The organism is Mycobacterium europaeum, from assembly GCF_002102155.1.
GTDB lineage: Bacteria > Actinomycetota > Actinomycetes > Mycobacteriales > Mycobacteriaceae > Mycobacterium > Mycobacterium europaeum.
Map to the genome: position 1 here is coordinate 229,872 of NZ_LQOU01000002.1, position 41,910 is coordinate 271,781.

19 protein-coding genes and 4 pseudogenes are annotated in these 41,910 nt (G+C 68.4%); 11 read left to right on the forward strand and 12 right to left on the reverse strand.

Going from position 1 to position 41,910, the window contains the following annotated elements; genetic code table 11:
- Nucleotides 1–395: 395 nt before the first annotated feature.
- A complete protein-coding gene (locus AWC03_RS27190) occupies nt 396–545 on the forward strand; it encodes a hypothetical protein (protein ID WP_158089937.1) in 150 nt (49 codons plus the stop codon).
- 34 nt (nt 546–579) lie between these two features.
- Here the strand turns inward: AWC03_RS27190 and AWC03_RS01065 are convergent, their stop codons facing one another.
- A complete protein-coding gene (locus AWC03_RS01065; protein WP_142278289.1) occupies nt 580–3,453 on the reverse strand; it encodes an ATP-binding cassette domain-containing protein in 2,874 nt (957 codons plus the stop codon).
- Between the two features lie 507 nt (nt 3,454–3,960).
- Here AWC03_RS01065 and AWC03_RS01070 point away from each other — a divergent pair.
- From AWC03_RS01070 to AWC03_RS01080, 3 genes are all read left to right on the forward strand, one after another.
- Nucleotides 3,961–4,776 (forward strand): ABC transporter ATP-binding protein, encoded by an 816-nt coding sequence (locus AWC03_RS01070; RefSeq protein WP_249025796.1) that lies wholly within the window; start codon nt 3,961–3,963, stop codon nt 4,774–4,776.
- A 71-nt stretch (nt 4,777–4,847) separates the two neighbouring features.
- On the forward strand, nt 4,848–5,198 hold the full coding sequence (locus tag AWC03_RS01075; protein ID WP_085238699.1) for a DUF1490 family protein: 351 nt from the start codon (nt 4,848–4,850) through the stop codon (nt 5,196–5,198).
- 640 nt (nt 5,199–5,838) lie between these two features.
- Nucleotides 5,839–6,633: an ABC transporter permease gene (locus tag AWC03_RS01080; protein ID WP_085238701.1), complete on the forward strand. Its 795-nt coding sequence runs from the start codon at nt 5,839–5,841 to the stop codon at nt 6,631–6,633.
- Nucleotides 6,634–6,717: 84 nt separating this feature from the next.
- Here AWC03_RS01080 and AWC03_RS27195 read toward each other — a convergent pair whose 3' ends face one another.
- Nucleotides 6,718–6,885, reverse strand: a complete 168-nt coding sequence (locus tag AWC03_RS27195) for a hypothetical protein (RefSeq protein WP_158089938.1) — start codon at nt 6,883–6,885, stop codon at nt 6,718–6,720.
- Here AWC03_RS27195 and AWC03_RS28255 point away from each other — a divergent pair.
- Nucleotides 6,874–7,011 carry a TOTE conflict system archaeo-eukaryotic primase domain-containing protein gene (locus tag AWC03_RS28255; RefSeq protein WP_420845632.1) on the forward strand — a complete coding sequence of 46 codons (138 nt, stop codon included), beginning with the start codon at nt 6,874–6,876 and terminating at the stop codon, nt 7,009–7,011. The two genes, AWC03_RS27195 and AWC03_RS28255, sit on opposite strands and share 12 nt — an antisense overlap.
- 90 nt (nt 7,012–7,101) lie before the next feature.
- Here AWC03_RS28255 and AWC03_RS28365 read toward each other — a convergent pair.
- Nucleotides 7,102–7,197, reverse strand: a pseudogene (locus AWC03_RS28365) (VOC family protein); the annotation flags it as partial.
- Between the two features lie 106 nt (nt 7,198–7,303).
- On the reverse strand, nt 7,304–7,672 hold the full coding sequence (locus AWC03_RS01085; RefSeq protein WP_085238668.1) for a SpoIIAA family protein: 369 nt from the start codon (nt 7,670–7,672) through the stop codon (nt 7,304–7,306).
- A gap of 803 nt (nt 7,673–8,475) precedes the next feature.
- Between AWC03_RS01085 and AWC03_RS01090 the strand changes: the two are divergent.
- Nucleotides 8,476–8,659: pseudogene (locus tag AWC03_RS01090) on the forward strand (transposase); the annotation flags it as partial.
- Between the two features lie 1,628 nt (nt 8,660–10,287).
- Here the strand turns inward: AWC03_RS01090 and AWC03_RS27705 are convergent.
- A pseudogene (locus AWC03_RS27705) lies at nt 10,288–10,857 on the reverse strand (PPE family protein); the annotation flags it as partial.
- A 1,203-nt stretch (nt 10,858–12,060) separates the two neighbouring features.
- Here AWC03_RS27705 and AWC03_RS27710 point away from each other — a divergent pair.
- Nucleotides 12,061–12,240, forward strand: a pseudogene (locus AWC03_RS27710) (R2-like ligand-binding oxidase); the annotation flags it as partial.
- 139 nt (nt 12,241–12,379) lie between these two features.
- Here the strand turns inward: AWC03_RS27710 and AWC03_RS01105 are convergent.
- The 3 genes from AWC03_RS01105 to AWC03_RS01110 form a co-directional block, all read right to left on the reverse strand.
- Nucleotides 12,380–12,781: a DUF4189 domain-containing protein gene (locus tag AWC03_RS01105; RefSeq protein ID WP_249025797.1), complete on the reverse strand. Its 402-nt coding sequence runs from the start codon at nt 12,779–12,781 to the stop codon at nt 12,380–12,382.
- A gap of 407 nt (nt 12,782–13,188) precedes the next feature.
- A complete protein-coding gene (locus tag AWC03_RS27350) occupies nt 13,189–13,350 on the reverse strand; it encodes a hypothetical protein (RefSeq protein ID WP_169716497.1) in 162 nt (53 codons plus the stop codon).
- A gap of 35 nt (nt 13,351–13,385) precedes the next feature.
- Nucleotides 13,386–14,060: a DUF2510 domain-containing protein gene (locus AWC03_RS01110; RefSeq protein ID WP_085238671.1), complete on the reverse strand. Its 675-nt coding sequence runs from the start codon at nt 14,058–14,060 to the stop codon at nt 13,386–13,388.
- 225 nt (nt 14,061–14,285) lie between these two features.
- Here AWC03_RS01110 and AWC03_RS01115 point away from each other — a divergent pair, with 225 nt between their 5' ends.
- Both AWC03_RS01115 and AWC03_RS01120 read left to right on the forward strand, forming a co-directional pair.
- Nucleotides 14,286–14,591, forward strand: a complete 306-nt coding sequence (locus AWC03_RS01115) for a hypothetical protein (RefSeq protein WP_167542716.1) — start codon at nt 14,286–14,288, stop codon at nt 14,589–14,591.
- 187 nt (nt 14,592–14,778) lie between these two features.
- A complete protein-coding gene (locus tag AWC03_RS01120; protein WP_085238672.1) occupies nt 14,779–15,555 on the forward strand; it encodes a cutinase family protein in 777 nt (258 codons plus the stop codon).
- Nucleotides 15,556–15,682: 127 nt separating this feature from the next.
- Here the strand turns inward: AWC03_RS01120 and AWC03_RS01125 are convergent, their stop codons facing one another.
- The 4 genes from AWC03_RS01125 to AWC03_RS01140 form a co-directional block, all read right to left on the reverse strand.
- Nucleotides 15,683–16,117: a DUF4383 domain-containing protein gene (locus tag AWC03_RS01125; RefSeq protein WP_085238673.1), complete on the reverse strand. Its 435-nt coding sequence runs from the start codon at nt 16,115–16,117 to the stop codon at nt 15,683–15,685.
- Nucleotides 16,118–16,211: 94 nt separating this feature from the next.
- Nucleotides 16,212–17,768 (reverse strand): succinic semialdehyde dehydrogenase, encoded by a 1,557-nt coding sequence (locus tag AWC03_RS01130; protein WP_085238674.1) that lies wholly within the window; start codon nt 17,766–17,768, stop codon nt 16,212–16,214.
- Nucleotides 17,769–17,843: 75 nt separating this feature from the next.
- Nucleotides 17,844–18,584: an ANTAR domain-containing protein gene (locus AWC03_RS01135; protein WP_085238675.1), complete on the reverse strand. Its 741-nt coding sequence runs from the start codon at nt 18,582–18,584 to the stop codon at nt 17,844–17,846.
- 42 nt (nt 18,585–18,626) lie between these two features.
- On the reverse strand, nt 18,627–19,418 hold the full coding sequence (locus tag AWC03_RS01140; protein WP_085238676.1) for a GAP family protein: 792 nt from the start codon (nt 19,416–19,418) through the stop codon (nt 18,627–18,629).
- Nucleotides 19,419–20,551: 1,133 nt separating this feature from the next.
- Between AWC03_RS01140 and AWC03_RS01145 the strand changes: the two genes are divergently transcribed.
- Entirely contained in the window at nt 20,552–20,773 is a 222-nt protein-coding gene (locus AWC03_RS01145; protein ID WP_085238677.1) for an MbtH family protein, read from the forward strand.
- Between the two features lie 52 nt (nt 20,774–20,825).
- A partial coding sequence (locus tag AWC03_RS01150) for a non-ribosomal peptide synthetase (protein ID WP_085238678.1) occupies nt 20,826–41,910 on the forward strand: 21,085 nt, incomplete at its 3' end.

Genomic DNA, 41,910 nt, shown 5'->3' on the forward strand with positions numbered 1-41,910 from the left:
CGTACGCCAACCACACCAATTTCGGGCCGATCCGCGGGTGTCCGTCGGCGTCGCCGAATTGTGCTGACCTGCGCACACCGCACTGGGGCGGTCGGGAGCAAACCCCCTTCGGCTATCTGGGGGTCAAGTGGTCGCAGGTTCAAATCCTGTCAGCCCGACCAAGCCGAAACGGCTTCGACCTGCGACGAAGGAACGCTCGTCAAGACGAAATGACCCGAAGCTGGGGACCATTTGGGGACCGTAAGTGCCGGAGAGCAAGTCTCCAGCGTTGGTCACGGACTGCCGGCTGGGGTGTTATCGCCCTCTACGGCTATCACCTCGCCCTCCAGCGGACCCGGCGAGACGTTGAGGAGCTGCAGGCCCGGCGATGTGCGAACACCCCTACCACTGTTGACGTGGCGATCGCAGCTGCTGGCGAGTTCCTGAATCGGCAAGCAGCCGCCCGTATCGCTTACCTGACCGCGAACTTAGACATCGCACGGGTGATTTTCACCCATCTGGCTTCCACCGAAATGAGCACCACCCTGGCGAAACCGGTGGCATAGCGGCCGGCATCGGTGCGGTTGCGAGCCATCCGGATCAGCCGACCAACACCAGCTCTGCCGCGACGGCGGCCGCGCACACCGCCGACACGATCGAGAGTGCAATCCAGTCAGCAACTTTCGGCCGCGATGGGGCCGCCGAGATCTGGCCGGAGCCGCCGCGAGCGGTGATCGCATCGCCCATCTCGTCCGCACGCCGCAGTGTCACGGTGATGACCGCGACGATCAGGTCGATCACGTCTGCGGTCATGCGCCTGAGCTGGGCCCTGCGGGTCCGCAGTGCCTGCTTGGGCCGCAACCGGCGGGCGGCGTAGAGCACCCGGAATTCGTCGATGAGCATCGGGAAGGTGCGCAGTGCGAGCGCCAACGCGACCGCCCAGTCGTCGACGGGGATCCGCAACGGTCGCACTGGGCGACCCAAACTGGCTACCGCGGGCGCGATTTCGGCGACATTGGTGGTCCACGACACCAGCGCACTCAGGCCGAGCAGCACGACCGACAGGGCGGTGAAGCGCAGGAAGTTCAGCAGGCCGCCGAGACCGAGCCAGACCGTACCGATCTGGATGTGCGGACTACCGCCGGCCAATGTCGCGGTGATGCCGACGATGACCAGCAGGATCGGAAGCCAGCGTGGCGCCGACGGCAGCACGCCAAGCGGAATATGTGCGACCCACGCTCCGGCCAGAACCAACGCGGTCACCAGCCCGATCGCCGCCCATTCCGGGAAGAGTGTCAACAACGCTGAAAGGCCAAAAACGGCAAGCAGTTTGGTGCCGGCCCACAGCCGGTGGATGGCGGAGCGTCCGGGCACCGGGCGAAGCAGCACAACGGGGCGACGTGGACGGCGGGTCGGGTGTGTTGCCGGCGAGGTCGCGGTCACGTCGTTCGCCCCAACCCCGGCCAGATCCATCAGACCGTCGCGCAGGTGCAGGGTGCGCGGGCACAGCTCCTCGAGCCCGGCGAAGTCGTGCGAGATGACCACCAGGGTCAGACCGGTGTCGCGACGCCGATCCGCGAGCAGTCGCACAAGACCGCGCTGACTGGCGGCGTCCAGCCCCGCCAATGGCTCGTCGAGGATCAATACGCGCGGTGACCGCGCCAGCAACCCGGCCAGGACCACGCGACGCATTTGGCCGCCGCTGAGTTGGTCGATGCGCCGCTTCGCCAGTGCCGCGTCCAGCCCCACGACGGCCAGCGCCGCGGTCACCCGGGCGTGGTCGTCGGGTGAAAAGCCCGCTGCCGCGGCCACTTCCAGGTCGACACGGCTGCGCATCAACTGCAGCCGGGCCGCCTGGAACTGAAGCGCGACCGCGCCGACCTGCCCAGAGACGGGACGCTGATCAAGCAGACAGGTTCCGCTGGTCGGTATCGTCAATCCGGCCATGATCCAGGCCAGTGTCGACTTGCCCGAGCCGTTGCCGCCGTGGATCAACAGCCCGTCGCCCTCGTGCACCACGAAGCTGATGCCGCGCAGCGCGGTCTTCGCCCAGGGGCTGCCACTGCCGTATTCGTGACCGACACCTGCGAGTTCGAGCACCGGCAGGTGGGATTTGTGGCCCACCGCAACCGTCGGCGCGGGCGCGGGCGCGGTCTCGATCATCGCCGTGTTGTCCAGGGACTCGCTGAGGTTGATCGTGCGCTCGGCGAAATCGGCTTCGTTGGCGTAGTGGGTGATGTGCACCAGGGCGGTTTGATGACGCTCGGTCAAACCCGACAGCACGGCCAGTAGTGCCTCTCGGCCTTGCTGGTCGACCATGCTGGTGACCTCATCCGCGATAAGCAGAGCCGGCTCCCGGGCCAGCGCCGCGGCCACGGCCAGGCGCTGCAGTTCACCGCCGGACAGGCCGCCGGTGTCGCGTTCGGCGAGGCCCGCCAGCCCGACCTCGCGAAGTAGGCGGTCGATATCGGTGGTCTCGCCGGGCGGTAGTCCCCAGACCACGTCGTCGGCGACGCGCGTGCCCAGTACCTGGCTTTCCGGGTGCTGCATGATGACGGCGGTGCCGCCACGCCGACCGAGGCCCACCGCGCCGGGCCGTTCGACAGTGCCCGAGGTCGGTTCGCGGCCGGCCAGGATCAGCATCAGCGTGGTTTTTCCCGAGCCGTTGGCGCCGGTCACCGCGACGTGCTCGCCTGCTCCCACGTCCAGGCTCACTGCGCGCAGCGCGTCGTGATCGGTATGCGGGTAGCGGAGGCGCACCTTGCCCAGCCGCACGGGGACGGGCTGGATCGGCCCGATGTCGACCGGCGCGTCCAATTTGTGCACATCGGGAACGCCGCGTAGCCGCCTCAGCACCCGTGACAGCGCCCACCAGCCGATCACCGAGACACCCATGATCGCGACGACGGCGTAACCGAGGACGAGCCATTGCCAGTAATCCAGTGCATCGACGAAGAACCGGTTGAGCTGCTGTGCGGCCCCCTGCAGACTCCGCATCCGCGCCATGACCGTCGCGATTCCGTCGACTGCGGCGGTGACCGTCCGGAACACCAGCAGCCGCAGCCGTGTCAGGACGGTCAGCGCGATGACCACCGCGGCACCAACCAAAACACCGGCGCCAAAGGACGCCGCGACCACGGTCGGCGCGCCGCGGCCGCGGCGTTTCACGATTCCAGCCAGCCCACCGACGTAGGCAGACAGCACGACCGCCCCCAAGCCGCTGATACCAACTACCAGGAACCCGATCACACCGCCGGCGAACGTCGCGGTGATCACCGCGCGGATCCGGTAGCGATAGGCCAGCAGCGCTATCGGCATCGCGCCCAGCAGTCCCAGTGCCCCAAGGTGCGGGAGGACTACCGCAATAATCGCGATCGCGGCGCACAGAGCGCCCATCACCGATGCCTGCGCGAGTTCGCTGGGTCCTAGCGATCGAGCCCGTTCCGGCAGGATCGCCGCACCGGGCAATGTCACGTCCCGATTATGCCAGTCGCGGCGCACCGCCCCACCGACAACGCGGGCGCTCACAAAGTGCGCTTCGCTGTCCGGATTGCTGTCATCGATCACCCTCGACGCAAACAGCCGATGAGGCAGCGGCCGTGGCCAGATCACGACTCGACCCCAAACTAACTAATATGCCTGTAATGCGGTGAAGGGTCGAGTTTGTTTGCGTACGAAAGACCCTGCGCGACTGCTTGTTTCGTTGCCTAAGCCGAAGAACGCAATTCACAATCGCAAATTGAGAGTGAATATTGGGCACTGCCGACCAGCCATACCGCGTTGCCGTCGTCGTTGTCCGGATCGCGGTGCCGGCGCAGGGCCGCCACCGGCTTCACCCAGCATCAGCGGCCGGTATGGAGAATCGCTATACCACGACATCCGTGGGCTCGATCATGGTGACCACGACCCAACCGGATTCATGCGGTCGAATCGTTTCTGGCTGCCGCGACTGCTCCACTTCTCAGCATCCCCACAGCGGTCATGGGCCAGGCTGGCTACATGAGCGATGTGAGGGCCGGCACGATCGAGGTGTGGGACAACGTGCAGCAATTGCCGATAGGGACCGGCCCTGCGACGGCCGACACGGCGAGATTGGCGCGGCCGCCCGGTGCATGGACTCATTCGGGGCTGCGGACCCCCGGTAGCGTTCCTAGAGTGCATGGCTTCCGCCTCGACGACGTCGCTGTGACTCGCGGCGCGGCCACCCTACTTGCGCGGATCAATGCGTGTATTCCGGCTGGCCGCTGCACCGCGGTCATGGGTGCGAGCGGCGCCGGAAAAACGACGATGTTGCGGCTACTGAACCGGCTCGCCGAACCCACGACCGGACGCGTCTTGCTCGACGGTGTGCCCATTGCCGAGCTGGACGTGCTGGCACTGCGACGGCGTGTCGGACTGGTCGCGCAGGCCCCGGTATTGCTTGCCGACCGCGTACTCGACGAGGTCCGTGTCGGCCGCCCCGACCTTCCCGACGACCGAGCGGGCGAGTTGCTTGCGCGGGTGGGGCTGGCGCCACGATTCGCTACCCGCACTACCGCCGAGTTGTCCGGGGGCGAGGCGCAACGATTGTGTCTGGCCCGGTCGTTGGCCGTCGAACCGGAGATCTTGCTACTAGATGAGCCGACCTCGGCGCTGGATGGCCCCACGGCCACTGTCATCGGCGCACTAGTCCGCGAGCATGTGAGCACGGGCGGCACCGTGGTGCTCGCCAGCCACGACCACGGTCTGATCGGAAGTGTCGCCGAGCGAGTCCTGCTCCTGGAGCACGGTCATCTCGTCGCGGACGGCACGGCATGACTGCGTTGAATGTGGCTTCCGGGCTGTGACATGACAATGATGGGAAGAACCATGCGAAGGGAGTGTCCGCGATTATGTGGCATGGACTTTTAGCGAAGGCGGCGCCGACGGTAGTGACCGGCGTGGTGGGGGTTGCCGCATATGAGGCGCTTCGCAAAGCGGTGGCGAAGGCTCCGTTGCGGGAGGCATCCGTTTCCGCTACGGCCTGGGCGCTGCGCGTTGCGCGCGACGCCGAGCGCAGGGCCGAGGAGGGTACCGAGCGGGCCCGACTGGCGGTCGCCGACGTGGTCGCCGAGGCGGTAGAGCGCGCGGGGGAGGAAGTCCAACCGCCGCCGGCGAACTCCGCAGACGTCCCGGCCCGTAAGGCGGTCCCCAAGGCGGTCCCCAAGGCTGCGCCCAAGGCTAGAGGCGCCAAGCGCTGACGTGGGCGTCACACTGGGCCCCAAACTCACCGTCGTATCGGCTGCAGCGGGACGGATGCGTGTGCAGGCGAACGGGTTTCGCTTCGATGCGGGCCAGGCCGTCGCGATCGAGGAGACGGTTGCCAACGTGACCGGCGTGCGTGCGGTGCGCGCCTATCCGCGGACGGGATCCGTGGTGATCTGGTATTCGCCCGAGCACTGCGACACCGCTGCCGTCTTGACGGCGATCGCCGACGGGGAGCACGTCCCCGCCGCGTCGGTGCCCGCACGTGTCCGCCACTCGACTGCTGTCGGCAACGGCGGCGTGGTGGAGAAAGTCATCGGCGGGATGGCGCGATCTCTGTTGCGTTCGCGCGGCGACGGGCCAGATGTTGCTCCGGAGATCGAGAGGCTGCGCAAGGCGCTGGATCGTTTCGGCTATCACCTCGAGCCGGCGACCCATCCGACGCAGGACGGGCTAAGGAGTTCATGGCCGTGGGCGCGCCTGGCTTGGCCGCTGGGTCTTGTCGTAGTTGGCGGGACAACGGTCTTGGTTTTCCGCGCTAACCCATGGATGCGGCGGCTGATAGGTTTCGGTCCTCGAGCAGGGCCGTCTGGTCGCGGTTTGGCGTCCGGGCGATTCCGCCGACCGGTCGGCGCGATGGCCACGTCCGCGCTGCTGGTGCCTGGCTGGGGCGGGGTAGTCACTTCTCTGGCGCTGGTCGCGGTGGCCGCAGCGGTGGCCTACCGCCAGCGGCTGGGGCTCACTCGGGAACTCGTCGTCGCCGCGGCCCGCGCGGGGTTGCAGTTGGTCGGGGTGGGCGCCATCCTTCTCCTACTGTTCCAACGAGCCGGTCTACCCGGCGGCGCCGGCTGGGTGATCGCGATGATGTTGATCGCCGGGCAGGTCGCTGGCCGTCGCGGCGCGGGCCTGCCCGGCGCCAAGGTAGCCGCCACCGGCGGTGTCGTCACGGGCACCGTTGTCACGCTGGGTGCCCTGCTGGCCGGACGGGTTATCGCCCCGGAGGCCCGTGTGATCGTCCCGGTCGGCGGCCAGATCGTCTCGTCCGCCATGCTGGCCGCCGGCGTAGCGCTGCGGCGGCTACGCGAGGAAGCCCAGCAAGCGCGGCCGGAGATCGAAGCCCGATTGAGCCTTGGGCAGTCCGGCCGGCAAGCGTTCCTGCCACATCAACAATCCGCGCTGCGTACCGCGCTGATACCGACCATCGACTCCACCAAGGTAGTCGGGCTGATTAGCCTGCCCGGGGCCATGACCGGACTGATCCTCGCCGGGGTCAATCCGGTCACCGCGATTCGCTACCAGATCGTGGTGATGTACATGCTGTTGGCCGCCACCGCGCTCTCCGCGCTCACTGCCGCCCGTCTCGCAGAACGGGAACTCTTCGACGAGGCCCAGCGCCTGGTTCAGGTGGATCAGGCAAGCGAACCGAGCTGACTTGAACGTCGGCGCTGTTGCCGAGCACCACGTGATACTCAAAGTGATGGGGAAGGTTGGTGCCTGTAGAAGCGTATCGGCTCCTTATCGCTGGGACGCTTCTCCGACACTGTGGTGCTGAAAGTAGTTGATGGCGTGCGGATACGAGCCGTGTGGACCCAACCCGGTGATCGCCTCAAAGCGTTCGATCAGCCGGTCTTCGCCCTCCGGTGAATGCACTTTCTTGGCGCGGCGCTGCCGATGTGGGTGCATCTGAGTAACTATGACCGCTTGTTCCCGTCTCAGGATGTACACACCGGGCGTGGGGTGGGCAAATCCATCTCGGCGCCGATGAACGGCAATGCGCGTGCCTGTTGCTCAGTCAGCCGGAGAAGTTGACGCAAACGCGCGTTGTCGGCACGCAGAGTGTCCAACTCGCCAGGGAAATTCTCCATGCCGCTAGCGGTTACTTCTCCTTGAGTATCAGATGTAGCCGAGCCAGCCAAACATGGCGTCGTAGAAGGCGATCGACTCGTCGTATTCCACGACGTTGAACTCCACGTGGTGAACACCCCGCCAGCGCATCATGCGTCCTCAACGAATCGGATGCGCCGGGAAACTCGGTCGTGCTCACAGTGGAGAGTTGCTATCAACGAACCATTGGGGCTTCAAATGGGCGCAGCCCAAAGCGTCACGACCCGCTTGCAATCCACTGTTTGGCTGCCTCGGTCTGACCGGCGGGGAAGTGCTTGATCTCCGCAGACACGAAATGTGACGTGAGATGTTCTGCGACATCGCCTAGCGCCGAGTCTGTTACGACGGCGACCTTCTTGACGTGCTTGTGGTGATCCCGAACAAACCGGAAGTGGTTGACCATCGAGCCAAAATCTGCCCACCCGGGAAACGATGGCGCATCGATGATGACGCCGGCGAGATCGCCGGTTGCCTCGATGTGCGGATCGACCGCCTTCGCGAGTTTGACGAAGTCGTCCTTGTCGAGCCGAGACTCCGGTCGCACGAGCAAGATAGAGCGCGCGGTGTCCAGGTCGTAATCAATCATTTGTTCCCTCAATCTGATCGTTTGCGGCTATTGCGCGTAACGCACCGACTGCACCGCAAGCGTGCGCCTTGCGCATCGTCCTGGGTAGGGGAGAAGGTCATCGATCCACTTCCGGCATGGCGTTTGACCATCTTGGACATCAGTGGCTAGTACATCTTGTCGACGCGTCTGGACCCCGGTTGGGGACCATCCTGGGACCACCACGTCATACGCGATGCTGAACGGCCTGCGCGTGAATGAACCTCATACGCGAGAGACCAAAAGCCCGCAGGCTTCCCGCGAGCTGCGAAGACACGTTGTCGCCACTCACTCGGGGTCAAGTGTGCGCAGGGTCAAATCGTGTCAGCCCGGCGCTTCCACCAGCGGAAAAGCTGCGGCGTTAGGTCCCGTCCCATCCGGCGGCAGCTGATGCTCCGGCCCCTGCAGCGCCGGTGATCAGCAGCCGACCGGACCGCCGCCCGCTGGGCAGCTGGGAATGTTGATGGGAACGCAGCTCACCGACGTCGTCGAGACGGCGAACGCGAGCAGCACTGCGAACATGATTTTCTTCCCCCCGGCCATAGCCCGAGAGCCTACGCACCGTCCGGACCCACGGGGGAGATTTGGCGCCGTAATGTGGAACCGGTTGCAGCGCAACGCAATAGCGCGTTATTGCCGCCAGGGCGGATAACGGCCTGGCAGCCGCAACGGTGCGCCTCGGTCGATTGTGACGAACCTCAACCGGCCAAAGTGATGCCCGTCATAGCCTTATCAGCCTCACTGAGGGCATCGGTCCTAACCAATCGTTTGTGTACTCCTTGTTGAGTCGCTCGATCGAGTCGATCAACGCCTGCTACCGGCGCGCGATCCGTGCCCGCGGGCACTTCCCGACTGATCAGGCCGCGATGAAATGCCTGTATCCCGTCACCCGGTCACTGGATCGACCGAGGCAGGGCACGACGGGCAATGAGGTGGAAGCCCGCACTCAACGCGTTCGCGATCACCTAGGGACAGCCCCGGGCTGGGGCTAAGGCCCCCGAGGTCGAGCCGGGAACTTATTCCAGGCCCGCCGCGAACTCGGCACCAGTGAGGTTGTTCGCCCATTCCGCAAGCAGTGGCGCGTTGAGTTGGGGTTGGATTCCCGAGGTTCCCGCCAAGCCCGGTGCGTCCCAGAAGCTGAAAAATCCCGGCGGCGTCGTCGGGACGGCCGGGATGTTGGGGGCGAGGGGGGTGGTGACGATGCCGAGGTGATCGACGGAGAGGGATCCGACGACGGCGCCGCCGGAGTTGGCGGAGTTGATGGTGAGGCCCTCGGGCCCGACGGTTTCGAGGGGGCCGGGCCCGAAGATGAGGGTGCCGCCGGGGTCGACGGTGGCGGTGCCGTAAGCGTTCAGGACGCCGCCGTTACCCACGGAGACGGTGCCGCCGTCGAGGAGGGTGCCGCCGTTGCTCACGGAGACGGTGCCGCTGTCGGTGAGGTGGCCGGTGAGGGTGTCGCCGCTGCTCACGTAGACGGTGCCGCTGTCGGTGAGGGTGCCGCCGTTGCTCACGGAGACGGTGCCGTAGTTGTCCAGGGTGCCGCCGGTGTGGATGGTGAGGGTGCCGCTGTCGTTCAGGACGCCGGGGCCCAGGGAGACGGAGCCGTAGTCGTTCAGGACGCCGCTATGGCCGACGGTCACGGTGCCGCCGTTGAAGCTGAGGGTGCCGCCGGTGTTGATGGTGAAGGTGCCGTTGTCGGTGAGGGTGCCGCCGGTGCTCAGATAGACGCCGCCGCTGTCGGTAAGGGTGCCGCCGGGGTCGACAGTGGTGGTGCCGTAAGCGTTCAGGACGCCGCCGTTACCCACGGAGACGGTGCCGCTGTCGGTGAGGGTGCCGCCGTTGCTCACGTAGACGGTGCCGTTGTCGGTGAGGGTGCCGCCGTTGCTCACGGAGACGGTGGCGTAGTCGTCCAGGGCGCCGCCGTTGCTCACGGTGAGGGTGCCGCTGTCGGTGAGGGTGCCGCCGGTGCTCACGGTCACGGTGCCAGAGCTCTGGCCCGCGATGGTGCCGCCGTTGGTGGCGGTGTTGCCGACGGTCAGGGTGCCGGAGTTGGTCACGGTGCCGCCGGTGATGTTCAGGGCGCCAGAGCCGCCGGTGATGCTGCCGCCGCTGGTGGCGGTGTTGCCGACGGTCAGGGTGCCCGAGTTGGACAAGGTGCCCCCAGAGACGCTCAGGTCTCCAGAGCTGCTGATGATGGTGCCGCCGCCGGTGGCGGTGTTGCCGACGGTCAGGGTGCCCGAGTTGGTCAGGGTGCCGCTGGTGATGTTCAGGGCGCCATAGCCGCCGTTGACGATGGTGGTGCCGGTGGCGGTGTTGCCGACGGTCAGGGTGCCGGTGCTGGTGTTGGTCAGGGCGCCGCCTGAGACGTTGAGGGTCCCGCCGCCGGTGACGGTCAGGGTGCCGTTGTTGGTCAGGGTGCCGCCGCTGCCGATGGTCAGGGTGTGGTTGATGGTCAGGGTGGCGCCCTGGTCGACCACGACGGAGGTGTATTGGTCGCCGGTGCCGATGGCGGTGATGGTGCTGGGCAGGGTTTGGTTGCCGGTCACGGTGTAGGTGGAGCCGGTGGTGTTGAGGGTGGTGTTGGTGGTGGTTTGCAGGGCGGTGTGGACCAGGGCTTGGGTTTGGGTGGTTTGGCTGGTGGGGTTGGCAGTCTGGGGGGGATCGGTGAACGGTTGCAGCTGGGTGGCGGTGGCCGAGGCGGTGGTGTAGGTGTACATCGCGGTGGCGTCTTGGGCCCACATCTGCATGTATTGGGCTTCGGTGGCCGCGATCGCCGGGGTGTTTTGCCCGAAGAAATTCGTGGCCACCAACACCGCCAACTGCGCCCGGTTGGCTGCGATCACCGGTGGCGGCACGGTCATGGCGAACGCCTGTTCGTAGGCCGCGGCCGCGGTGTAGGCCTGCGCGGCGGTTTGGGCGGCCGCGGCGGCGCTGGTGTGCAGCCAGTCCACATACGGGGCGGCCGCACCGGCCATCGCCGAGGCTGAGGGGCCCAACCAGGCCTGGGCGGTCAACGCGTCGATTTGGCTGGCGTAGCCAGCAGCGGTGGACTCCAACTCGGCGGCCAGCGCGTTCCAGCCCGCCCCGGCGGCCAGCATGGGCCCAGGCCCGGGCCCGGCGTAGATCAATCCGGAGGTGACTTCGGGGGGCATCAATCCGAAATCCATGCTGTTTTTCCCTCGTTTCCGTGTCGACCGCGGCGATAAGTTCAAGCAGTACAGGGACGCGTTGATCCAACCCGACTCACATGAAAGCCTGGCGACCGTGCGCTGGAAGTCTGCTGTGAGTCGTCCGCGGGTGCGGGAAAAGCGATGCTGGCGCCGGATTTGTCGGGAACATACCGCTGGTCAGTCCGAAATGAATTCATGTCCCCTTTAGGTACGTATATCGGCCGACCACCGCCCTTTTAAGAGGCGGTGGCCACCATCGCGTTCTGCTTGCAGCGCCATCGTGCTGGGCGCCGGCAGCGGGCGCCCAAGAAGGTGGGTCAGCCAGGGGTGGCCCTTGCCCGCGGCCCCTGCTGATGGAGTTACCGGGCGACCGGTGGATCTGCGCGCTTGAACCTTGGCCCGGCGGCCACCTCAGCGATCGCATTATCGAGGCGGTCACGGCGGTCCACGGTGGACACCATGGTGTCGAAGGCCGCGTCGTAGGCCGGCTGTCGTCCTGGCGGGGAAGGTGCGCGGCCGCTTCCCCAGCTGGTGATTGCCGGACCAGGTTTTCCCGCCGGAGTGCACGATCCCTTGTCGTGAAAGCGGTTTCGAGACGCGATGCCGGGCCGACATCAAGGTCCCGGCGTCCTTGCGAGCCCGCACGAGGTCCGGGGCTGCCTCATGCTCGATGCTCGGAATCGTTACCTCTGTCACCTGACCCAAGTGGCAGCAATCGGGCATCGCGGGCATCAGTCTTTAGCCGATCCTCACTCGGACCCTGCAACTTCGAGGACGCTGCGACCAAACACACCAACCCGGCTATGAGCAGGATCCCGGCCACCCCGAACCTCGTCGGGCCCGCCTCACACGTCACCGCCACCGGCCCTGGCGAACCACGAACCCAGCCCCGCATTTCTGGGTGATTCGACTAGCCGGCACCCGAACACCTCGCCGGTCTCATTTACCTCACAGCCGAAGAATTGAGCGTTGTTCAAGAGGCCGCTACAGCGCGTGGCCTCAGCGTGAGCCGGCCCGTGCGATTCCAAAATCTGAATCCCTTTGGCCTCTTTGTTGCAAATAGGAGTTGGGAAGACAAGACAACGTCCGCAAATACGCTGACTTCCCTATCGATATTTCCGACCGTGACATTTCCCATCACCTGGCTAATATTTCGTGCTCCCGTAGTCGTCAACGGAAGGCGAAGCTGCAATTGACGATGCGAGCGACAAGAGGACGCGCCGGTTCGACACGATCTCGAGCGCTCGCGGGCGACCACCCAGGGAAATCGACCTCGATTACTCGCCGCTGCAGTTCGAGGACGCCTTCGCCGACGAGGACGCCAAGGTTCTGGCCGCCTCGGCCTTGCCCGCGCTGCGATCACCGCGCCGTATGTGGTGATTGCCCGAGCACGCGAAACTGCGATACGCACTGGCAGTACCTGCTCAGCAACAAGGGGACGCTGGTGCACCTGCAGTGCTCGGATTGCGGCCATCTCTGGTCGACCGACACCCATCGCCGCACCGCCTGAGCGGCGCCGCTATTGCGTGGCCACGAACGAGAAGTTGCGAGCAGTCGCGATCAGGTCCGGGTCGACGACGCAGCGAGTGCCATCCACATTTGCCTGCCCTGACACAACCTTGGCCGCCGCCGCGGCACCGGCGGCATTGCGGGTGGCACCCCAGCCCCCGACCAAGCCGTGACCGTTATCCGACAGGGCAACACAGCCACCCCGGCCCTCGGCAAGAACGTGGCAGTCGGTTGCGCCGTTCCTCTCGGCGCAATGACTGACCGCGTAGGCCTCGACGTCACTCAGACTGGCGAGGCCGCCGCCGACCGTCACTTCGACGGCGTGGGTGGAATCCGACCCCGCGATCACGATGTATCCGCCCTGGGCCTGCGCCGGTGCGGCCAGTCCGACAGCACAGACGGCAACGATCACTGCGGACGCAAGAGGCTTGAACACACGCTTCCTTCCATTTGGTGTGCGGGCACGAAAGGACCCCCGCCGCAGGGCGAATTTGCTCGTTGGCGCCGGCGGTACTCGGCTGGTCACGCCACCCCCGCACTGGCGGCGGCGCCGGCAGATGCCGGCCCAGACTCGAAGATCATCGCGAATGCCAACTTTCAGCGACGCCACGTTCGGAGCGTCGTGCTCTTACAGTGCTGGCTTGACGAGGAATGGGCCACGCACTTTACAAACGCTTGACACGCGTGTAGCAAATCTTCACAGTCGGGCCACGCGGCCTGGGCGGCTACGACAGGCGATCCGCCCCGCGGGGAAAGCCGCATTCCCCGGCGACGTCGTTGATGCTTTGCTGCTGGCGCGCCTGGCCAGGACGCGGCGGCCTAGCCGTGATGCGGCGGCAGCTCGTCGCGCAGCCGGCCCTCGTCCGACGCCGAGCGCATCTGCTCCTCGTCACCGAAGCGCTCCAAATCCTCCGGCGTGATGCGCGGCCGCTTCGGGGCGGCCGGCGGTGGGGGCGGGGGTTCGGTGGGTTCGGTGGGCACGACGCGATTGTTTCAGCTTTGGGGGAGTGGCGGGTCTACTGCTCGAAGGCCGGAAGCACGGTGCCGGAATCTCGGATCTCCCAGATGCTGGCTTTGGTGATGCCGTCGAAGTTGATCTTGTTCAACGTCGCCCGCGAATACGTGAGGTCGATGGCGACGTGAGTCGCGGTGTTGCCGTACGGGTCGGTCATCGGGAAGGTGCCCTGCACGTTGACCGCGGACGCGTCAGGGTAGGTCGCTCTCGCGTACCTGAGGATGTCGATGGTGTCCATCCGGGCGCCGTCCCTGATCATCTGCTCGGTGTAGTTGTCGCGGATGGCGAATCGCGCGTCGACCACGTCGCCGTTCGGGCCCGGGGTGGTGGTGAAGGTGACCCCGTCCGGCTTCTTGGGGGCGGGCGGTGTCGAGGGTGGCGCCTCGGCCGATGCCGACGATTCCGCCGTGGCCGAGTTGCTCGATGGGGCGTCCTTCTTGTGGTCGAAAGCCCAACTCTTGCCGATGATGGCGAGCAGGATCAGCGCACCCAGTACCGCTAGGGCCAGGGCTGCCTTCTCGGAGGTGTTCTTCTTCGGCGGTTCGGTGGAGAACGCATACTCGCTGGTCCAACTGGTGCCGTCGAAGTACCGTTGCAGCCCGTGGCCGACCCCGGCGGGGTCGGGGTACCAGCCCGGCGCCGACTTCGGCGGGGGCGGCGCCTGCTCAGGTGGCATCTGTCCATCTTCGCCGTGCGGGCGGCATCCCGGCTACCGCCATTCCTGCTCGGGCATCGCGACCTCCTTCGATCGGGGGACTACCCGCAGCGGCGCAACTGAAGAACCGAGACGGCCTGATGGCTCCCCGGGGTCCGGCGACGTAAACATGAGATGGCCCCGGCATGACGGTTCGGCGTGACACCAGGCATTCGACGCGTCGGGGTGGCCGGTAGCGGCTATGAAATGACGGTGAGCAACCACCACGTGAACCTGACCCAGCAGGAAAGCTCGTTGATCGGCGAGAGCCATCCCGAGGCTCTCGCACGCATGGACGAGGAGTCGCTGAAGCACTTGCAGAACCGGCTCAGGCAAGCGCGCGAGAAGAACTTCAGCCTGTTGCGGCGCCAGGGCGCGGCTCGGGTGGAGGCCGAGGGTTCCCGCGGCTCCGCCCAACCGGCCAACGAAAAGCGCGGCGAAAAGGTGGAGATCTTCGACGAGGCACTGGCCCGGGTGAGCGAGCGCCTTGGCGCTATCGCTGACGCCGGATAGCAGCTACGAGCCCGAGTCGGCGCTGAATCGAGAGCCAAAGCGACACAAGGGCTTCCAGCCCACGACGTAAGGCTGCAACCGACACCGACGGCCCGGCGCCGGTTACCGTCGTCGCGGTGCTGTTCCACCGCGGTCAGCGCATGAAAATCCGTGGTTTAGAAACCGCATGTGTTGGGCACCCACCGCCATGACCGCACGTCACATCCCCCATTTCCTGACCTCCGCGGTCGTCGGGGTGTCAGGCGTCAGCGCTTCGGTCTTCGCTTCCGCGATCCCGTCTGCCTCTGCCGATCCGTGTCCGGGCGTCCAAGTGGTGTTCGCCCGCGGTACCGATAACCCGCCGGGCCTTGGTCCGACCGGACAGGCATTCGTCGATTCGCTGCGCCCACGCGTGGGCGCGAAATCGCTCGACATCTATCCGGTCGACTACCCCGCCACCCATGACTGGACGAACGCGGGCGAGGCGGGCATCAGAGACGCGGGCGCGCATGTCGTTTCAATGGCGCACAACTGCCCGAACACCAAGATGGTGCTCGGCGGCTATTCCCAAGGTGCGGCCGTGATGGGCTTCGTCACCTCGGCTGCCGTGCCGCCCGGGATCGATCCGGCGAGCGTACCCAAACCGATGGACCCCGAGGTGGCCAACCATGTCTCCTCGGTCGTGCTCTTCGCATTGCCGAACGACAAGGCGATGAACTTCTTCGGTGAGCCGCCGGTCGTCATCGGTCCGCTCTATCAGCCCAAGACCATTCAGGTATGCGCCGCCGGAGACCCGATCTGCTCCGACGGGATGAATTTCGCCGTCCATGACACGTACTCGACCAACACACCAGTGATCGACCAGGGTGCGGCGTTCGCGGCCAGTCGTCTTGGTGGAGCTTCCGGCGGGCCCGCGGGTGCGGGTCCAGCAGCGCCGACGACCGCCGCCGGGTTCCCGTCTCCAAACGAAGGCGCTGCCGGTTGATCGGAGCTCGGCAACTCCTTCCTGGCGGCCGCACGCAAATTGATGGACGACGGGTCGTTCGAGGGACTGACCGGAGCGGCGAGCTTCGACGAGCTCAACGCGCTGTTCGCCGAGTAGTCGCCGACCGCTAACGGGCTCTGCGGAGATCGGCGAGCGAGTTTCGAAGTCCACCGTCGATCCGGATCTGCACCGCCGCCACCGCCACCATCACCGCCGCGGTCACCAAGTGCACCCACGCGTCGGTGATGTTGTTGGGAAAGGTGAAGACGAAGGCGACCTGATGCGAGAAGAAGGCCCAAATGCCCGGCAGCGCACCGGCTATCGCGGCGAGCAGCAAATACAGCACGGCCCACGACTTGCGTGTCGCGAATACCAGCCCCGGAGCGAATAGGGCGAGACCTGCGACGGCGTGCCAGCCGTTGTAGTCCATCCCGAGCAGCTGGACCGTCGGCGCCCCCGGCCCGATCGCGAAGCTGGGATTCATGATGAAGCCGATCACCGCCTGAGCGACATGGATGACGCAAATGATCAGCAGCCCGATCTGGGCGAAACTCCACCTCACGTTGCACCCCCTTGTGCACGGCGGGATGGCCCGAATACTACGCGCGGTAGTAGAACGGGGTCAACGGGCGGTGGATCGGCGGACGGTCCCGCTGTCAGTTCCGCCCGGGCAGCTTCATCACCGTGCGCACGACGGGCAGCAGCGACTTCTGCCAGAGCGTCGCCGGAATCCCAAGGGGCGGGTCGAGATTGAACACGCGGGCCGTCGCGATCGTCTGTGACTCGGTGTACTTCAGCAAGCCCTCGGGTCCGTGCCGGCGGCCGACCCCGGACTGGCCCATTCCGCCCATCGGCGCGCTCAGGCTGCCCCACGCGAACGCGTAGCCCTCGTTGACGTTCACGGTGCCCGACCGCAACCGCGCTCCGATCTGCTCGCCCTCCGCGGAGGAGCCGGCCCACACGCTGGCGTTGAGCCCGTACTCGGTGTCGTTGGCCTTCTCGACCGCTTCATCCACGTCGGCGACGGGGTAGATCGAGACGACCGGCCCGAACGTCTCGTTGGCCGCGCACTCCATCTCCGGCGTGACCTCGGTCAGCACCGTCGGCTCATAGAACAGCGGGCCGATCTCGGGCCGCGCCTTGCCGCCCGCAATCACCTTGGCGCCCTTGGCTTTCGCGTCGTTGACGTGGTCGGTGACCGTCTCCAGCTGGCCCTCGGAGATCAGGCTTCCCATTTCGACGGTGAAGTCATACGCGGTGCCCAGCTTCATATTCCGCACCGCGGCACCGAACTTGGCGATGAACTCGTCGGCGATGTCCTTCTCGACGTAGATCCGCTCGATGGAGATGCAGAGCTGGCCCGCATTGGAGAAGCACGCGCGGGTGGCCGCCTTGGCGACCTTGTCGAGGTTGGCCCCGCGGGTGACGATCATCGCGTTCTTGCCGCCGAGTTCGGCCGAGAAACCGATCAGCCGGCGGCCGCAATGCTCCGCGAGCTGCCTGCCCGTGGCGGTGGAGCCGGTGAACATCAAGTAGTCGCAGTTGTCGATGATGGCGGTGCCGACCACCGAGCCCGGGCCGGGCACGACCGCGTACAGCGCCCGCGGCAGGCCGGCCCGGTACAACAGCTCGGCACAGGCCAGCGCGCAGTACGGCGTCTGGCTGTCCGGCTTGAGCACCACCGCGTTGCTCGCCAGCAGCGCCGGCACGGAGTCGGACGCCGTCAGCGTCATCGGGTAGTTCCACGGCGAGATCACCCCGACCACGCCCTTGGGCTGGTAACCCACCGTGGTCTTGCCGATTCCGGGGAGCAGCGACTGCACCGTGCGAGGCTTCAGCAGGTCCGCCGCCACGCGCACGTAGTAGTTCGCGTTCGCAATCAGGTCGACGATCTCCTCCTGCGCGGCCCATCGGGCCTTGCCCGCCTCGGCTTGCAGGAGGTCCATCAGGAACTCGCGGTTCTCGAAGACCAGGTCGCGGTAGCGGGCAATGACATCGATGCGCTCGGTCACCGGCCGCGTCGCCCACTCGACCTGGGCCGCGCGCGCCTCGGCGAACGCCGCTTCGACGTCTTCGGCCGTGCCGATGGGGATCGTGGTCAGCGGTCTGCCGGTGAAGACCTCGTCGATCGTCTTGGTCTCGCGGGTGGAGACGTCTTTGATCGCGGCCAGCTGACGCAAACGGTCGAAGACCTCGGCTGATGGTGCAGGCATGTCGCTTCCTCTCGCAGAAGCACGGGCGTTCAGGACACCAGGCTATGCCGCGCGGTGTCGGGCCGACCAGAAAGTTCAGCTCGGCGGATGGTCCAGCTCGACCAGCTTGAGGGAGATCTGCTCCACGCGGGCGTTGGTGTCCTGCGAAAGCTTCACCAACAGCTCGAAGGCGGCACCGGCGTCGATGTCGAATCGCTCCATCAGCATGCCCTTGGCCTGGCCGATCACGTCGCGCGTTTCGACGGCGCGCCGCAGTTGTTCGTTCTCGGCGACCAGGGCCTGCAAGCGTTCGTGGTGGCGGGCGCTTTCGGCGGTCTTGATCGCCTCGAGGGTATGGAGCACTTCGGTGGGCGTCCACGAAGCGCCTTGATCGGCTGCGCGGGTCATCTCTGCGAGCATCTGCCCGCTTTCCGAGATCTCTTCGACACAGTGCGCGACGCCCACCAACTCGCCGTGGTCGACCAGGGGAGTGTTGGTCGGGCTCCACACCTTCGGCACGAATTGGTCGGGAGCGACCGGATCGGGCACGTCATAGCGCTGTATTCGCATCTGATGGGGGCGCAGGTCGCGCATCACCGTCTCCAGGGATGCGGCGAGGTTCGCCGTGCCGTTCGCCTGCGGATCGCGGGGGTTGTCGGGAAACGCGTCGAAAAGCAACTGCCCGGGCAACTCGCCGGGTTCGCGCAGGGTGACCCGCTCGTACGCGACGCTCGCCGCGCGGATCCGCAGGTCGCAATCGAGGAGCAGGAGGGACACTCCCGGCGCGCTCTGGGCCATGTCGCGGGCTATCACATCGAACCGGCGTTGGCTGTCCATCGACTTGCCACTACCCGTTGAGGCGGAGATGTAACCGCCTCCTCAGAGGATGTGCATTCCCTGGGCCAACTGCGTCACCCCAACCACCGTGAAGACCGCCACCAGGATCTGCCGGTGGTAAACCCGCACCCATTCGTGCAGCTGGCGCAAGAGCGCATGGGTCCGAGCCGGCGCGGCCACATACCCGACCAGGATCATTTCGACGACGGAATACATCAGCAGCACGAACGCGATGGAGGCGCTGACCTGCGTGGCGACGGCAGCCCGCGACGCCACGATGATCGCGAGAATGAAGAGAACCCCGTCGACCGGCACCGACGCCAGCCCGATCACCCACGCGATCCACAACGACCCCTTCTCCCACGCGCGGTGGGCCCGGTGGAGCAGGAGCCGGACTCCGGAACGGTCCTCGGGCGAAAGGTCTTGTGCGCGGCTCAGGAATCGTGGAACCACCATCGGCGCCCCCGGGCCCGGCGGCGAGGTCGGGGTCCCGCCGCCGGATGTCCGCGCCCGGGCCCGCTGACGCATCGAGAAGCGCACCGCCATCAGCGCGGCGATGGACAACCCGAGCACGCCCAGACCGATCTGGATGTGCGGGAGCGTGGAACTCGCGGCCCGCCCCGGCGAGCCGTGCCGGAATGTGCCGAACGCGGACGTGAAGTTCAGCAGCATCAGGGGGGCGAGCAGCTCGGGCACAGCGACGGTCAGGCCACCGACCCAGTAGGCGAGCAGGTTCGGTCCCGGCCGCGGACGGGAGATCATCAGGAGGGCGAGGCCGAGGCGCACCGGATTGAGCGCAGCCAGAATCCCCAACCCCAGCACTGACCCCCACATTGGCGCAGCTCTACCCGCGGTCGGGGGTGTCTAAACGCCGTCCCCGGGGGCGTGCGCCCCCGAGGACGACTGCACGTCCTCGGTCGGACGGGTTGGCTCGGAGTGCCGAATTTCACACGGGCGCAACATGTTCGCGAAACACTCTGCGCGTCGCAACCAGATGAACGCCCCGCCACGCCCGCGTGAACATCCACCGGGGTAACCCTGGTGAGATCGATCACAAGAAGGCTCGGCCACCGGAGCAACGACCGGCAGCGACCCGGGGCGCTGACCGCCGCGGCCGCGGCCGTCGGGTGCGGTGCCGCTGCGACTGTCGGTCCGTCCGCAGCGAAGGCGCTGTCCCGCAAGGCATCGTCCGGGGCCGTCCCAACCCGCCGGCGTAGCAAGCTCCCCCAGGAGTTTCGCCCGTCAGGGCAAGGTGGCCTTCGGGAAAGTCGACAAACCACGCACGCACGTCGCGATCAGCAATTACGATGCGCAGATGCCGGGTCTTCCTCCCGCCAAGCCGCTGCCGAAAGCTTGCTGCAGTGGGGTGAGCCGAAGCCTGCCCGCAAAAGGCGCGCGGTCGTTCGGGCAACGTCTGCGTGCCGGGGCAGCAAACCATCGCCCTCGTGTTCGGAGAGGTGCCGAAATCGCGCGGCCTCGTCCCGGTGCGGAACGGTGACGTTGGGTGGGGGACAAAGATTTGGTTTTGCTGGATGGCGAGACACGCGTCGAACAAACCGGGGGTGCGAATCTCTTATGCAAGAACGAAATTCACAGGTTTGACGGCGGGTACCGGCGGGTAACCGGCGAGCCGTGGAGCGCGACATCCAACGTCGTAGTGCCAGCATGCTGATGGTCCGCTGCTGCACCAACGGAACGCCCCCGCGGAGCACCCTCCGCGATTTTCGGGTTACCGTTGATCTTGCGGGCGGTATTGCGATTCGAGCCGGGGAAGAACTGGGGCCCGAACTGCAGCCAGTTACGTCACGACGGGGATTTCCGCAATCAAGCCCACCGGCGCCGGCTTCGCGCCCGCGGGCAGATCGGCACACTGGTCGAGACTAACGGCCAATCCTGAAGCGCGGCACAGCTTTTGTGCTGCGCGCGGGTCGTCATGCAATTTTCATCGGGTCTGAGGAGGTCGTCCGTTGCAGAACAATCCCTTCGATGACGACAGTGGCAAATTTTTCGTCCTAGTCAATAACGAGGAACAGCACAGCCTTTGGCCGGTGTTCGCCGATGTTCCGCCCGGCTGGCGGGTGGTGTACGGGGAGGCTGATCGGGCCGCCTGCCTCGACTACATCGAACAGAATTGGCCCGACATCCGCCCGAAAAGCCTGCGTGACAGGTTGTCCGCTCCTGGTTTGTGATGTGTAGACGGTCTAGGTATGAAGGAGTCGGGAAAGTATTCGGGGGGAATTAGTGGAACGCAGTGACCGCGCATTGCCGTTGACGCGGGCGCAGCTGGACATCTGGCTCGCGCAGCAAACGGGTCACTTCGATGTGGCGTGGCAGCTCGGGGTGCTCGTGCGGATCGAGGGCACGGTTGACCGCGCTTTGTTCGAGCAGGCGATGCGTCACGTGGTCGGCGAGGCCGAAAGCATCCGGGCGAGCTTCTTCGAGGTGGACGGTGAAGTCTTCCAGACCGCGCTCGAGGACCCCGAGATCGATCTGGCCTTCTATGACGTGAGCGGTTCGCCCGATCCCGAGCGTGAGGTCCGGGAGAGGGCGTCGGCCATCCAACGGACACCGATGCCGCTCACCGGCCCGATGATCAACTTCCACCTGTTCCAAACGGCGCCCGACGAGTACTACTGGTTCAGCTGCTGCCATCACATCGCCATCGACGGGTTGGGCATCGCCCTGCTGGGCCGCCGCATTGCGGCCGTCTATTCCGCACTTGCCTCCGGTGTGCCGATATCGCCGGCCTTCTTCGGCTCGTTGCGCGACCTCGTCGACAGCGAGGCCGAGTACGCGGCGTCCGCCGATTACGTCGCGGACCAGACCTATTGGACCGAGCACCTTCCCTCCGCACGCGGGGGCGATTACCGGCTGACCCAAACCGCCAGCGAGCGGGATCCCTACGCGCCCTCTGCGCCGGTCCAATTGGATTCCTCGGCGGTCGGCCTGATCAAACAGCTGTCCAAGGCCCTGGGCATCCGCCGATCGTCGGTACTCACCGCTGCGTGCGCGCTCTTGGTGCGCGCGTTCCGCACCGACAATTCCGACGAGGTGGTGCTCGACTTCCCGGTCAGCCGCCGCACGGATCCCGAATCGAAGACGCATCCCGGCATGCTCGCCGGGGTGGTGCCGCTCGTCTTGACCGCGGCACCGCACGGGACGGTCGCCGACTTCCTCCGGCAGGTTGACACCCGCTCACGGGAAGCGTTGCGGCATCAGCGCTTTCCGGTTCACATGCTCGGCGGTGACGGCGGGTTCCGTGGCGCGCCTCAGGCGTCCAGCCGGGTCGTCGTCAACTTCGTTCCGGCCCGACTCACCCTCAGCCTCGCCGGCGTTCCGGCGACCGCCACGTACACCACCTTCGGCCCGGTCGGTCACTTCGGGCTGTTCTTCCTCGGCTTCGGGGATCAGCAGTTCCTGAGCACCGTCGGTGTCGGGCAACCGTTCTCGAACTTCGACGTCTCGGACTTGGCCGGGCGGTTGCAGCGGGTGCTGGTGGCGATGGCGGGTGATCCGTCGCGGGCGTTGTCGTCGGTGGATGTGCTTGGCGATGACGAGTGTGCCCGGTTGGAAGTGTTTGGTAATCGGGCGGTTTTGACTGGTTCGGGGCCGGTGCCGGTGTCGGTGCCTTCGTTGTTTGCCGGGCAGGTGGCGCGGGCGCCGGGGGCGGTGGCGTTGGTGTGTGGGGGCCGGTCGGTGTCGTATCGCGAGTTGGATGCGGCGTCGAATCGGTTGGCGCATCGTTTGGTGGCGCAGGGCGCGGGTCCGGGACAGACTGTGGCGCTGCTGTTTTCGCGGTCGGCCGAGGCGGTTGCGGCGATGTTGGCGGTGCTCAAGACCGGGGCGGCCTATCTTCCGATCGATCCGGTGTCTCCGGATTCGCGGATCGGGTTCCTGCTCGCTGACGTCGCGCCGGTGGCGGTAGTTACCACCGCGGAGCTGGCCGGGCGTCTGGCCGGGCGTGGCGTGGCGGTGATTGATGTGGACGATCCGCGCCTCGACGGCGAGCCTGAGACGGCTTTGCCCGAGCCGGATGCCGAGGGTGTGGCGTATGTGATTTACACCTCGGGTACCACCGGTGTGCCCAAAGGTGTTGCGGTGACGCATCGTAACGTGACGCAGTTGATCGGGTCGCTGGATGCGGGTTTGCCGGTGCCGGGGGTGTGGTCGCATTGTCATTCGCCGGCCTTCGATGTGTCGGTGTGGGAGATTTTCGCCCCGCTGCTGCGTGGAGGGCGGGTGGTGATCGTCGATGAGGACACCGCGCGTGCGCCCGAGGAGCTGCACGCGGTGCTGGTCGCCGAAGAGGTGACGGTGTTGACCCAGACGCCGTCGGCGGTGGCGATGCTGGATCCGGCCGGCCTGGAGGGTGTGGCGTTGGTGCTGGCCGGGGAGGCCTGCCCGCCTGAGGTGGTGGATCGGTGGGCGCCGGGTCGGGTGCTGGTCAATGCCTATGGGCCGACCGAGACCACCATGTGTGTGGCGATCAGCGCCCCGCTGCAGGCGGGGACGGGCGTGGCGCCGATCGGGTCGCCGGTGCGGCAGGCGGGCTTGTTTGTGCTCGATGGCTGGTTGCGGCCGGTGCCGGTCGGGGTGGTCGGGGAGTTGTATGTGGCCGGCGCCGGGGTGGCCACCGGTTACGTGGGTCGGGCGGGGTTGACCGGGGCGCGGTTTGTGGCGTGTCCGTTCGGCGGGGCCGGTCAGCGGATGTATCGGACCGGGGATTTGGCCTGTTGGGGTGCTGATGGGCAGCTGCGCTATCTGGGGCGCGCCGACGAGCAGGTCAAGATCCGCGGCTACCGCATCGAGTTGGGCGAAATCCAGGCCGCGCTGGCCGGTTTGGACGGGGTTGAGCAGGCGGTGGTGATCGCCCGCGAGGACCGCCCCGGCGACAAGCGCCTGGTCGGCTACGTGACCGGCGCCGCCGATACCGCCGCGCTTCGCACCCAGCTGTCCGAGCGGTTGCCGGGGTTCATGGTGCCCGCGGCCATCGTCGGGCTGCAAACCCTGCCGTTGACCGCCAACGGCAAGCTGGACACCCGCGCGCTACCGACACCGGAATACGCCACCGGTGCCTACCACGCCCCGCAAAACGCAGTCGAAGAAATCCTGGCCACCATCTACGCCGAAGTCCTGGGCACCGACCGCGTCAGCACCCACGACTCCTTCTTCGAACTCGGCGGCGACAGCATCCTGGCCCTGCAGGTGGTGTCGCGGGCGCGGGCCGCCGGCCTGAGGTGCCGTCCCCGCGACGTCTTCGTCGAGCAGACCGTCGCCCGCCTGGCCCGCGTGGCGGCGGTGGCCGGCGGCGAAGCCGACGTGATCGACGAGGGTCTCGGCCCGGTACGGGCCACCCCGATCATGCGGTGGCTGCAAAGCGTGAACGGCCCGATCGACGAGTTCAACCAGACGATGTTGCTGCAGGCGCCCGCGGGCGTGGCCGAGGCCGACGTGGCGATTCTGTTGCAGGCCTTGCTGGATCGGCATGCCATGCTGCGGCTGCGCGTCGATCGCGACGGCGCCGACGGATGGTCGTTGCGGGTGCCCGACCCGGGGTCCGTGGACGCCGCCGGCTGCCTGCGGTCGGTGGAGGTGCTCTCCGGCGAGGCGCTGGCGGCGGCCCGGTCGCGACTCGACCCCGCCACCGGGACGATGCTGAGCGCGGTGTGGGTCGCCCCCACCGGTCAGCTGGCGCTGATCGTCCACCACCTGGCCGTCGACGGGGTCTCCTGGCGAATCCTGGTGGAAGACTTGAATATCGCGTGGGCGCAGCACCGCGGCGGCCAGCCGGTGGAGTTGCCGGCGGGCGGGACGTCGTTCGCCCGGTGGGCGTCGCTGCTCGACGAGCACGCGCGCCGCGCGGAGGTCATCGAGCAAATCGCGGCATGGAAGCGGACCGCGGCGACCCCGCCCGCGCTGCCGGCGGTGCGCCCCGACGTCGATACCTACGCCACGGCCGGGCACCTGTCGGTGTCGCTGGACGCCGAGGTCACCCGCACGCTGATCGGCGAGGCGCCGGCGGCGTTTCACGCCGGCGTGCAAGACATCCTGTTGATCGCGTTCGGGCTGGCGTGGGCGGAATTCCTGGGCCCCGACATTGCCAGTGCCGCGCCGATAGCCATCGACGTCGAGGGCCACGGCCGCCACGAGGAACTCGCGCCCGACGTGGACCTCTCGCGCACCGTCGGCTGGTTCACCACCAAATACCCGGTCGCTTTGACCGTCGGCCCCACGTCGTGGGCCCAGGTGCAGGCCGGGGAGCCGGCGCTGGGAACGCTGATCAAGGAAGGCAAGGAACAGCTTCGCGCCGTGCCGCACCCGCTGACCTACGGCGTGCTGCGCTACCTCAACGGTGACGCGGAGCTGGACGGCGCCGACCCGTCGATCGGCTTCAACTATCTCGGTCGCCTGGTCGCGGGAACCGAGCTGTCCGACGAGCTGTGGCGGCTGCACCCGGAGAGCCTCTCGCTGACCGGCGCCGCCGCGGCGATCCCGATGCCGTTGGCGCACACCGTCGAACTCAACGCCGGCACCGTCGACACCGACGCCGGTCCGCAACTGCACGCCAACTGGACCTGGGCGCCGTCGGCCCTCGACGAAGCGCAGATCCGCCGGCTGAGCCAATTGTGGTTCGACGCCTTGTCCGGCGTCTGCGCGCACGTGCGGGCCGGGGGCGGCGGGCTCACGCCGTCGGACATCGCGCCCGCCCGCCTGAGCCAACCGCAGATCGATGAGCTGCACCGGCGATACGACCTCGCCGACATCCTGCCGCTGACCCCGCTGCAACAGGGCCTGCTCTTCCACTCCAGCACCGCGCACGGCAGCGACGACATGTACGCGGTGCAGCTGGATTTCACGCTCACCGGCCCGCTGGACCCCGACCGCCTGCACGACGCCGTACACGCGGTGATCAACCGGCATCCGCACCTGGCGGCCTGGTTCTACGAGCGGTTCGACGAGCCGGTGCAGATCATCCCCGCCAATCCCGTGGTGGAGTGGCGATGCGTCGAACTCGACACCGAGCAGCAGATCGAGGAGCTCTGCGCCGCCGAACGCGCCGCGGTCGGCGACCTGGCCGAGCGGCCGCCCTTCCGGGTGGCGGTGATACGCACCGGAGCGGACCGGCACCGGCTGGTGCTGACCAACCACCACATCGTGCTCGACGGATGGTCGCTGCCGATTCTGCTCCGCGAAATCTTCACCAGCTACTACGGCGAACCGCTGCCCGCGGCCGCGCCCTACCGCAGCTTCGTCACCTGGCTGGCCGATCGCGACCTCGACGCCGCCCGCGCGGCCTGGGCCGACGTGCTCGCCGACTTCGAGACGCCGACGCTCGTCGGCCCGAACGACCGCCTGGGCCAAGGGCGGCGCGGCGCGGCATCGTTCCGGGTGGCCGAGAAGACCACCCGCGCCGTCACCGAATTGGCACGCTCCTGCCACACCACCGTCAGCACCGTCTTGCACGGTGCCTGGGCGCTGCTCCTGACCTCGCTGACCGGCCAGCACGATGTCGTATTCGGCACACCGCGGTCTCGCGTGGGCCAGCTGGAAGTCGACGGCGCGGAATCGATGGTGGGGCTGCTGATCAATACAGTGCCCGTGCGGGCCAACATCGCCGCGACCACCACCACCGCGGAGCTGCTACGTCAGCTGCAGGAGACCAACAACGACACCATCGAACATCAGCACCTGGCGCTCAACGACATCCATCGCCTCACCGGACACGAGCAGCTCTTCGACACCCTGTTCGTCTACGAGAACTACCCGATCGGCGACGGCATGCAGCTGGGCCCCGACGGGCTGGCCATCGCCGGGTTCACCAACCGCGAGTACAACCACTACCCACTGACAATGGAGGCGCTCCCGGGCCGCGAACTCGGCCTGCACGTCGAGTTCGACGCCGACGTGTTCGACGTCGAAAGTGTTGAGGCGCTTGTCGAACGCTTCCGCCGGGTGTTGGTGGCGATGACGTCTGATCCCGGACGGCGACTCTCGTCCGTGGGGCTGCTCGACCGCGACGAGCGCAACCTGGTGCTGGCGGAGCTGTCCGGCGCCGGTGCGGCCGCGCCGATGGGCGTGGCGCCGGAGTTGCTGGCGGCGGCGGCCTCGGCCGACCCGGACGCCGTCGCCGTGGTCGACGGCGAGCGGCGGCTGTCGTACCGCCAGCTCGACGAATGGTCTAACCGCCTGGCCCGCAGGCTGATCGACGCCGGCGTGGGTCCCGAGCGCGCTGTGGGCGTGGCGATGGATCGCTGCCTCGAGTTGGTGGTCGCGTGGTGGGCGGTGGTCAAGGCCGGCGGCGTCCACGCACCGATCGATCTGGACCACCCCGTCGAGCGGATCACCGCGGTGCTGGAATCCGCGGGAGCGGTCTGCGTATTGACTTGTGGCGCGGACGAAGTAGCCGGGGCAGGCGCGCGGCCGGTGCTGCGTATCGACGGGCTGGATCTGTCCGGGCACAGCGCAGAGCCGATCACCGGCGCCGATCGGTTGGCGCCACTGACGGCGCATGATGCGGCCTATGTGATCTTCACGTCGGGGTCGACCGGCATCCCCAAGGGTGTAGTGGTGGGGCACGCGGGTCTGCTGGGATGGGCTGCCGCGCAACGCGAGTCCTGTGGGTTGGACGCGGATGCCAGGGTGCTGATGGTGGCCTCGCCCACCTTCGACGCGTCGGTCGGTGAGATGCTGTTGGCGGCGGTGTCGGGGGCGGCGCTGGTGGTGGCCCCCGCCGGGGTGTACGCGGGCGAGCCGCTGACCGCGCTGCTGCAGAGCCAACGCGTCAACGCGGCCTTCCTGACCCCGACGGTGCTGTCGTCGTTGGATCGTTCCCGGTTGCCCGAGTTCGACAGATTGATGGTCGGCGGCGAAGCGTGCCCGGCGGAGTTGGTGGCGGCCTGGGCGCCGGGCCGGCGCATGTTCAACGTCTACGGTCCGACCGAAACCACCATCTGGGTCACCATGAGCGCGCCCCTGTCGGCCGAGGGGCCGGTGCGGATCGGCACCCCGATCCCGGGCGTGTGTGCCATGGTGCTCGACGCCTGGCTGAACCCGGCGCCGGTCGGGGTGGTGGGCGAGCTGTATGTGAGCGGGCCCGCGCTGGCGCACGGCTACATGGGGCGCGTGGACCTGACGGCGGAACGGTTCGTGGCCAACCCGTTTGGCGGCGCCGGTTCGCGCATGTACCGGACCGGCGACCTGGTGCGCTGGACCCGCGACGGCACCCTGGATTTCGTCGGCCGCGCCGACAAACAGATCAAATTGCGCGGCCAGCGCATCGAATTGGGTGAGATCGAGAACACGCTGCTGGCCTGCTCGCACGTCACCCAGGCCGCCGTGACTGTGCGTGACGGCGCCGCGGGATCTCATCTGGTCGCCTACGTCACCCTCGACCACACCACCAACGCCGACCACGACGTGGAAGACGTCGAAGAGTGGCAGCACCTCTACGACGACCTGTACGGCGCCGACCTCGGATCCCGTTTCGGCATGGATTTCCGCGGCTGGAACAGCAGTTACACCGGCGAGCCGATCCCGCTCGAGGAGATGATCGAATGGCGTGCCGCCACGGTCGATCGGATCATGGCCCTGCGGCCGCGGCGCGTCCTCGAGATCGGCGCGGGCTCGGGATTGCTGCTGTCGCAGATCGCGCCGGAGTGCGAGCAGTACGTCGCCACCGACTTCTCGCCCGTGGCGATCGAAAACCTCGCCCGCTCGCTGGAGGAGTCGCAGTTCGCCTGGCGGGACCGGGTCGAGTTGTTCACCCAGCCCGCCCACGTCACGGACCGGTTGCCGCAAGGCCATTTCGACACCGTCATCGTCAACTCCGTCGTCCAGTACTTCCCCAACGCGGGATATCTGGCCGAGGTCATCGACCACGCGATGGAGCTCCTGGCCCCGGGCGGGGCGCTGTTCATCGGCGACGTCCGTAACCACGCGCTGCAGGGCGCGTTCCAGACCGGGATCGCCCTATCGCGTAGCGCCGACACCGCCGATGCTGACGAGATACGCAAGCGGGTCAGCCACGCCATGCTCGGCGAGACCGAATTGCTCTTGGCCCCTGACTTTTTCACCACCTGGGCCGTCAACCGGCCGTCGGTGGGCGGCCTGGAGATCCAGGTCAAACGTGGCGTGTCCGACAACGAGCTGAACCGGTACCGCTACGACATCGTCATCCACAAGGCGCCCGCAGCCGTGCGGTCGGTGGCGACGGCACCCACCTGGTCGTGGACCGAGCGCGCGGGCCTGGATGGACTGCGCGACGACTTGATGTCGCTGCGTCCTGCCGTGGTCCGCGTCACCGACATCCCGCAGGCCGGAGTGATCGCCGACGTCCGCATCCAGGGTGGGCTCGCCGCGGGCCTGTCCGTCAAGGACGCGCTGGCCCAAGCCAGCCCCGACGCGCCGGTCGCCGTCGCCGAAGAACTGCATCGCATCGGCGACTCCGCGGGCTATCGTGTGGCCGTTACCTGGGGTGCCCAAACCGGCTCCCTCAGTGCGGTTTTCGTCGATTCCGACGACCAGCCTGCCGCAGCCTTGACCGATCTGTACCTGCCTCCGGCGGGAATGCGCCAGCGCACCAGCCATGCCAATGACCCTCGCACCAACACCAAGATCGGTGAGGTGCGCGAGCAACTGAACGCATGGTTGCCCGAATACATGGTGCCGACACACATCGTGGCGCTCGAGGAATTCCCGATGACCTCCTCGGGCAAGCTCGATCGCAGGGCCCTGCCCGAACCGGAGTACCAGGACGTGGATCGTTACCGCGCCCCGTCCACTCCCGCCGAAGAGATCCTCGTTGGCATCTACGGACAGGTGCTCGGGCTGGAGCGGGTCGGCGTCGACGACTCGTTCTTCGACCTGGGCGGGGACTCACTGTCGGCGATGCGCCTGATCGCCGCGGTCAACGCCAGCATGAACGCGAACCTCGGGGTGCGGGCCGTGTTCGAGGCGCCCACCGTCGCCGAGTTGGTGCGTCTCGTCGGCGACGAAACCAACTGGCCGGAGCCCCTGGTAGCGCGGGACCGCCCCGCGGTGATCCCGCTGTCATTCGCCCAGACCCGGCTGTGGTTCATCGACCAGTTCCAAGGCCCCTCACCGATTTACAACGTCACCGTGGCGTTGCGGCTGCGCGGGTATCTGAACGCCGACGCGCTTGGTGCGGCGCTGGCCGACGTCGTGGCCCGGCACGAAAGCCTGCGCACGGTGTTCGCGGCTGCCGACGGGGTCCCGCAACAGGTGGTGATTCCCGCCGAGCGGATCGGCTTTGCCTGCGAGGTCATCGACGCCCGCGGGTGGCCGGAAGACCGGCTGCGTGAGCGCATGGCCGCGGCGGCCCGCTACACCTTCGATCTTGCCAGCGAAAGCCCGCTGCACACAGAGCTTTTCACCCTCGGCGACGACGCGCACATCCTGGTCGTCGCGGTGCATCACATCGCCGCCGACGGCTGGTCGATCACTCCCTTCGCGCGGGACCTCGGGGTGGCGTATGCCAGCCGGTGCGCGGGGCATGCCCCTGCCTGGGCGCCGTTGGCGGTGCAGTATGTCGACTACACGCTTTGGCAGCGCGCGCATCTCGGCGACGTCGACGATGCCGACAGCCGCATCGCGGCCCAGCTGAACTTCTGGGCCGGCGCCCTGGCCGGGCTGCCCGAACGCCTGCAGCTGCCCACGGATCGGCCCTACCCGCAGGTCGCCGACCACCGCGGCGCCCGGCTGGCGGTGGACTGGCCGGCGGAGCTACAGCAGCAGATTCGCCGCGTGGCGCGCGAGCACAACGCGACCAGCTTCATGGTGATCCAGGCCGCGTTCGCCGCGCTGCTGTCCCGGATCGCCGCCGCGGACGACGTGGCGGTGGGTTTCCCGATCGCCGGGCGATCCGAGCCGGCGCTCGACGAACTGATCGGCTTCTTCGTCAACACCCTGGTGCTGCGGGTCGACCTGAAAGAGCTGGGCGGGGATCCCACGTTCGCCGACCTGTTGGCGCAGGTGCGCCGGCGCAGCCTGGCCGCCTTCGAACACCAGGACGTGCCCTTCGAACTGTTGGTGGAACGGCTGAACCCCGCTCGGAGTCTGGCCCACCATCCGCTGATCCAGGTGTTGTTGGGCTGGGAGAACTTCCCCGGGGAGGTCACTGCTCCGGCGGGCGGACTGGCCCTGGGTGATCTACAGGTCACGCCGATGCCGGTGCACACCGACACCGCCCGGATGGATTTGACGTTCTCCCTGGCCGAGCGCTTTACCGACTCCGGCGCGCGCGCCGGCATCGTCGTGACGGCCGAATACCGCACCGACGTATTCGACGCAAACACGGTCGAGCGATTGATCGAGCGGTTGCAGCGGCTGCTGACGGTGGTCGCCGCCGAACCGGACCGACGGCTGTCGTCGGTGGACCTGCTCGATGCCGGTGAGCACGCCCGCCTGGAGAGGTGGGGCAACAGGGGAGTGCTGACCCGGCCGGCGACGCCGAAGTCGGTCCCCGCGTTGTTCGCCGCGCAGGCGGCCCGCACCCCCGACGCGGTCGCGTTGGTCTGCGACGGCAAGTCGATGACGTACCGGGAGCTGGACGAGGCCGCCAACCGGCTGGCGCACCTGCTGATCCACCACGGCGCGCGTCCGGGCGAGCGGGTGGCGCTGCTGTTCTCGCGCTCGGCCGAGGCGATCGTGGCGATCCTGGCCGCGCTCAAATCCGGGGCCGCCTACCTGCCGATCGACCCGGCACTGCCGGCGGCCCGGATGGAGTTCATGCTCACCGACGCCGCGCCGATCGCCGCCGTCACCACGGCCGCCCTGGCCGGCCGGCTGGACGGCTTCGGCCTGGCGGTCGTCGACGTGGACGACCCCGCCGTGGGCGACCAACCCGCCACGGCGCCGCCGCTGCCCGCACCCGACGACCTGGCCCACATCATCTACACGTCCGGCACCACCGGTGTGCCCAAAGGCGTTGCGGTAACGCAGCACAACGTCGCCCAACTCTTCGACGACCTGCGCCTGGGCATCGAACTCTCGGCGGAACAGGTGTGGACCCAGTTCCACTCCTATGCCTTCGACTTCTCGGTGTGGGAGATCTGGGGCGCACTGCTGCACGGCGGGCGCCTGGTGCTCGTGCCCGAGGCGGTTTCCCGTTCGCCGGAGGAATTCCACGCCCTGCTGGTCGGCGAGGGAGTCACGGTGCTCACCCAAACCCCGTCCGCCGTCGGGATGCTGCCGACCGACGGACTGGACGGGACCGCGCTGGTGATCGGCGCGGAGCCCTGCCCGCCCGAGCTGGTGGACCGTTGGGCACCCGCGCGGGTGATGGTGAACGTCTACGGCCCAACCGAAACCACGATGTGGGCGTGCAAGAGCGCGCCGCTGGAAGCGGGATCGGGCTTCCCGCCGATCGGCTCCCCGGTCACCCGGGCGGCCTTCTTCGTGCTCGACGAATGGCTGCGGCCCGTGCCGGCCGGGGTGGTCGGCGAGCTGTACCTGGCCGGCGACGGGGTCGGCGTCGGGTACTGGCGCCGCTCCGCGCTGACCGCCTCGCGGTTCATGGCCTGCCCGTTCGGTGCGCCCGGCGCTCGCATGTACCGCACCGGCGACCTGGTGTGCTGGGGCACCGACGGGCAACTGCGCTACCTGGGCCGCGCCGACGAGCAGGTCAAGATCCGCGGCTACCGCATCGAACTCGGCGAAATCCAGTCGGCGCTGGGCGGTTTGGACGGGGTGGAGCAGGCGGTGGTCGTCGCCCGCGAGGACCGTCCCGGTGACAAACGCCTCGTCGGCTACGTCACCGGCACCGTGGATGCGGGCCGGGCTCGCGCCGCGCTGGCCGAGCGGCTGCCCGCCTATATGGTCCCCGCCGCGGTCGTCGCGCTGCCGGCCCTGCCCATGACGGTCAACGGCAAGCTCGACGCCCGCGCCCTGCCCGCGCCCGACTATCGGGACATCGACAACTACCGCGCCCCGACCACCGCGACCGAGGAGATCCTCGCCGGCATCTACGCCGAGGTGCTCGGCGTCGAACGCGTGGGGGTCGACGACTCGTTCTTCGATCTGGGCGGCGACTCGCTGTCCACGATGCGGCTGATCTCGGCGATCAACGCGTCTTTGGACACCGAACTCCCGGTGCGCGTCGTGTTCGAGGCGCCCACGGTCGCGCAGTTGGCGCCCCGCATCGACGAGGGCGCGGGCCGGCTGGCGCCGCTGGTGGCAAGCGAGCGACCGGCGGTGATCCCGTTGTCGTTCGCGCAGAGCCGGTTGTGGTTCATCCAGCAGTTGCAGGGGCCGTCGCCCGTCTACAACATGGCGGCCGCATTGCGGCTCGGCGGGCGCCTCGACGCCGACGCGCTGTGCGCGGCCCTGGCCGATGTGGTGCGCCGCCACGAAAGCCTGCGCACCCTGTTCCCCGCCCGCGACGGAACGCCCGAGCAGGTGGTGATCCCGGCCGAGGACGTCGACTTCGGCTGGGACGTCGTCGACGCCACCGGATGGGCCGACGGCGAGCTGGGCGACGCCATCGAAGCGACGACCCGCCACGCCTTCGACCTCGCCGTCGAAACACCATTGCGCGCAAGACTATTCGCCATCGACGAGCGCGAACACCTGCTGGTGATCGTGGTACACCACATCGCCGCGGACGGGTTGTCGCTGACGCCGTTGGCCGCGGATCTGAGCACGGCGTACGCCGGGAGGTCCGCGGGCCGGGCGCCGGCGTGGGCGGACCTGCCCGTGCAGTACGTCGACTACACGCTCTGGCAGCGGGCACAATTCGGCGACCTGGACGATGGCGACAGCCCCATCGCGGCGCAGCTGTCCTACTGGCTGGACACCCTGTCCGGGATGCCCGAGCGGTTGCAACTGCCCACCGACCGGCCTTACCCGCCGGTCGCCGACCAGCGCGGGTCCAGCGTGGTCGTGGACTGGCCGGCGGAGCTGCAGCAGCAGATTCGCCGGATTGCCCGCCAACACAACGCGACCACGTTCATGGTGGTGCAGGCCGCGCTCGCCGTGCTGTTGTCGAAGATCGGTGGCACCGCGGATGTTTCGGTGGGCTTCCCGATCGCCGGGCGCCGCGACCGCGCGCTCGACCAGCTCGTCGGCTTCTTCGTCAACACGCTGGTGCTGCGGGTCGACCTGGCCGGCGACCCCAGCTTCTCCGAACTGCTGGAGCGGGTGCAGGCGCGCAGCCTGGCGGCCTTCGAAAACCAGGACGTGCCGTTCGAGTTGCTGGTGGAGCGGCTCAACCCGGCCCGCAGCCTGACCCATCACCCGCTGGTGCAGGTGATGTTGGCCTGGCAGAACTTCGCCGGCCACGACGATCCCGCCGCCGGTCTGACGCTGGGCGACCTCGAGGTCAGCTCCGTGCCGGTCGACACCGATTCGGCCCGCATGGATCTGGTGTTCTCGCTTGCCGAACGCTGGAACGAGACGGGCGAGGCCGCCGGGATCGCCGGGCGGGTGGAATTCCGCACCGACGTGTTCGATGCACAGAGCATCGAAGCGCTGACCGAACGCCTGCAGCGGGTGTTGGTGGCGATGGTGGGTGACCCGTCGCGGGTGTTGTCTTCGGTGGACCTGCTCGACGGGACCGAGCACGCGCGTCTGGAAGAGCTTGGCAATACGGCGGTTTTGACGGGGCCGGCGACGGCGCCGTTGTCGGTGCCGGAGTTGTTCGCCGCGCAGGTGGCCGGCGCGCCGGAGGCGGTGGCCCTGGTGTGCGAGGGCCTGTCCGTGACCTACCGCGAGCTGGACGAGGCGTCGAACCGGTTGGCCCACCTGTTGGTGGCCCACGGTGCGCGGCCGGGACAGACTGTGGCGCTGCTCTTTTCGCGGTCGGCCGAAGCGGTCGCGGCGATTGTGGCGGTGCTCAAGACGGGGGCGGCCTACCTGCCGATCGACCCCTCCTCCCCGGATACCCGGATCGAGTTCATGCTCGGTGACGCCACGCCGGTCGTCGCGGTCAGCACCGCGGATCTGGCCAGACGGTTTGAAGGCCACAGCGTGCCTGTCATCGACGTCAACGATCGGCGCCTCGACACCTTGCCCGCCACCGACCTGCCGCTGCCGGGACCGGACAGTGTCGCCTACCTGATCTACACGTCGGGTACCACCGGTGTGCCCAAAGGGGTTGCGGTCACGCACCGCAACGTGGCCCAGTTGATCGGCTCGCTGAACGCCGGTTTGCCGGCGCCGGGGGTGTGGTCGCATGCGCATTCGCTGGCATTCGACGTGTCGGTGTGGGAGATCTTTGCCCCGCTGCTCCGCGGAGGGCGGCTGGTCGTGGTGCCCGAGTCCGTGGCCCGTTCACCGCAGGACTTCCACGCGGTATTGGTCGCCCAGGCCGTCAGCGTGCTGACCCAGACGCCGTCGGCGGTGGCGATGCTGGATCCGGTCGGCCTGGACGGTGTGGCGTTGGTGCTGGCCGGGGAGGCCTGCCCGCCTGAGGTGGTGGATCGGTGGGCGCCGGGTCGGGTGCTGGTCAACGCCTATGGGCCGACCGAGACCACGATGTGTGTGGCGATCAGCGCCCCATTGGAGGCGGGGTCAGGCGTGCCGCCGATCGGATTCCCGGTGCCCGAGGCGGCGCTGTTGGTGCTGGACGAGTCGTTGCGTCCCGTGCCCGAAGGCGTGGTCGGGGAGCTGTATGTGGCCGGATCCGGTGTCGCCGTGGGATATCTCGGCCGGCCCGGCCTGACTGCGTCGCGGTTTGTGGCCTGCCCGTTCGGCGGGGTCGGAACGCGGATGTATCGCACCGGCGATTTGGTGCGCTGGAACAACGACGGGCAGCTGCAGTACTTCGGCCGCGCCGATGAGCAGGTCAAGGTCCGCGGCTATCGCATCGAGTTGGGCGAAATCCAGGCCGCGCTGGCCGGTTTGGACGGGGTGCAGCAGGCGGTGGTGATCGCGCGCGAGGACCGTCCCGGGGACAAGCGCCTGGTCGGCTATGTGACCGGCGCGGCTGACCCGGCGAAGCTGCGCGCAAAGCTGTCCGAGCGGTTGCCGGGGTTCATGGTGCCCGCGGCGATCGTCGGGCTGGAAACCGTGCCGTTGACCGCCAACGGCAAGCTGGACACCCGCGCGCTACCCACGCCGGAATACGCCGCCAGTGACTACCGCGCCCCGCAAAACGCGGTCGAAGAAATCCTGGCCACCATCTACGCCGAAGTCCTGGGCGCTGACCGCGTCGGGGTCGACGACTCCTTCTTCGAACTCGGCGGCGACAGCATCTCGGCGATGGGCCTTGTCGCCGCGATCAACCGCAGCCTGGATGTCGGCCTTCCGGTGCGCGTCGTGTTCGAGTCGCCCACGGTCGCCCAGCTGGCGCTGCGGATCGGTGAGGGCACGGGCGGCCTGGAGCCGCTGGTGGCTGCCGAGCGACCGGCCGTGGTGCCGTTGTCGTTCGCGCAGAACCGGCTGTGGTTCCTCGACCAATTGCAGGGCCCATCACCGGTTTACAACATGGCGGCCGCCCTGCGGCTGAGCGGGCCGCTCGACGCCGACGCGCTCGGCGCCGCGCTGGCCGACGTGGTGGCCCGCCACGAGAGCCTGCGCACCCTGATCGCCGCGCCCGAGGGCACCCCCCAGCAGCTGGTGACCCCCGTCGAAAAGGCCGACTTCGGGTGGGAGGTTGTCGACGCCAGCGGCTGGTCGGCCGCCCAGCTCGACGAGGCCATCGGCGACACGGCCCGCTACACCTTCGACCTGGCCGCCGAAATCCCGCTGCGCGCAGAGCTTTTCCGTATCGACGACGACGAGCACGTGCTGGCCGCCGTGGTCCACCACATCGCCGCCGACGGCATGTCGATCACCCCGCTGGTGCGCGACCTGGGCATGGCCTATGCCAGCCGGTGCGGCGGCCGCGCCCCCGGCTGGGCGCCGCTGCCGGTCCAATACGTCGACTACACGCTGTGGCAGCGCGCGCAGTTCGGCGACCTCGACGACCGCCAGAGCCCCATCGCCGCGCAGCTCGCCTACTGGGAAGAGGCCCTGGCCGGCATGCCCGACCGGGTGCAACTGCCCACCGATCGGCCCTACCCCCTGGTGGCCGATCAACGCGGCGCCACCGTCGAAATCGACTGGCCCACAGAGCTTCAGCAGCAAGTCGACGCGGTGGCCCGCAAGCACAACGCGACCAGCTTCATGGTGGTCCAGACCGCCCTCGCGGTGCTGCTCTCCAAGCTCAGCGCCAGCCCCGATGTGGCGGTGGGCTTCCCGATCGCCGGGCGGCGCGACCCCGCCCTCGACGACCTCGTCGGGTTCTTCGTCAACACCCTGGTGCTGCGGGTCGAGGTGGCCGGCGATCCCACGTTCACCGACCTGCTGTCGCAGGTGCGCGGGCGCAGCCTGGCCGCCTACGAACACCAGGACGTGCCCTTCGAGGTGCTGGTCGAACGGCTCAACCCCGCCCGAAGCCTCACCCACCACCCCCTGGTCCAGGTCATGCTGGCCTGGCAGAACTTCGCCGGGCAGGACGGCGGCGGCCCGGCCGCCGGCCTGTCCCTGGGCGACGTCGAGATCACGCCGATGCCGGTGGACACCCAAACCGCCCGGATGGACCTGACCTTCTCGCTGGCCGAGCGCTGGAACCGGGCCGGGGAGCCCGCCGGTATCGGCGGAACCGTGGAATTCCGCACCGACGTGTTCGACCCGGGCAGCATCCAGGCGCTCGTCGGACGGTTGCAGCGGGTGCTGACGGCCATGACCGTCGACCCCACCCGACCGTTGTCGTCGCTGGATCTGCTCGACGACGCCGAGCACGCCCGCCTCGACGAGATCGGGAACCGGGCGGTGCTGACCGCGCCGCTGGCGGTGCCGGTGTCCATTCCGGCGCTGTTCGCCGCGCAGGTGGCCCGCACACCGGAGGCCGTGGCGCTGGTGTGCGGTGGCCGGTCCATGACCTACCGCGAGCTGGACGAGGCCGCGAACTCCCTGGCGCTGGTGTTGGCCGCCCGCGGGGCCGCGCCGGGACAGTGCGTGGCGCTGCTGTTCTCGCGTTCGGCCGAGGCGATCGTGGCGATCCTGGCGGCGCTCAAGGCCGGGGCGGCGTATCTGCCGATCGACCCGGCGCTGCCGGAGTCCCGAATCGGATTCGTGCTCTCCGACGCCGCCCCGCTGGCCGTCGTCACCACCGCCGACCTGGCCGACCGGCTGCGCAGCCACGACGTGCCGGTCATCGACGTCGACAACCTCGAGCCCCCCGCCCGGTCCGAAGCGACGCTGACGGCGCCGGGGCCGGAGGACCTCGCCTACCTCATCTACACGTCCGGCACCACCGGCGTCCCCAAGGGCGTCGCGGTCACGCACCAGAACGCGACCCAACTGCTGGCGCGCATGGACGCCGGTCTGCCGCGCGCCGGGGTGTGGTCGCAGTGGCATTCGCTCGCCTTCGACGTCTCGGTCCACGAGATCTTCGGTGCGCTGCTGCACGGTGGCCGGCTGGTCGTGGTGCCCGAATCGGTGGCGCGCTCGCCCGAAGACCTCCACGCGCTGCTGGTGGCCGAACAGGTCACCGTGTTGAGCCAGACCCCGTCGGCGGCCGCGATGCTGTCACCCGACGGGCTCGACGGGGCCGCCCTGGTGGTGGCCGGCGAGGCGTGCCCGGCCGAGCTGGTCGACCGGTGGGGCACGGGCCGGGCGATGATCAACGCCTACGGCCCGACCGAGGCCACGGTGTACGCGGCGGTCAGCGAACCCCTGGAGCCGGCGTCGGTCGAGTCCGGCGTGGTGCCGATCGGCTCGCCGGTGCCCGGGGGAGCGTTGTTCGTGCTCGACGGGCGGTTACGGCCGGTGCCCGTCGGCGTGGTCGGCGAGCTCTACGTCGCCGGTGCCGGCGTGGCGTGCGGGTATTGGCATCGCGCGCCCCTGACGGCCTCACGGTTCGTGGCGTGCCCGTTCGGCGGCCCCGGCACCCGCATGTATCGCACCGGCGACCTGGTCCGCTGGCGCACCGACGGGCAGCTGGACTACCTGGGCCGCGCCGACGAACAGGTCAAGATCCGCGGGTACCGCATCGAGCTCGGCGAGGTGCGCGCGGCCCTGGCCTGGCTGGACGGGGTGGAGCAGGCGGTCGTCGTCGCCCGCGAGGACCGGCCCGGCGGTAAGCGACTGGTCGCTTACATCACCGGATCCGCCGACCCGGCCGGCGTGCGCGCCGCGCTGGCCGAGCGGTTGCCGGCGTACATGATCCCGGCCGCCGTGCTGGTGCTCGACGCGCTGCCGCTGACGCCCAACGGCAAGCTCGACACCCGCGCCCTGCCCGCGCCGGAATACTCCGACGCCGACCGGTACCGGGCCCCGGACAACGCCGTCGAGGAAATCCTGGCCGGCATCTACGCCCAGGTGCTCGGGCTGGACCGCGTCGGGGTCGACGACTCCTTCTTCGACCTCGGCGGCGACAGCATCTCCTCGATGCAGGTGGTGACCCGGGCCCGCGCCGCCGGCCTGATCTGCCGGACCCGCGACATCTTCGTCGAGCAGACCGTCGCCCGGCTGGCCCGGGTGGCCGAGGTCGCCGACACCCCCGCCGACGTGGCCGACGAGGGCGTGGGCCCGGTGCCGGCCACCCCGATCATCCGCTGGCTGCAGGGCGTCGAGGGCCCGGTCGACCAGTTCAACCAGGCGATGCTGGTCCGGGCCCCCGCCGGGGTCGGCGAGGCCGACGTGCTGGTGCTGCTGCAGGCCCTGCTCGATCGGCACGGCATGCTGCGGCTGCGTGTCGACGACGGCTGGTCGCTGACGGTTCCGGAGCCGGGTGCGGTGGACGCCGCCGACTGCCTGCACACCGTGGCCGAGCTGTCCGACGCGGCGCTGATCGACGCGCGGTCCCGGCTGAACCCGGCCGCCGGGGCGATGCTCAGCGCGCTGTGGGTCAGCTCGACCGCCCAGCTGGCGGTGATCGTCCACCACCTGGCCGTCGACGGCGTGTCCTGGCGAATCCTGTTGGAGGACTTGAACATCGCGTGGGCCCAGCACCGGACGGGCCAGCCGGTGGCGCTGCCGGCGGCGGGGACGTCGTTCGCGCGGTGGGCCGCGCAGCTGGCCGAGCGCGCCAACGACCCGGACGTGGTGGACCAGCTGGACACCTGGACGCGGGTGGCGGCGACGCCCGCGGCGCTGCCCGCGGTGCGCCCCGAGGCGGACACCTTCGCCGCCGCCGGGCAGCTCTCGGCGGAGCTGGACGCCGAGACCACCGGCATGCTGCTCGGTGCGGTGCCCGCGGCGTTCCACGCCGGCGTGCAGGACATCCTGCTGATCGCGTTCGCCCTGGCGCTGGCCGAGTTCCTGGGCCCCCGCGCTGAGGGCGGGACGCCGATCGGCATCGACGTCGAAGGCCACGGCCGCCACGAGGAGCTGGGCCGCGACGTCGACCTGTCGCGCACCGTCGGGTGGTTCACCGCCAAGTACCCGGTGTCATTGGCGACCGGTGAATTGCCCTGGGCGCAAGTCATTTCCGGCGGCCCATTGCTGGGGGCGGCGATCAAGGACGCCAAGGAACAGCTGCGCGCCCTGCCCGACTCGCTGACCTACGGGCTGCTGCGCTACCTGAACACGGAGGCCGGCCTGGACGGCTCCGACCCGCCGATCGGGTTCAACTACCTGGGACGGCAGGGCGGCGCCGAGCTCACCGAGGAGATGTGGCGGCCCGTGCCGGGCTCGGTCACCGCCGCGGCCGCGGCGATCCCGATGCCGCTGATGCACACCCTGGAGCTCAACGCGGCCACCGTCGACACCGGGGACGGCCCGCAGCTGCAGGCCCATTGGACGTGGGCGCCGTCGGCGCTGGACGACGGGCAGGTCGGCCGGCTGAGCCGGTTGTGGTTCGACGCGCTGGCCGGGATCTGCGCGCACGTGCGATCCGGCGGCGGCGGGTTGACGCCCTCGGACGTCGCACCCGCCCGCCTCAGCCAGAAGCAGATCGACCACCTGCAACGGCAATGCCGCATCGCCGACGTGCTGCCGCTGACCCCCGTCCAGCAGGGGCTGCTCTTCCACGCCAACACGGTGCGGGGCGCGGGCGGGGATGCCAGCGACCTCTACGCCGGCCAGCTCGACATCAGCATCGCCGGCCCGCTGAACCCCGACCGCCTGCGCGACGCGGTGCACGCGGTGGTCCACCGGCATGCGAACCTGGTGGCCCGATTCTTCGACCAGTTCGACGAGCCGGTGCAGGTCATCCCGGCCGACCCCGCGCCGGCCTGGCAATACCTGGAGCTGGGCGGCGACGAGGACGTCGACGCGCACATCGAGCGGCTCTGCGCCGCCGAGCGCGCCGCCGTCTGCGACCTCGCCGACCAGCCGCCCTTCCGGGTGGCCTTGATCCGCACCGCGATCGACCGGCACCGGCTGGTGCTGACCAACCACCACATCGTGCTCGACGGCTGGTCGATGCCGATCCTGCTCGGCGACATCTTCGCCGGCTACTACGGCCAGCGCCTGCCCGCCGCGGCGCCCTACCGCGACTTCGTCGGCTGGCTGGCCGCCCGCGACCGCGACGCCGCCCGCACCGCCTGGGGCGAAGTGTTCGCCGGCTTCGACGCCCCGACCCTGGTCGGCCGTCAGGACCGGCTGCAGCCGGGCGGCCAAGGCGTCGAAACTCTCAGTCTCCCAGCCGATCTCACCCGCGCCGTCGGTGAACTCGCGCGTTCCCGCCACACCACCGTCAACACGGTGCTGCAGGCCGCCTACGCGCAACTGCTGTGCTGGCTGACCGGCCAGCACGACGTCGCCTTCGGGACCACGGTTTCGGGCAGGCCGGCCGAACTCCTCGGCGCGGAATCGATGGTCGGCCTGATGATCAACACCGTGCCGGTGCGGGCCAAGATCGGCCCCACCACCACCACCACCGACCTGCTCGAGCAGCTGCAGGGCGCCAACAACCACACGTTCGACCATCAGCACCTGGCGCTCAACGACATTCACCGCATCACCGGCCAGGACAAGCTCTTCGACACCCTGTTCGCCTACGAGAACTATCCGATCGACGCGGCCGCCTTGTCCGGTGATCAGGAGTTGTCCATCACCGACATCACCAGCCGCGAATCCACCCACTACCCGCTGACGATCCAGGCCCAGCCGGGGCACCAACTGCGGCTGCGCGTCGAATACGACACCGACGTGTTCGGCCCGGGCGCCGTCGCGACGTTGGTCGAACGGCTGCGGCGGGTGCTGGCCGCCATGACCACCGACCCGGCGCGCCCGTTGTCATCGATCGATGCCCTGGACGCCGGTGAACACCGCAGGCTGGATGAGATCGGCAACCGGGCGGTGCTGACGCGGCCGTGGGTGCCGGTGTCGATTCCGGCGTTGTTCGCCGCGCAGGTGGCCCGTAGTCCGTTGGCGACGG

Bases quoted from the DNA above. Each gene is read 5' to 3' on its own strand.
- AWC03_RS01070 (WP_249025796.1), top strand. From the start codon at position 3,961: ATGGGCCAGGCTGGCTACATGAGCGATGTGAGGGCCGGCACGATCGAG.
- AWC03_RS01080 (WP_085238701.1), top strand. From the start codon at position 5,839: ATGGCCACGTCCGCGCTGCTGGTGCCTGGCTGGGGCGGGGTAGTCACT.
- AWC03_RS28255 (WP_420845632.1), top strand. From the start codon at position 6,874: ATGTGGGTGCATCTGAGTAACTATGACCGCTTGTTCCCGTCTCAGGAT.
- AWC03_RS27195 (WP_158089938.1), bottom strand. From the start codon at position 6,885: ATGCACCCACATCGGCAGCGCCGCGCCAAGAAAGTGCATTCACCGGAG.
- AWC03_RS01085 (WP_085238668.1), bottom strand. From the start codon at position 7,672: ATGATTGATTACGACCTGGACACCGCGCGCTCTATCTTGCTCGTGCGA.
- AWC03_RS01110 (WP_085238671.1), bottom strand. From the start codon at position 14,060: ATGCCACCTGAGCAGGCGCCGCCCCCGCCGAAGTCGGCGCCGGGCTGG.
- AWC03_RS01115 (WP_167542716.1), top strand. From the start codon at position 14,286: ATGACGGTGAGCAACCACCACGTGAACCTGACCCAGCAGGAAAGCTCG.
- AWC03_RS01120 (WP_085238672.1), top strand. From the start codon at position 14,779: ATGACCGCACGTCACATCCCCCATTTCCTGACCTCCGCGGTCGTCGGG.
- AWC03_RS01130 (WP_085238674.1), bottom strand. From the start codon at position 17,768: ATGCCTGCACCATCAGCCGAGGTCTTCGACCGTTTGCGTCAGCTGGCC.
- AWC03_RS01135 (WP_085238675.1), bottom strand. From the start codon at position 18,584: ATGGACAGCCAACGCCGGTTCGATGTGATAGCCCGCGACATGGCCCAG.
- AWC03_RS01140 (WP_085238676.1), bottom strand. From the start codon at position 19,418: ATGTGGGGGTCAGTGCTGGGGTTGGGGATTCTGGCTGCGCTCAATCCG.